Source organism: Thalassobaculum salexigens DSM 19539 (genome assembly GCF_000423805.1).
Classification (GTDB): Bacteria; Pseudomonadota; Alphaproteobacteria; order Thalassobaculales; family Thalassobaculaceae; genus Thalassobaculum; species Thalassobaculum litoreum.
Map to the genome: position 1 here is coordinate 311,101 of NZ_KE384095.1, position 57,671 is coordinate 368,771.

General features: G+C 68.6%; 52 protein-coding genes (1 of these 52 running past the window's edge). 33 read left to right on the forward strand and 19 right to left on the reverse strand.

The window, feature by feature from the left end:
• Positions 1-594: 594 nt before the first annotated feature.
• The 5 genes from G578_RS0121840 to G578_RS0121860 all read left to right on the forward strand — a co-directional run bounded on the left by G578_RS0121840 (position 595) and on the right by G578_RS0121860 (position 4,188).
• A complete protein-coding gene (locus tag G578_RS0121840) occupies positions 595-1,110 on the forward strand; it encodes a pentapeptide repeat-containing protein (RefSeq protein WP_028796039.1) in 516 nt (171 codons plus the stop codon).
• A 124-nt stretch (positions 1,111-1,234) separates the two neighbouring features.
• Positions 1,235-2,074 carry a class I SAM-dependent methyltransferase gene (locus G578_RS27645; RefSeq protein ID WP_084619110.1) on the forward strand — a complete coding sequence of 280 codons (840 nt, stop codon included), beginning with the start codon at positions 1,235-1,237 and terminating at the stop codon, positions 2,072-2,074.
• Positions 2,056-2,340 (forward strand): putative quinol monooxygenase, encoded by a 285-nt coding sequence (locus G578_RS0121850; RefSeq protein WP_028796040.1) that lies wholly within the window; start codon positions 2,056-2,058, stop codon positions 2,338-2,340. The genes G578_RS27645 and G578_RS0121850 overlap by 19 nt, the downstream gene beginning before the upstream one ends.
• A gap of 76 nt (positions 2,341-2,416) precedes the next feature.
• Positions 2,417-3,238 (forward strand): isocitrate lyase/PEP mutase family protein, encoded by an 822-nt coding sequence (locus G578_RS0121855; protein WP_028796041.1) that lies wholly within the window; start codon positions 2,417-2,419, stop codon positions 3,236-3,238.
• Positions 3,239-3,378: 140 nt separating this feature from the next.
• A complete protein-coding gene (locus G578_RS0121860; protein WP_028796042.1) occupies positions 3,379-4,188 on the forward strand; it encodes an isocitrate lyase/PEP mutase family protein in 810 nt (269 codons plus the stop codon).
• A 6-nt stretch (positions 4,189-4,194) separates the two neighbouring features.
• Here the strand turns inward: G578_RS0121860 and G578_RS0121865 are convergent, their stop codons facing one another.
• The 3 genes from G578_RS0121865 to G578_RS27650 form a co-directional block, all read right to left on the reverse strand.
• On the reverse strand, positions 4,195-4,914 hold the full coding sequence (locus G578_RS0121865) for a transporter substrate-binding domain-containing protein (RefSeq protein ID WP_028796043.1): 720 nt from the start codon (positions 4,912-4,914) through the stop codon (positions 4,195-4,197).
• 67 nt (positions 4,915-4,981) lie between these two features.
• Positions 4,982-6,823, reverse strand: a complete 1,842-nt coding sequence (locus G578_RS0121870; RefSeq protein ID WP_028796044.1) for a methyl-accepting chemotaxis protein — start codon at positions 6,821-6,823, stop codon at positions 4,982-4,984.
• Between the two features lie 371 nt (positions 6,824-7,194).
• On the reverse strand, positions 7,195-9,621 hold the full coding sequence (locus G578_RS27650; RefSeq protein ID WP_051245151.1) for a S8 family serine peptidase: 2,427 nt from the start codon (positions 9,619-9,621) through the stop codon (positions 7,195-7,197).
• Between the two features lie 235 nt (positions 9,622-9,856).
• Between G578_RS27650 and G578_RS28780 the strand changes: the two genes are divergently transcribed.
• Genes G578_RS28780 through G578_RS0121890 form a run of 3 tightly spaced genes read left to right on the forward strand, consistent with a single transcriptional unit; the run spans position 9,857 to position 12,700 of the window.
• Positions 9,857-10,633 carry a chorismate mutase gene (locus G578_RS28780; protein ID WP_051245152.1) on the forward strand — a complete coding sequence of 259 codons (777 nt, stop codon included), beginning with the start codon at positions 9,857-9,859 and terminating at the stop codon, positions 10,631-10,633.
• A 28-nt stretch (positions 10,634-10,661) separates the two neighbouring features.
• Positions 10,662-11,759 (forward strand): histidinol-phosphate transaminase, encoded by a 1,098-nt coding sequence (hisC, locus tag G578_RS0121885; RefSeq protein ID WP_028796045.1) that lies wholly within the window; start codon positions 10,662-10,664, stop codon positions 11,757-11,759.
• Complete coding sequence (locus tag G578_RS0121890) at positions 11,756-12,700, forward strand: prephenate/arogenate dehydrogenase family protein (RefSeq protein WP_051245153.1); 945 nt, start codon at positions 11,756-11,758, stop codon at positions 12,698-12,700. The genes hisC and G578_RS0121890 overlap by 4 nt, the downstream gene beginning before the upstream one ends.
• 31 nt (positions 12,701-12,731) lie before the next feature.
• Here G578_RS0121890 and G578_RS0121895 read toward each other — a convergent pair whose 3' ends face one another.
• Positions 12,732-13,352: a DUF1134 domain-containing protein gene (locus G578_RS0121895; protein ID WP_084619111.1), complete on the reverse strand. Its 621-nt coding sequence runs from the start codon at positions 13,350-13,352 to the stop codon at positions 12,732-12,734.
• Positions 13,353-13,455: 103 nt separating this feature from the next.
• Positions 13,456-14,232, reverse strand: a complete 777-nt coding sequence (locus G578_RS0121900) for a sterol desaturase family protein (RefSeq protein ID WP_211228989.1) — start codon at positions 14,230-14,232, stop codon at positions 13,456-13,458.
• An 82-nt stretch (positions 14,233-14,314) separates the two neighbouring features.
• Here G578_RS0121900 and G578_RS0121905 point away from each other — a divergent pair, with 82 nt between their 5' ends.
• From G578_RS0121905 to xth, 3 genes are all read left to right on the forward strand, one after another.
• Positions 14,315-15,112, forward strand: a complete 798-nt coding sequence (locus G578_RS0121905; protein ID WP_028796049.1) for a gamma-glutamyl-gamma-aminobutyrate hydrolase family protein — start codon at positions 14,315-14,317, stop codon at positions 15,110-15,112.
• Positions 15,113-15,374: 262 nt separating this feature from the next.
• Entirely contained in the window at positions 15,375-16,061 is a 687-nt protein-coding gene (locus tag G578_RS0121910; RefSeq protein WP_028796050.1) for a fumarylacetoacetate hydrolase family protein, read from the forward strand.
• A 3-nt stretch (positions 16,062-16,064) separates the two neighbouring features.
• Positions 16,065-16,856 carry an exodeoxyribonuclease III gene (gene xth, locus G578_RS0121915; RefSeq protein WP_028796051.1) on the forward strand — a complete coding sequence of 264 codons (792 nt, stop codon included), beginning with the start codon at positions 16,065-16,067 and terminating at the stop codon, positions 16,854-16,856.
• A 179-nt stretch (positions 16,857-17,035) separates the two neighbouring features.
• Here the strand turns inward: xth and G578_RS0121920 are convergent, their stop codons facing one another.
• The 3 genes from G578_RS0121920 to G578_RS0121930 all read right to left on the reverse strand — a co-directional run bounded on the left by G578_RS0121920 (position 17,036) and on the right by G578_RS0121930 (position 20,724).
• Positions 17,036-17,527 carry a class I SAM-dependent methyltransferase gene (locus G578_RS0121920; RefSeq protein ID WP_028796052.1) on the reverse strand — a complete coding sequence of 164 codons (492 nt, stop codon included), beginning with the start codon at positions 17,525-17,527 and terminating at the stop codon, positions 17,036-17,038.
• A gap of 42 nt (positions 17,528-17,569) precedes the next feature.
• On the reverse strand, positions 17,570-18,016 hold the full coding sequence (locus G578_RS0121925) for a cyclic nucleotide-binding domain-containing protein (protein WP_028796053.1): 447 nt from the start codon (positions 18,014-18,016) through the stop codon (positions 17,570-17,572).
• Positions 18,017-18,084: 68 nt separating this feature from the next.
• Positions 18,085-20,724, reverse strand: a complete 2,640-nt coding sequence (locus tag G578_RS0121930) for an ABC transporter transmembrane domain-containing protein (protein ID WP_038015670.1) — start codon at positions 20,722-20,724, stop codon at positions 18,085-18,087.
• Positions 20,725-20,968: 244 nt separating this feature from the next.
• Between G578_RS0121930 and G578_RS0121935 the strand changes: the two genes are divergently transcribed.
• From G578_RS0121935 to G578_RS0121985, 11 genes are read left to right on the forward strand one after another with little or no spacing between them, the layout of a single operon-like run.
• Entirely contained in the window at positions 20,969-22,219 is a 1,251-nt protein-coding gene (locus G578_RS0121935) for a glycosyltransferase family protein (protein WP_211228990.1), read from the forward strand.
• Positions 22,220-22,221: 2 nt separating this feature from the next.
• Positions 22,222-23,526 carry a glycosyltransferase family 4 protein gene (locus G578_RS29780; protein ID WP_211228991.1) on the forward strand — a complete coding sequence of 435 codons (1,305 nt, stop codon included), beginning with the start codon at positions 22,222-22,224 and terminating at the stop codon, positions 23,524-23,526.
• A complete protein-coding gene (locus G578_RS30335) occupies positions 23,523-24,626 on the forward strand; it encodes a glycosyltransferase family 4 protein (RefSeq protein ID WP_211228992.1) in 1,104 nt (367 codons plus the stop codon). The genes G578_RS29780 and G578_RS30335 overlap by 4 nt, the downstream gene beginning before the upstream one ends.
• A complete protein-coding gene (locus G578_RS0121950) occupies positions 24,623-25,213 on the forward strand; it encodes a histidine phosphatase family protein (protein WP_028796057.1) in 591 nt (196 codons plus the stop codon). Before G578_RS30335 ends, G578_RS0121950 begins: the two co-directional genes overlap by 4 nt.
• Positions 25,210-26,367 (forward strand): glycosyltransferase family protein, encoded by a 1,158-nt coding sequence (locus G578_RS0121955; RefSeq protein ID WP_028796058.1) that lies wholly within the window; start codon positions 25,210-25,212, stop codon positions 26,365-26,367. Before G578_RS0121950 ends, G578_RS0121955 begins: the two co-directional genes overlap by 4 nt.
• Positions 26,364-27,131, forward strand: coding sequence for a polysaccharide deacetylase family protein (locus tag G578_RS27665; RefSeq protein WP_051245155.1), 768 nt, complete (start codon positions 26,364-26,366; stop codon positions 27,129-27,131). Before G578_RS0121955 ends, G578_RS27665 begins: the two co-directional genes overlap by 4 nt.
• Entirely contained in the window at positions 27,128-27,748 is a 621-nt protein-coding gene (locus tag G578_RS27670; RefSeq protein WP_156907432.1) for a hypothetical protein, read from the forward strand. The genes G578_RS27665 and G578_RS27670 overlap by 4 nt, the downstream gene beginning before the upstream one ends.
• A gap of 40 nt (positions 27,749-27,788) precedes the next feature.
• Positions 27,789-29,678: an ABC transporter ATP-binding protein gene (locus G578_RS0121970; protein ID WP_038015673.1), complete on the forward strand. Its 1,890-nt coding sequence runs from the start codon at positions 27,789-27,791 to the stop codon at positions 29,676-29,678.
• Entirely contained in the window at positions 29,675-31,636 is a 1,962-nt protein-coding gene (locus G578_RS27675) for an ABC transporter substrate-binding protein (RefSeq protein WP_038015676.1), read from the forward strand. The genes G578_RS0121970 and G578_RS27675 overlap by 4 nt, the downstream gene beginning before the upstream one ends.
• 15 nt (positions 31,637-31,651) lie before the next feature.
• Positions 31,652-32,650 (forward strand): ABC transporter permease, encoded by a 999-nt coding sequence (locus tag G578_RS0121980; protein WP_028796060.1) that lies wholly within the window; start codon positions 31,652-31,654, stop codon positions 32,648-32,650.
• Positions 32,647-33,819 carry an ABC transporter permease gene (locus G578_RS0121985; RefSeq protein WP_028796061.1) on the forward strand — a complete coding sequence of 391 codons (1,173 nt, stop codon included), beginning with the start codon at positions 32,647-32,649 and terminating at the stop codon, positions 33,817-33,819. Before G578_RS0121980 ends, G578_RS0121985 begins: the two co-directional genes overlap by 4 nt.
• Before the next feature lie 48 nt (positions 33,820-33,867).
• Here the strand turns inward: G578_RS0121985 and G578_RS27680 are convergent, their stop codons facing one another.
• A complete protein-coding gene (locus G578_RS27680) occupies positions 33,868-34,959 on the reverse strand; it encodes a class I SAM-dependent methyltransferase (protein WP_051245235.1) in 1,092 nt (363 codons plus the stop codon).
• A gap of 177 nt (positions 34,960-35,136) precedes the next feature.
• Here G578_RS27680 and G578_RS0121995 point away from each other — a divergent pair, with 177 nt between their 5' ends.
• Positions 35,137-36,330 carry a phosphoglycerate kinase gene (locus G578_RS0121995; protein WP_028796062.1) on the forward strand — a complete coding sequence of 398 codons (1,194 nt, stop codon included), beginning with the start codon at positions 35,137-35,139 and terminating at the stop codon, positions 36,328-36,330.
• A gap of 199 nt (positions 36,331-36,529) precedes the next feature.
• A complete protein-coding gene (locus tag G578_RS0122000; protein ID WP_281169194.1) occupies positions 36,530-38,131 on the forward strand; it encodes a phosphoenolpyruvate carboxykinase in 1,602 nt (533 codons plus the stop codon).
• A gap of 20 nt (positions 38,132-38,151) precedes the next feature.
• On the opposite strand, the gene G578_RS0122005 is transcribed toward G578_RS0122000, so the two are convergent.
• The 4 genes from G578_RS0122005 to G578_RS0122020 form a co-directional block, all read right to left on the reverse strand.
• Positions 38,152-38,763 (reverse strand): ATP-dependent Clp protease proteolytic subunit, encoded by a 612-nt coding sequence (locus G578_RS0122005; protein WP_028796064.1) that lies wholly within the window; start codon positions 38,761-38,763, stop codon positions 38,152-38,154.
• 44 nt (positions 38,764-38,807) lie between these two features.
• The gene (locus G578_RS0122010; protein ID WP_028796065.1) at positions 38,808-39,182 is read right to left on the reverse strand and encodes an SRPBCC family protein; all 375 of its coding nucleotides are present in this window, start codon (positions 39,180-39,182) and stop codon (positions 38,808-38,810) included.
• On the reverse strand, positions 39,179-39,493 hold the full coding sequence (locus G578_RS0122015; RefSeq protein WP_028796066.1) for an ArsR/SmtB family transcription factor: 315 nt from the start codon (positions 39,491-39,493) through the stop codon (positions 39,179-39,181). Before G578_RS0122015 ends, G578_RS0122010 begins: the two co-directional genes overlap by 4 nt.
• A 108-nt stretch (positions 39,494-39,601) precedes the next feature.
• Complete coding sequence (locus G578_RS0122020; protein ID WP_028796067.1) at positions 39,602-40,060, reverse strand: phasin family protein; 459 nt, start codon at positions 40,058-40,060, stop codon at positions 39,602-39,604.
• Between the two features lie 327 nt (positions 40,061-40,387).
• Here G578_RS0122020 and mdh point away from each other — a divergent pair, with 327 nt between their 5' ends.
• The 6 genes from mdh to lpdA all read left to right on the forward strand — a co-directional run bounded on the left by mdh (position 40,388) and on the right by lpdA (position 49,377).
• Positions 40,388-41,341, forward strand: a complete 954-nt coding sequence (mdh, locus tag G578_RS0122025; RefSeq protein ID WP_028796068.1) for a malate dehydrogenase — start codon at positions 40,388-40,390, stop codon at positions 41,339-41,341.
• 37 nt (positions 41,342-41,378) lie between these two features.
• Entirely contained in the window at positions 41,379-42,548 is a 1,170-nt protein-coding gene (sucC, locus tag G578_RS0122030; protein ID WP_028796069.1) for an ADP-forming succinate--CoA ligase subunit beta, read from the forward strand.
• The gene (sucD, locus tag G578_RS0122035) at positions 42,548-43,423 is read left to right on the forward strand and encodes a succinate--CoA ligase subunit alpha (RefSeq protein ID WP_028796070.1); all 876 of its coding nucleotides are present in this window, start codon (positions 42,548-42,550) and stop codon (positions 43,421-43,423) included. Before sucC ends, sucD begins: the two co-directional genes overlap by 1 nt.
• A 205-nt stretch (positions 43,424-43,628) precedes the next feature.
• Positions 43,629-46,529 carry a 2-oxoglutarate dehydrogenase E1 component gene (locus G578_RS27685; RefSeq protein WP_038015680.1) on the forward strand — a complete coding sequence of 967 codons (2,901 nt, stop codon included), beginning with the start codon at positions 43,629-43,631 and terminating at the stop codon, positions 46,527-46,529.
• Between the two features lie 100 nt (positions 46,530-46,629).
• Entirely contained in the window at positions 46,630-47,937 is a 1,308-nt protein-coding gene (gene odhB / locus G578_RS0122045; RefSeq protein WP_028796071.1) for a 2-oxoglutarate dehydrogenase complex dihydrolipoyllysine-residue succinyltransferase, read from the forward strand.
• 33 nt (positions 47,938-47,970) lie between these two features.
• Positions 47,971-49,377, forward strand: a complete 1,407-nt coding sequence (gene lpdA / locus G578_RS0122050) for a dihydrolipoyl dehydrogenase (protein ID WP_028796072.1) — start codon at positions 47,971-47,973, stop codon at positions 49,375-49,377.
• A 112-nt stretch (positions 49,378-49,489) separates the two neighbouring features.
• Here the strand turns inward: lpdA and G578_RS0122055 are convergent, their stop codons facing one another.
• Positions 49,490-51,694: a primosomal protein N' gene (locus tag G578_RS0122055; RefSeq protein WP_051245157.1), complete on the reverse strand. Its 2,205-nt coding sequence runs from the start codon at positions 51,692-51,694 to the stop codon at positions 49,490-49,492.
• Between the two features lie 237 nt (positions 51,695-51,931).
• On the opposite strand from G578_RS0122055, the gene fsa reads away from it, so the two are divergent.
• From fsa to G578_RS0122070, 3 genes are read left to right on the forward strand one after another with little or no spacing between them, the layout of a single operon-like run.
• Positions 51,932-52,606, forward strand: coding sequence for a fructose-6-phosphate aldolase (fsa, locus tag G578_RS0122060; RefSeq protein WP_028796074.1), 675 nt, complete (start codon positions 51,932-51,934; stop codon positions 52,604-52,606).
• The gene (locus tag G578_RS0122065; RefSeq protein WP_028796075.1) at positions 52,603-53,340 is read left to right on the forward strand and encodes a DUF484 family protein; all 738 of its coding nucleotides are present in this window, start codon (positions 52,603-52,605) and stop codon (positions 53,338-53,340) included. The genes fsa and G578_RS0122065 overlap by 4 nt, the downstream gene beginning before the upstream one ends.
• Positions 53,319-54,281, forward strand: a complete 963-nt coding sequence (locus tag G578_RS0122070) for a tyrosine recombinase XerC (RefSeq protein ID WP_028796076.1) — start codon at positions 53,319-53,321, stop codon at positions 54,279-54,281. The genes G578_RS0122065 and G578_RS0122070 overlap by 22 nt, the downstream gene beginning before the upstream one ends.
• A 77-nt stretch (positions 54,282-54,358) precedes the next feature.
• Here G578_RS0122070 and G578_RS0122075 read toward each other — a convergent pair whose 3' ends face one another.
• From G578_RS0122075 to G578_RS0122095, 5 genes are all read right to left on the reverse strand, one after another.
• A complete protein-coding gene (locus tag G578_RS0122075; protein ID WP_028796077.1) occupies positions 54,359-55,165 on the reverse strand; it encodes an N-acyl homoserine lactonase family protein in 807 nt (268 codons plus the stop codon).
• A gap of 96 nt (positions 55,166-55,261) precedes the next feature.
• Positions 55,262-55,861 (reverse strand): GNAT family N-acetyltransferase, encoded by a 600-nt coding sequence (locus tag G578_RS27690; RefSeq protein WP_038015683.1) that lies wholly within the window; start codon positions 55,859-55,861, stop codon positions 55,262-55,264.
• A gap of 77 nt (positions 55,862-55,938) precedes the next feature.
• The gene (locus tag G578_RS0122085; protein ID WP_038015686.1) at positions 55,939-56,367 is read right to left on the reverse strand and encodes a DUF6691 family protein; all 429 of its coding nucleotides are present in this window, start codon (positions 56,365-56,367) and stop codon (positions 55,939-55,941) included.
• A gap of 4 nt (positions 56,368-56,371) precedes the next feature.
• Positions 56,372-56,803, reverse strand: coding sequence for a YeeE/YedE family protein (locus tag G578_RS0122090; protein WP_211228993.1), 432 nt, complete (start codon positions 56,801-56,803; stop codon positions 56,372-56,374).
• 235 nt (positions 56,804-57,038) lie between these two features.
• On the reverse strand, positions 57,039-57,671 hold the 3' portion of the coding sequence (locus tag G578_RS0122095) for a site-specific DNA-methyltransferase (protein ID WP_051245237.1). Its footprint extends 414 nt past the window's final position; the window shows 633 of its 1,047 coding nt (coding positions 415-1,047); its start codon lies beyond the right edge, outside the window; the stop codon is at positions 57,039-57,041.

Sequence of the window (57,671 nt, forward strand, 5' to 3'; positions counted from 1 at the left end):
GCTTCTTTCATCGCGCGGGGCCTTTGATGCTTTGCTCTCGGACGATCCGGCCTCGCCGGACCACCACCGGGTGCGGCGGACGGGCCCGGTCCGGGCCGACAGGATCTCATGCAGGCTCTCTCCTGCGGGGTGGTGCCGGCCTCCGTTGACGCTCCCGTGCGGTGCGTGCGGCCCCCTTCGGGAGGCGCCGCCCGGGGTCTCCGCCCCGCGACGCCGATCTCTCCGGGCCAAGGGGAGGATCGGATGCGCACCCAAGGCGAGCGACCGTCCCAACGGACCGGACCGGTGGCGGGAGGGACTGTCGGCCCCGTGCCGGCGGAGTCCGTGCCAAGACAATCGCTCATGGCACAGCCGACGCCCTTCGCCCCCGCGCGACTTTCGCGCCTCCTGCTCGAACTGGTCTCCTCAGCTGTCTGGTCTCCCGGGCGATCTGGCGGACAGCGGCCTGTTGGCGCATGACCCTTTGCTGATCCGATCCCCGTGATAGTCTTCCGCCCCGACGCACCCAGGTACAGAAACCGACGGGCGCCGGGGCCCGCTTTCGCAAACCCTATCAAGTGCGCTGGCCCCGTCGCCCCGCGAACAGAGGCCCCCATGCCGCGTCTTTCCCGTCACCTCCTCCCAGTTCTTCTCGCCCTGCTCGCCGGGATCGCGTTCGGCGCGGCACCGGCCCAGGCCGCCTGCTCCGATCCACCGGCACCGGGCGTCGACTGGCGGCGCTGCAGCTTCGACCGGGTGGATCTGGAGAAGATCGACCTCAGCGGCGGGCGGCTGGACGATTCCAGCTTCAACCGCGCCAAGCTTGCGGGCTCCATCTTCAACGGCGTCCAGGGCGGCCGCGCCCGATTTCTGGGGGCCGATCTGCAAGGGGCGAGCTTCGAGGGGGCCCGGCTCAAGTTCGCCGATTTCAGCCAGGCCAATCTCCAGAACACCACCTTCGCCGGGGCCGACCTCGCCGACGCCCGCATGGTCTCGGCCAATCTGCGCGGCGCCGACCTGACGGGCGCGCGAGTGCGCGACGTGGATTTCTACCGGGCCGACCTGTCCGGCGCGACCTGGATCGACGGCGAGCGGGTCTGCGCCGAGGGCTCCATCACCTTCTGCCGCTAGCCGCCTCCATATCTTTGTTGATCGTCACCCCTGGCAGCCCCGGGATGACCGTCCGGGACTATGGGAAAGGCCCCCTTTCCCGCGGGCGATGCCATTCCCCCCGGAAATGCACTAGGCTCCCGGCATGTTCAACGACGCCGTCGATCTGCGCGACTTCTACGACTCGCCCCTCGGCCATCTGGCGCGGCGGATGATCCGGCGTCAGGTGCGTGGGCTGTGGTCCGATCTGCGCGGCCAGTCGCTGCTCGGCCTCGGCTTCGCCACGCCCTATCTGCGGCCCTTTCGCGGCGAGGCGGAGCGGGTGCTCTCCTTCATGCCGGCGCAGCAGGGCGTGCTGCACTGGCCGCCGGAGGGGCCGAACCTCTCCGCCCTGGTGGACGAGGGCGAGCTCCCGCTGGAAGACGCCTCGGTCGACCGCATCATCGTGGTGCATGCGCTGGAGGGGACCGAGCAGCGCGCGGCGATGATGAGCGAGCTGTGGCGGGTGCTGGCGGCGAACGGGCGGATCCTGTTCGTCGTGCCGAATCGCCGGGGCCTGTGGGCGCGCTTCGACCACACGCCGTTCGGACACGGCCAGCCCTACACGGTCGGCCAGCTCTCCCGGATGCTGCGCGACAGCCGCTTCACCCCGACCCGCACGGTCAACTCGGTCTATACGCCGCCCTATGTCAGCGGCCTGCTGATTCGATCCGCCCCGGCAATAGAGCGGATCGGCGACCGCTGGTTCAACACCTTCGCCGGTGTCGTCATGATTGAGGCGCAGAAGCAGGTCTATGCCATCCGCCGCGATCGTAAGCGTGTGCTGGCCCGGGCCCGCGACCTGATCGCGTCGCCCCGGCCGACCCCCGCGCCGGCGCCGCGCAGCCTGTATCTGGAGCTCGCCTGCCCGACTACCTTTACCGACCGCCTACCAAAAACCAACCAAACTCCCGGAGGAGATCCCGCATGTACGTTGTCGCCGTGAATCTTGTCGTTGATGCCAAAGACGCCGACGCCTTCGCCGACCGCCTGAAGCAGCACGCCAAGAACAGCCTCACCCAGTCCGGCTGCCTCGGCTTCTCGGTCAGCGCCGACCACGACGCGCCGGGCTCCTTCCACCTGTGGGAGGTCTACAAGGACGCGGCCGCCTTCGAGGAGCACAAGAACGCCGATTTCATGGCCGATTTCCGCGATTTCTCCGGTCCGCTGGTGAAGAACCGGGTGCTGGCCACCGGCGACCAGATCGCGTAGGCCGCGCAAAAGTTCTTGTTATGTTCTCGTCCTGGACCTAGAGTGGCGCCGGTCGCAAACGCGGAGGGCGCCAACCGTGGTCCAGGCAGCAACGACATTCCGGGCCCTGCATGACGGGCCCGGCGCCTTCATCATCCCCAATCCCTGGGATGTCGGGACGGCCCGCATCCTTGCCGCCCAGGGCTTCAAGGCCCTGGCGACGACCAGCGCCGGCATGGCGTTCGCGCTCGGCATCCGGGAAGGACGTGCCACGCCGGAACAGGTGCTGCAGCATTGCCACACTCTCGTCGCCGCGACCGACCTGCCGGTCTCGGCCGATCTGGAGAAGGGCTTCGGCGACAGCCCCGAGAGTGTCGGGGAGACGATTCGCGCCGCCGCCGCCACCGGCCTCGCCGGCGGATCGATCGAGGACCACACGGGCGATCCCGACCACCCGATCTACGAGTTCAGTCTTGCGGTCGAGCGGATCGCGGCGGCGGTCGAGGCGGCCCGCGCCGTGCCGGGCGATTTCATGCTGACCGCGCGGTGCGAGAACCTGCTGTGGGGCCGGGACGATCTGGACGACACGATCCGCCGCCTCCAGGCCTTCGAGGCCGCCGGGGCCGACGTGCTCTACGCCCCCGGCCTGTACGACCTGGACACGGTCCGGACCGTCTGCTCGGCCGTCACGAAGCCGGTCAACGTCGTCATGGGCATGCCGGGCGCCACCTTCAGCGCCGCCGATCTGGCGGCGGCCGGGGTGAGGCGGATCAGCGTCGGCTCGGCGCTCGCCCGCCTCGCCTACGGGGCGTTCATCGATGCCGCCCGCGAGATGAGCGGCGACGGCACCTTCCGGTTCGCCCACAAGGCGATGGGCTTCACCGAGATCGAGGGGCACTTCGCCGACCGCGACCCGTAACGGGACGAGGCTCCTCCAAGACCGAGCCTTAGCTGTAGGGGGGCTTGTCCCATAGGGCAGGCGCCCGCTTGGTTCCTGCGCCCCCGCGGCGGAGACCTTACCTGCACGCATGACCATCCGACCTCAAAGAGGGCTCCGCCATGTCGTCCGCGTCCGACTTCAAACGCCTGCATGAGGGCTCCGGCCCGCTCGTCATCCCCAATCCCTGGGATATCGGCTCCGCCCGCATCCTCGCCTCCCTGGGGTTCAGGGCACTGGCGACCTCCAGCGCCGGCATGGCCTTCGCCTATGGCCTGGGCGACGGCAAGGTCGCACCCGATCAGGTGCTCGCCCATTGCCGCCAGCTCGTCGGCGCGACCGGCCTGCCGGTCTCGGCCGACCTGGAGAACGGCTTCGCCGACAGCCCCGAAGGGGTGGCGGAGACCATCCACACCTTCGCCGGCACCGGCCTCGCCGGCGGCTCGATCGAGGACTCCACCGGCAGGCCCGAGGCGCCGATCTACGATTTCGATCATGCCATCGAGCGGGTCGCCGCGGCGGCGGAGAGAGCGGGCAAGGTCGCCGGCGGCTTCGTGCTCACGGCGCGGGCGGAGAACTTCCTCAACGGCCGGCCCGATCTGGACGACACGATCCGCCGGCTCCAGGCCTTCGAGGCGGCCGGCGCCGACGTGCTGTTCGCCCCCGGCCTGCCCGATCTCGACGCCATCCGCACGGTCTGCGCCGAGGTGACGAAACCGGTCAGCGTGATGATGGGCATTCCCGGCCGCACCTTCTCGGTGGACGAGCTGGCGGCCGCCGGCGTGAAGCGGATCAGCACCGGCCCGGCCCTCGCCCGCGCCGCCTATACCGCCCTGATCGCGGCCGCCGAGGAGATCAACGACAGCGGCACCTTCGATTTCGCCGTGAAGGCGCTGGGCTCAAGCAAGATCGTGGAGCGGTTCGGCGGGTAGCGGGCCTCAGTCCCCGGCAACGCTCAGCTTCTCCTGCACCCCGAACGTCTCCAGCAGGCCGGCGATGGTGCCGTCGGCCTTCGCGGTCTTGAGATACGCCGCGATGGCCGCCTGCAGGGCCGCGTTCTTCGGCTTGGTGCCGACCGCCTGGCGCACGGCGGTGTAGCGGCCGTCGAGGATCCGCTGGCCGCCGAGATCGGCCGCGTTCTCCTTCAGCGCCGGGCGCAGGCCGGCCAGCGCGTCGAGCTTTTCCGTCACATAGAGATCCAGCGCCCCCTGCAGCCCCTTGGCGCGGACCAGTTCGGCCTTCTGGAGCGTGCGCGACAAATACAGGTCATAAGCCGAACGGTCGGACACCGCGATCCGCACGCCGGCCGCGTCCACGTCGGCGATGGTCTTCAGCGGCGAGGCCTCGGGGACGATGTAGGTCGCCTCGATCTCCACATAGGCATCGACGAAGGCGATGGTCTTCGCCCGCTCCGGCTCCTCGGCGATCAGGGCGATGTCCCAGGCGTCGTCGGCCAGGGCGTCGGCCACCTCGCCCGGCGAGGCGAAGGGTACCAGCTCGACCGTGAGGCCCAGGTGGTCGGCGATCCGCCCGGCCAGGCTCGGCGCCACGCCCTCCGGGTCGCCGTTGGCCGCCTTGCCCGTCACCAGCAGGATGTTGCCGAGGTTGATGCCGGCGCGCAGCACGCCGGGGCGGGACAGGTCGGTGTCGATAGTCATGGCAGGCTCCGGACAGCGAAGGGAGCGCCATCCTAGGGGCCCGGCGCGGCCTTGCCCATGGCCGCCGTCACGCCGCGGCCCCCGCCCCTGTGCCCGCCCCTGTGCTCGCCCCAGTGCCCGCCCCCGCATCGGCCAGGATCTGGCGCAGATGCACCCGCATGTCGGTGAGCGCTTCGGTGATTCGGTTGGAGGAGGCGGACATGGTCCCGCTCATGGAGCCGGTCTTCTCCGCCGCGCTTGCCACCCCTTCGTTGACGCCGGCGACCCGGTGGGCGCGGTCGGCCACGTCCTCCACGGTCCCGGTGATGGTTTCGGTCTTCTCGCTCAGGCTCTCGATGCCGTCCGCGACCTCGCCCATGCCGCAGTCGACCGTGCGCAGGCGCTCCTGAATGGCGCCGGTCGCCTCGGAGACCCGATCGATGCTGGCGCGGAAGCCGCCGACCTGCCGGCTGATCCGCAAGGTCGCGTCGGCGGTCTGGCCGGCCAGGATCCGCACCTCGCCGGCGACCACCGCGAAGCCGGCACCCGCCTGGCCGGCCCGGGCCGCCTCGATGGTGGCGTTGAGGGCCAGCAAATTGGTCTGCTCGGCAATCTCCTGGATCACCCCGACGACACTGCCGATCTGCCCGGCGGTGGCGGTCAGGTCGGCCACCGCGTCGGCCACCGTATCGGCCTCGGCGGCGACCTCGCTGGTGAGCGTCCGCTGGCCGCGCACGTCCCGGGCGATGCGCTGGGCGGTGTCGCTCAGGTTGCGGACCACCGCGCGCACGTCCTGGATGAAGACCGCGCTCTCCTCCGCCAGGGCGTGGGATTCGGTCGAGCGCGACAGGGTATCGCTCGCCAGCGCGTTTAGCTCGGCGGAGATCGCCACCAGCTGTTCGACGCTGTCGGTCACCACCGACACCCGCGCGCCCATCCCGGTCTCGATCTCCGAGCTCAGGGTGGAGAGCTGGTCGGCGAGCTGGCGCTCCCGCGCCGCGCGTTCGGCCTCGCGCTGCACCCGCATCGCGTCGATCTCGTCCAGGGCGGCCTTGAAGCTCTGGATCCCGCCGGCGAGCGAGCCGATCTCGTCGACCCGGTCGGTATCGCTGATCTCCGCCTCCTCGCCGTCGGCGATGGCCCGCAGCGCGGCGGACAGCCGGGACAGCGCCCGGGTCACCATGTGGCGCATCACCGCCCAGACCGCGACATTGGCGACCAGCACGCAGCCCAGGCTCACGGCCGCGATCAGCACCAAAGCCTGGGTCAGCGTCCGCTCGACCTGGGCCTCTGCCTCGTGGATATGGTCGATCTGGCCGAGGATGGCGTTGCGCGTGGTCTCCGCCGCCAGCGCCTCGTCGACGATCGCGCTCCTCAGCTCGGCGACCTTGCGCTTCAGGGCGTCCGGACTCGCCGCCGCCCCGGTCAGCTCCTCCGCCTTGGCCGCCACCGCCACCGGATCGGCGCCGGCCAGAACGACCTCCTCGACGGTGTCGGTGAAGGCGTCGTTCTCGAACAGGCCATAGGCGATGCCGACGCCGCCCTCGGTCTCCTTGACCACGATGCCGCCGGCCCGCTGCACGTCCCGGCGCTCGCCGCGCCTGGTGAAGCGCTCGACGATCCGGTCGCGGCTCTCGTAGCGCCGGGTCTCCGTCGGATAGGTCTCCGAGGCCCAGCTCAGCAGGATCGGCAGCGCGTCGGTCTGAAGCTGGTCCGGCACGGCGGCCAGCTTCTTCTGCAGTCCGAAGACCTCGGCGCGCAGCTCGGCGTTCATGTCCCGCAGCAGCCCCGCGCGTGCCTCCTGCTCGGCCATGAGCGTGTTCACAACGGTGATATAGACCCCGGCCAGGGCGCCGAGGACGAGGCACAGGGTCAGGGCCAGGGCGGCGGTCAGCTTGACGTTCAGATGGGAGCGGATGAACGCGAGCATGCGGCAGCCTCATTCTGGCCTGGGACGGAGGCGCTCAGACCCCGCCGGGACAGGGCGGGCCGAAACGTCGGGGGGCCAAGCTATCCACGCCGCATGACAGTGCGATTGCGCTTCTGTTTCGTCATTATGAGTATGTTTTTGTTCATATTGATTATATTTTGTCTTTAATCCTTGCGCCTCCTTCTTCGGGGTCAAATGAACAGCTTTATGAACGCGCGCATCTAGAGCCAAATCCAACCATCAAATCCGACCATATTGAATCATTTCATGATTCAATATGGTCAGTGAATTTGCCTCTAAAACAATGAGATAGAGCGGATTCACGCACGCTGACGCGATCACGAAGTGATCCCGTCAGCGCACGATCAGCTCTAGCCGAACAGCGGATCCGACTGGAACAACCTGCCCTCGCCGAAGCCGACGGTGAGGTAGTGCAGCATCGGGTCGATCCCGGCGCCGGCCACGTCCGGATTGGCCGCCAGATAGGCCTCGCCGTCGAACTGGGCCCCGGCGTCCCGACCTTCGAGGTGCCCGTAGAGGTGATAGTGCAGCAGCGGATTCATCCCCGCCGCCGCCACGTCCGCATTGACCGCCAGATAGTCGCCGCTGTCGAACAGCGCGTTCGGCGCCCGGTCCTCGAACCCGCCAAATTGCAGGTAATGGAGATAGGCGTTGCCGCTGTCGAAGCCGGCGGCGACGACGTCGTCGTTGGTGGCGAGGTAGAAATCAGCGTCGAAGCCGATCTCACTGACCGAGACCGGGGCGGTGGACAGCCGGTTGCCGTCGTCGAACGCTAGGATCTCGGTGTTGCGCAGGATGTCGCGGCCGTCCGCCCCGTCGACCACGGTCTCGCTGTCGGAAACCCCGATGGCGTAGGAGGAGGACAGGCCGGAGAAGCGGGCCGTGTCGAGGCCGCTCCCGCCGTCGAGGATGTCGTCCCCCGCCCCGCCGGTCAGGCTGTCGCTGCCTCGGCCGGCGACCAGGACGTTGGCCAGGGCGGAGCCGGCCAGCAGGTCGTCGCCGTCGCCGGTGTACAGGTTCTCGATCTCGGTGTCGTCGGCGACACGGAAGGCCGCGCCGTAGATCGCGCCGACGGTGCCGTCCAGATGGATCGCGACGGGACCGCTGACGGCGGCGGCGTTGATGGTGTCGGTGCCGCCGTCGCTGTCGACCAGGACGCTGCGGCCCGCATCGGCGGTCGCCAGTGTGGCGTACTGGTCGGTGTAGACATACCGGTCGTCGGCGGTGGTCGCATCGCCGTAGAGCGTCAGGCTCCAGCTCTCCAGCGTGCCGACCGTTCCGGTCTCGGTGTCGGTCACCCTCAGGGTCCAGTCGCCGGCGGCGCTCTCCCCGTAATGCTGACTCGACATCAGGGTCGTCACGTTGGCGCCGAAGAAGGTGAGATCCGGCAGTTCGTCGAGCAGACCGTCCTGCCGCGCCAGGATCTCATAGGCCTCGAAATCCGGGTTGTAGATCAGGTAGCTCGTGGTGCCGTGCGGCGAGGTCAGCTCGATCCGGAGCTGGCCCAGATCGCCATGGGGGATATCCACGTCGACCGTGGCGAACTCCACGTCCATCGCCGCATCGACCGTCAGCGACTGCGATACGCCGGCGGCGTCGCCGTCCGGCACCGCGACCGCCGTGGTCGAGGTCACGGTGACGACCGCCTGGTTGGTCACCGTGTTCGGCGTGGCGTCCCAGGTCTCCGCGAGGCGGGTGGCGGCGCGGGCATCGACCTGGCCGAACCCGTAGTCGTGGCTGGCCGTCAGGCCGCCGCCGTTCCAGTCGGTGGCACCGTTCTCAACCGTGGTCCAGGGATAGGACAGGGCGAGGGAGATCCCCGCCTCGTAGGCCGCGCGGACCGGCTCATCCAGTTCGGCAAGCGCCGCTTCGCTGCCGACCGTATCGGCCAGGATCTCGGCCCGGGTCAGCGGGTCGGCGCCGGTATCGTAGGCCGAGTAGGCCAGGATCTCCTGAACGTCGCGCATCCCCAGCGTCGGGTTGGCCTGAAGCACCAGGGCGGCCACGCCGGAGACGATCGGCGCGGAGAAGGAGGTGCCGTCGGTGAGGTCGTAGCCGTCGTCCTCGCCGCTGACCCCGAGCACGCCGGCACCGGGTGCCGCGACCAGGACATTGGCTCCGGGCGACGAGAAGGTCGCGATCTGACCGTCTGCATCGGTGGCGGCGACGGTGATCTGGTAGGGCGAGTTCTGTTCCGGCCCGTGGGTCGACAGCGTCCCCTGGATCCGGGAATTGCCCGACGCGAAGACGTGCACCGTGCCCAGGCCGGCGCGCCCCGTGGTGGCGGTGTCGGCGATCGCGTCGAGGCTGCCCGGTTCCTCGTAGAAGATCTCGTTGCCGTAGCTGTTGTTGGTCACATCGGCGTCGCTGGCCAGGTGGAAGGCCGGTGCGGCGTTCACCAGTTCGCCGTCCGCATCCGAGATCCGGATCCCGGTGAAGGTCGCGCCATAGGCGACGCCGACAAGGCCGGTACCGTTGGCCGCGGCCGCCGAGAACCCCGACACCTGCGTGCCGTGGGAATAGGCGTCCGCGATCGGCGTGGCGTCGCCCTCGCCGGTCACGATGTTGTGGTCGTTCTCCGCATCGTAGGTGCCGGACAGGTCGGGGTGGGTATAGCGCACCCCGTCGTCGATCACGGCGATCCGGATGCCCTCGCCGGTATAGTCCGGCCAGGCGCCCAGCACCCGGATATCCTGGCCGACGGTGCCGCCGGACTGCCCGGTATTGTGCAGGTACCACTGGTCGCCGAATAGGGGGTCGGACGGAATGACCGTCATGGTTCGCGCCTCCTCCAGAGCGTTTGAACCGGGATTTTCCCGTTAGGTACACAATCCGCGAATTTTGCCGCGAACCTTGGCCGAGCCGTGGAAACCCGATCAAGCGAAAGTTCGCCCGGCCGGCCCGACGCCGCGCTTTCGACACCGGCACCGGTCCGTGGCGGCTTGCCTTAATCCGCCTGCTCCGATAGGTCTTGCCGGTTTCCTTGTGACCGACCTCTCCAGGAAGTACCGCATGGCGGATGTCGCGCCCTCGCTGGCCCAGCTTCGGGCCGAGATCGACCGCATCGACGACGCGCTGCTCGGGCTGCTCGAAAGCCGGGTCGCGATCGGTCGGCGCGTGGCCGCGGCCAAGGGCGACGCGTCGGGTCCCTATCTGCGTCCGGGCCGCGAGGCGGCGATCCTGCGCCGGCTCTGCTCCGCCGCCAGCGCCGACCTGCCGACCGCGACCCTGGAGCGCATCTGGCGCGAGATCCTCGGCGCCAACCTGGCGCGCCAGGTCGATCCGCTGACCGTCGTCTACGCGCCGAAGGGGGCGGAGGCCTGCCTCGACCTCGCGCGCGACCGCGGCGGCGCGGCGACACGGCTCGAGACGGTGGAGAGCGCCGAGGCGGCGATCGCCGCGGCGGTCGACGGCCGCGCGACCCTGGCCGTGCTGCCGGACGTGGCGGATTCCCGCTGGCGCTGGTGGCCGCAGCTCGTTTCGGCATCGCAACAGGACACCTCCACCCAGAAGCCGTGCGTCATCGCGCGGCTTCCGCTTTTCGGGGAGGGCGGCGTGCCCGCCTATGGCATCGCCCCGCAGGATCCCGACCCGTCGGGCGACGACGTGACGCTCTATGCCGTGCGCGGCACCGCCGAGAGAGCGCTGGACACCGCGGAGATCGAAGGGGCCCATTGGTCGCTGATCGCCGCCGACGGCTATCTGGAGGTCGGACATATTCCGGCCGGCGCGGCGCTGATCGGCGCCTACGCCCGGCCCGAGACCTCCCGCTCGAAGACGAGCACCTGACCCCATTCTTCCGTCCGAGGACTGTCCGATGCCCAGCGTGGCCCCTAAATCGTCGATTTCCGATCTCGCCGCCTACAAGCCGACCAGCTATCCCAAGAGCCTGCAGCGGATCATCCGCCTGAACCTGAACGAAGGGGCGCTCGGCCCGTCGCCGAAGGCGATGGAGGCCCTGGCCGGCATCGCGTCGAAGATCCACACCTATCCCGCCGTCGCCGCCTCCGGCCTGGCCGAGGCGATCGGCGAGCGGCACGGGATCGACCCGTCGCGCATCATCCTGGGCTGCGGCTCCGACGAGCTGATCCAGGTGCTGACCCAGGCCTATCTTGAGCCGGGCGACGAGGTGATCCACACCCAGTACGGCTTCCTGCTGTTCCCGATGGCGACCAAGATCGCCGGCGGCGTGCCGGTCTCGGCGCCGGATGACGGGTTCACCGCCAGTGTCGACACGATCCTGGCGCGGGTGACCGAGCGCACCAAGATCGTCTTCCTGGCCAACCCGAACAACCCGACCGGCACCCACATGCCGACCGAGGAGGTGCGCCGCCTGCGCGCCGAGCTGCCGTCGCGGGTGCTGCTGGTGCTCGACGCGGCCTATGCCGAATACGTCCAGCGCAACGACTACACCGCCGGCATCGAGCTGGTGGAGGAGACCGACAACACGGTCATGCTGCGCACCTTCTCCAAGATGTACGGCATGGCCGGCCTGCGCCTGGGCTGGGCCTATTGCCCGGCCGACATCGCCGCCACCCTGTACGCGGTGAAGCCACCCTACGGCGTCAACACCCCGGCCCTGGTCGCCGGCATCGCGGCGGTGAAGGATCTGGAGTTCCAGGAAAAGTCCGTGGCCCATAACGGCGCCTGGCTGCCCTGGCTGCAGGACGAGTTCCGCAAGCTGGGCCTGGAGCCGTACCCGTCGGTCACCAACTTCTTCATCACCCGCTTCCCGACCGAGGCCGGCAGAACCGCCGCCGAGGCGCGCGAGTTCCTGGCCAAGCGCGGCATCATGGTGCGCAGCATGTCCGACTACGGCGAGCACGACTTCATCCGGGTCTCGATCGGCCAGGAGGACGAGAACCGCGCCCTGGTCCAGGGTCTGGCCGACTTCTTCAACGGGGTGCCCGCGTGACCGCATCCCCGGACAACGGCGCCGGCAAGGGAGAGCCGATCTTCGGGACCCTGGCGGTCGTCGGGATCGGCAATCTCGGCTCCTCCGTCGCCCGTGCCGTACGCAAGTACGGCGCGGTCGACCGGGTGGTCGTCGCCGACCTGTCGGCCGAGGCGCTGGCCCGGGCGAAGGAACTGAAGCTGGCCGATGCCTATTTCGAGGCACCGTCCAAGGCAGTGGCGGAGGCGGACATCGTCGTTCTCTGCACGCCTCTCGGCGCCTTCGGGGCGATCGCCAAGGCCATGGCCCCGCACCTGAAGCCGGGGGCGATCGTGACCGATGTGGGGTCGGTGAAGGGGGCGGTGGTCGCCGCCGCCGGTCCGCACATGCCGGACACCGTCGCCTTCGTGCCCGGCCATCCGATCGCCGGCACCGAGAAATCGGGCCCCGACGCCGGATCGTCAGACCTGTTCGTCGGCCGTTACTGGATCCTGACCCCGGACGAGACCACCGACCGGGCGGCCGTCGCCCGGGTGACCGAGCTGTGGACCCGGTGCGGCGCCATCGTTGAGGAGATGAAGGCCGAGTATCACGACAAGGTGCTGGCCGTGACCTCGCACCTGCCGCATCTGATCGCCTACACCATCGTCGGCACCGCCTTCGACCTGGAAGGCCAGGAGCAGCAGGACGTGATCCGCTTCTCCGCCGGCGGCTTCCGCGACTTCACCCGCATCGCCGGCTCCAGCCCGATCATGTGGCGCGACATCTTCCTGAACAACCGCGAGGCGGTGCTGGAGATGCTGCAGCGGTTCAGCGAGGACCTGAGCTACCTGCAACGGGCCATCCGCTGGGGCGAGGGCGACAAGCTGCAGGACCTGTTCACCCGTACCCGCGAGGTGCGCCGCGGGGTGATCGAGGCCAAGCAGGACAAGCCGTTCCCCGAAGGCGGCAACGGCAAGTAGGGCGCCGCGCGCCCTACCCTCACCCCGTCCGTCAGAACGGGAACCAGGAGAACTCCCGGCCGTAGTGCAGGTAGCCGATATTGACGCCGGAGCGCAGGCCGACGCCGGTGCGGATCGGCGCCAGGGTCAGATCGCCGTCGGACTGGTAGTTCACGCCGACGCCGGCGAAGAAGTAGTAGGATCCCTCCACGCCCGGGATGCGGCGGTAGATCTGGTCCGGCGAGTCCAGGTTGTAGACCAGCACGAACACCTTGGACGCGTTGCCGCCCAAATCGAAGCCCAGGGACGGACCCTGCCAGAACACCTTGCTCTGCCCGCCGCCAGCCTTGTTCAGCATGCCCTCGCCATAGCGCAGGCCGACGACGATGGCGCCGGAATACTCGCTGCCGGCGATATAGGCGCTCGGCTCGCCCATGTCGGCGAACACCTTCTCGATGACCTTGGCCAGGCCTTCGGTGGTCTCCCCGAACAGATCCTTGGCGGCGGACACGACCTCCGGCTCGCTGTAGGTCTTCGCCCCCGATGTGGTGGAGGAGGATGACGTCTCCGACGAGGAGCTTCCGCCGGTCGTGGCGGTCTGGGCCTCAGCCCCGGCCGGCATGAAGAGGAGAACGGTCAGGACGAGAGCGGCGGCGGACAGCCAGCGGGTCATTGAAACCTCCATTGTGTTGAGACCGGTGTCTCACCCGCGCACTATAGAAGCAACCCGATGGCATTTGTGAGAATTCGGGCCGTCGGATGGGCGGCCCACCGGTCTATCCGGACCCGCTCCGGGACTTGAAGGGGCGGACCAGCAGGGCGAGAAAGCCGGTATCGTGCAGCCGCTCCACGCCGATCGCCATCTCCGGCGTCCGCGGGGTCGGGCTGAGGGTGGCGAAGATCCGGTCCCAGACCGACAGGGCGGTCCCGTAGTTTGAATCCGTGTCCTGGCGCACCGCGTGATGATGCACCCAATGGATCGAGGGCGTAACGATCACCGTCGACAGGGCCTTCTCCAGCCATCCGGGCAGGCGGGTGTTGGAATGCTGGAACACGGACGCCACCAGCACCAGGGTCTCGAACGCCAGCACAGAGGCCAGCGGGATGTCGAGCAGCACGATCACCACCGCCCGCACCGCCGCCGACATCAGCACCTCGCCGGCATGGAACCGCACCGCCGAGCTGGCGTCGAGGAACTCGTCCAGATGATGGATCTCATGGAACCGCCACAGGAACGGGACCGCGTGGTTCGCCCGGTGCCAGAAATAGATCCACAGATCCAGAATCACCAGATCGGCCAGCAACGCCCAGCCGCCGTCCCACCACGCCGGCCGCCAGTCCAGGGTCATCGAGGTGGCGAGCACGGTGATCGGGATCACAGCCAGCCGGGACAGCCCGATATTCACCGCGAACAGCCCGGCATTGCGCAGGATCCGCGGCCAGCCGCCGCGTCGCACGACGGCGGGTGCCGCCCGTTCGGCCGTCAGGATCAGCCCGATCCAGGCGGCAACGGCAAGGCCCTTGGCGATGGTCAGCGTCTGCGGGTCCGACATGTCCAACATCATCGGGATATGGCATGGTGCGGGGGCCGGGCCAAGCGTCCGTGCCGTTGTCGTGACCGTCAGGAGAGTTTCCGTGAGCCGCCGCACGTCTTCAGGCCGACTGCCTCTCGTCGGCGTCACCGCCTGCCGCATCATGGGGGAGCACAACGCCAGTCACCGGGTCGGCGAGAAATATGTCACGGCCATGTCCGAGGTGGCGGGCGTCTGCCCGGTGATCATCCCGGCCCTGCCCGGCGGCGTGGAGATCGACAGCCTGCTCGACCGGCTGGACGGCGTGTTTCTCACCGGCAGCCCGTCCAACGTGGAGCCTGCGCGCTATGACGGCGGCGACAGCGCCACCCCGGACGAGCACGACCCGGCGCGCGACGGCGTCACCCTGGACCTCGCCCGGGCCGCCGTGGCGCGCGGCATCCCGCTGCTCGGCGTCTGCCGCGGCGCCCAGGAGCTGAACGTGGCCTTCGGCGGCACCCTGCACCAGGAGATCCATACCAAGACCGGCGGGCTCGACCACCGCATGCGCCGCGACGTGCCCTACGACTGGAAATACCGCCCCGCCCATTCGCTGGAGCTGGTCGCGGGCGGGCGGCTGGCCGCCATCGCCGGTCCCGGCCCGCATCTGGTGAACTCGCTGCACGGCCAGGCGATCGAGCGGCTCGGCCCCCGCGTCGTGGCGGAGGGCCGCGCGCCCGACGGAGTGGTGGAGGCGATCTCCATCGCCGACGCCCCCGCCTTCGCCCTCGCCGTCCAGTGGCATCCCGAGTGGCCGCGTCCGGTGGAGGGGATCAACCGGGCGATCTTCGAGGCGTTCGGCAAGGCCGCCCGCGCCGCCGCCAAAGACGCGCGCACCGGCGTCGATGTGGCGGCCGAATAGCCGGCCTGGCGACCCTCGCCATTCTGTCTCGATAGCGAAACGGTCGTGACCGGCCGGCGGGCTGGCGGGAGACTGCGGCACCGCAGCCGGGGCACCGACGCGCCCGACGCACGATGGGGACTGGACCGGGCGGGGGGATGCCCGCCATAGTCACGCAACCGAGCGCCTCCCGCTCCGGAGCGCGGCGACGACACTGTCGAAGCTCCCGCGGAGGCCGGCGCTCGAAGAGCGATATATCGAGACGAAAAAGGAATTGGCTTCAATGGAATATGTGATCACCCCGCCGCGCACCGTGGCCGTGCCGGTGGCCGGCAGTGACCAGGGATTCCCGGTGCGCCGCATCTTCTGCGTCGGTCGCAACTACGCCGCCCATGCCCGCGAGATGGGCCATGATCCGGATCGCGAACCGCCGTTCTTCTTCATGAAGCCGGCCGACGCGCTGGTCACCGGCGGCGCGGCGATGCCCTATCCGTCAATGACCTCCGACGTGCACCATGAGATCGAGCTGGTGGTCGCCCTGTCCGGCGGCGGCCGCGACATCCCCGTGGAGGAGGCGAACAGCCTGATCTGGGGCTATGGCGTCGGTCTCGACATGACCCGCCGCGACATCCAGGCGGAGGCCAAGAAGATGGGCCGCCCCTGGGACATGGCGAAGGGCTTCGACCATTCCGCCCCGATCGCCGACCTGCACCCGGTGACGGAGACCGGCATCCTCGAGGATGCGGCGATCTGGCTCGACGTCAACGGCACCCGCCGCCAGGAATCCACCCTGAAGGCGCTGATCTGGTCGATTCCGGAGACCATCAGCTACCTGTCCGGCCTGGTGATGCTGGCCCCGGGCGACCTTATCTTCTCCGGCACGCCGGAAGGGGTGAACGCGGTTCAGCGCGGCGACGAGCTGCACGGCCATGTGGACGGTCTGAGCGACCTGCATGTGAAGGTGGTCTGACCGGTGCGGATCGTTACCTGGAACATCAACTCCGTCCGTCTGCGCCTGCCGCTGGTGCTGCGCCTTCTCCAGGAGATGCAGCCCGACGTGCTCTGCCTGCAGGAGACCAAAGCGCTCGTCGACGTGTTCCCGACCGGTCCCCTGGCCGAGGCCGGCTGGTCGCACCAGCTCGTCGCCGGCATGAAGGGCTATAACGGGGTCGCGATCCTCTCCCGCCTGCCGATCGAGGAGACGGTGTCGCGCGAATTCTGCGGCCGCACCGACGCCCGGCACGTGGCGGCGCGGATCGACGGCGGACCGGAGGTGCATAACTTCTACGTTCCCGCCGGCGGCGACGTGCCGGACCCGGCGGTGAACGACAAGTTCGCCCATAAGCTCGACTTCCTGGCCGAGATGACCCAGTGGCTCGGCACCGAGCGCAGCCCGGACCACCCGATGATCCTGGTGGGCGACCTGAACATCGCGCCGCTGGAGACCGATGTCTGGTCGCACAAGCAACTGCTCAACGTCGTCAGCCACACGCCGGTGGAGGTGGAGGCCCTGGACAAGGTCCAGGCCTCGGCCGGCTGGATCGACGCGGTACGCAAGATCGTTCCGCCGGAGGAACGGCTGTATTCCTGGTGGAGCTACCGGGCGAAGGACTGGTCGGCGGCGGACAAGGGCCGGCGTCTCGACCATGTCTGGGTGACCCCGCCCCTCGACGGCGGCATCCGCCATGCCGAGGTCATCCGCGACGCCCGCGGCTGGGAGAAGGCCTCCGACCACGCACCGGTGGTGGTGGACCTGGATCTTTAGAGGACTGCGGCGGGTCTACAGCCGCGTTTCCAACCTCGCCTTTCTCGTCATCCCGGTGGGCCCCGGACCCGATCCGGGACGATCCGGGATGACGGTCAGAAATTATTTTTTAAGACAAGGCACTAACGTACCGAATTTCCTTCGTACCGGCTCCGGAACAAAGCTGAAACAGCGCCCCTTTAAACCCGCTCGTACAGATAGATCCGCCCCGGCTTCACGCCCGGCGGCAGCGGCAGCGGGCTGAACGCATCCACCCCGTCCAGCGGCTGGTCGCTGACCACCACGCCGCCCGGCGCCAGCAGGTCGGCCACCATCGGCGCGGCGCGGCGCGACAGGGCGACGCTCTCCTCCTTGTCGCCGGTGCCGATATCCAGATGCGCCAGGACCGCGGTGCCGCCGAGATCGGCCGCGGCCCGCGGCAGGGTCTCGAACAGGTCGCCCAGATACAACCGGTCGTCGGGGGGAATGCAGTCGGGATGCGCGGCGACCTGGCGGTCGAACACGTAGATCTCGCGGCCCGGCAGGATCGCGCGCAGATGATCGTAGGTCCGCCCGTTGCCGAGCCCGAACTCCAGCGCTATGCCGCTGCGTCCTTGCACCCGGGCGGCGGCATCGTTGAGCGTGGAACGCTGGGCTTCCAGACGCCGGATCATGCTGTCGAGTCTACTCATGGGCCTGTCCGCTCTTGGACCAGTGTGCTGATTGGCTACCGGTCACCGGTTCAGCGCTTCGCGCAATTGGACATTGGTGCGTTCGAGCCGGGCCGCCAGTTCGCGCATGATCTCGATGGAGATCTGCGGGAACTCGCTGATCAGGCGGAAGAACAGCTCCTTGGTGATCCGCAGGGTGATCAGCTTGCCGGTCGCCTCCACCGAGGCGGTGCGCGGCACGTCGCACAGGATGGCGATCTCGCCGACCACGTCGCCCTTGCCGAGCTCAGCCACCTGGATCTCCCCGCCATCGGTGCGGATCCGGACCGAGGCCTCGCCGTCGATGATGATGTAGGCGGCATCGCCGACATCGCCCTGCTGGAACAGGCGCTGGCCGCTCTGGTAAGTGAGCCGCTCGGAGGTGAAGGCCAGAAGCTTCAGCTTCGACGGCTCGATCTTCGCGAACAGCGGGATCTTGCGGAGCAGTTCCACCTCTTCGTTGAGGCTCATGGCGACCCTCCTTCATGGACCGGTGCCGTTATCAGAGGTGGGAAAGACGCGTCCATTGTGAAACCCCCTCAGTTCCGCGCGGCAATTTCGTGAAACACCCGGCCTTCCCGGTCGAGATCCTCCGGCGCGCCGGTCTCCGCCAGCCGTCCGCCGCGCATCACCGAGATCACCGGGAACAGGCGGGCGATATCCGGCCGCTGGGTCGACCAGATCACCGTGCGCCCGGACATCGCCTGCAGGATGTTGGCGACGAGCCGGCGCTGGGCGGCGGCGTCGAAGGTGGCGACGGCGTCGTTCAGCACCAGGATGTCCGGACGGCGTAGCATCGCTCGCGCGATGCCGATCTTCTGCCGCTGCACCGAGGACAGCCGGGCGCCGGCGATGCCGACCTCGAAATCCAGGCCGACCTCCATCACCGTCGGCCGCAGGTCCAGATCGTCCAGCACCGAGCCGATCACCGTTCCCACCCGGGCCACGCTGTCGGCCTGGCCGTAGGCGATCTTGCCGAACAGGATGTTGTCCTGCAGCGAGGCGGCGGCGTTGTAGGCATCGACGCTGAAGAACGCGACGGAGCCCTGCAGCTCCTCCGGCAGGTCACGGGCGAAGGCGACGCGGGCCTCCAGGACCCTGGCCTGAATCCCGTCGTCGAGCATGCCCAGGCGGTGACGCGCCGGGATCAGCTTGAACGGCAGCGACAGCAGCCGGGCGCGATCCTCTTCCGACACCTTCTCCAGCCCGATCCGCTCGACCCGGTTCAGCAGCGCCTGGAACTCCGGCAGATCGTCGGGCGAGATGAAGCTGAACTGGCCGAAGAACTCGTGGTCCGACGGCAGGTCGGCGAACAGCTCGACCATGGTGGCGGCCACGTCCCGGCCCATCTTCAGCAGGTCGTCGGTCAGCCCGACGCTGGCCAGCGTCCGGCGCACATAGGGATGGGCGGCGATGGTGTCCGGCTGGAACGCCGGCCCGACCGGCGTGCCGAACAGCAGGTTCTCGGCCAGCGAGGCGTTGGTGTTATAGCGGTCGGCGGCGAACGGCTCGACCAGGTCGACCATCTCCGGATCCTCGGCGAGCCGTTCGGCGAAGGACCGGCGCGCCGCCAGGATCCGCTCGGCGATCTGCGGCCGGGCCTGGGGATCGATGGTCCCGCGCAGGCCGAGGCCGTAGCAGTCGTCGTCCAGCTCGACCAGCATGAGGTCCTCGACCAGCCGGGAGACCAGGCCCTCGCCGTCGCCCACCGCCTCGGGATCGACCCAGGGGCCGCCCGGATCGTCGGTGGAGTTGGCCGCCTGGGCGGCGGTTTCCAGAGCCGCGCGGACCGCCGGATCGTCGCGCGCCTCGCCGGTCGGCCGGTGCATCACGCCGAGCAGCAGGTTCTCGCGGATCGTCGAGCTGAAGACGTAGGTGGACGGCCCCACATAGCCCATACGCCGTCCGGTGATCGCCTCCGGCAGGGCGTGCAGATCGGCCTGACCGACGGTGATGCGGCCGCTGGTCGGATGCATCAGGCGCGCGATGGTCATGGCCAGCGCCTCGTTGCCGGCCCCGCCCGGGCCGAACAGCGCCATGTGGGTGCCCGGCGGCACGGTCATCGCCACGCCTTCGAACTGAACCTCGCCGTCGTCGTCGATCAGACCCAGGTTGTTCGCCCGCAACTCGCCGTCCAGCGGCTGCGGTGCCTCCGGCTCGGCGATGAGGGTCTCCTGCGCCATCATCTCCGGCAGGTCGAACTGGTCGATCACCTGCTCGTACTTGATCCGGGCGTCCTCCTTCTGCTGATAGAAGTTCAGCAATTCCTTCCAGGGGGCCGACAGGTCCTTGTAGGCCGCCAGGACGGCCACCAGCGCGCCGAGCGACAGCTCGCCCATGATCACCAGATAGCCGCCGATGGCGTAGAAGAAGAACGGCGTGAGCTGGGCGATGAAGTTGTTCAGGAACTTGATGACGAACTTGCGCTGATAGATCTCGAAGCGGATGTCGTAGATCACGCCGAGCTGGGCGGAGAACCGCGCCAGCATCAGCCGCGCCATGTTGTTCGCGTGGATCTCCTGCACGCCGGAGATCGTTTCTCCGATGCGGTCCGACAGCACGCGGACCGTGCGCACCCGCTGCTTGCCGAGCGCGTTCACCCGGCGCTGCAGCTTCGGAATGACATAGGCCTGAACCGGCGACAGGGCGATCGCCGCCGCCCCGAGGATCGGGTCCTGCATGAACATGAAGAACAGGATCGTGATCAGGGTCCCGCCCTGGAACGCCGGCAGCGAGATCGAGTCGCCGATGAAGCCGCCCAGGGGCTCCACCTCCTGGGTCACCATCGGGATGATCTCGCCCTGGCTGACCCGGCGGAAATGCGGGATCGGGAAGCGCAGGATGCGGGTGTAGAGCTCGTAGCGCAGGCGGCGCAGCATCCGCTCGCCCAGGCGCCCGCGATAGACGTTGATCCAGTACTTGAACCCGCCGTTGATGAACACCAGCACCAGGAACAACCCCGACAGGGTCCAGAGGTATTCGAGCTGATGGAACTCGATGCCGAGGAACGTGATGGGGAAATCGGTGGTGCCCTTGGCCCCGAGCGCCTCGTTCACGATCCGCTTCGGCAGGTCGAGCGAGTAGTAGAGGAAGGGGAACGAGATCAGCGTCATCACCAGCAGGATGATCTGTTCCCGCTTGGAATAGCGCAGAATGAACCGGTAGATCGTGGATTCCATCGCCCCGGTGACCTGTCGTCTCGACCTCGGATGCGGGCCAGTCCCGCCGCGGGCCGCCGACCGCTCCACCCACCGCAGGACCACCCGGAGCCGATCTTGCTGCGGAAGGCCCAGCGGCGCAACGCCAAGCTGCGTCAAAAGGTTACCATTTCTCGGCCCGGCGCGATGTGCCATAGTGCGGCGGACATCGGCCTCCGCCAGAATATCGACATTTCCGGGCAGCGATGACAGCGACGGGGAACCCATGACGAAGACCAAGGCCCCCGCGACCGCCAAGCTGCTTGCGGACCGTCCGGCCGCCCGAGTCCTCATGTACAGCCACGACACGATGGGCCTCGGCCACCTGCGCCGGTGCCGCGCCATCGCCCACGCGCTGGTCGAGGATCATCCGGGCCTGTCGGTGCTGATCCTGTCGGGTTCGCCGATCATCGGCAGCTTCGACTTCCGCACCCGGGTCGACTTCGTCCGCATTCCGGGCGTCATCAAGCTGCGCAACGGCGACTACACCTCGCTGTCCCTGCATCTGGACATCGAGGAGACGGTGGCCCTGCGCAGCGCCATCATCCGCCACACCGCCGAGGTGTTCGATCCCGACCTGTTCATCGTCGACAAGGAGCCCCTCGGCCTGCGCGGCGAGGTCAAGGAGACGCTGGAGCTCCTGAAGGAGCGTGGCACGCCCCTGATCCTCGGCATGCGCGACGTGATGGACGAGCCGGAGCTGCTGGAGCAGGAATGGGAACGCAAGAAGGTGCTGCCCGCTCTGCAGGACCTGTATGACGAGGTCTGGGTCTACGGCGTGAAGGAGGTCTGCGACCCCTATGACGGGCTCGACATCCCGGCCGAGATCAAGCTGAAGACCCGCTACACCGGTTACCTGCGTCGCTCGGTCTCGCCGGCGCCGAGCCCGTCCTCCGCCCTGCCCTTCGGCGACGATCCGTTCATCCTGGTCACCGCCGGCGGCGGCGGTGACGGCGAGCCGGTGATGGACTGGGTGCTGCGCGCCTACGAGGAGGACCGGCAGCTTCCCTATCCGGCGCTGCTGGTGCTCGGTCCCTTCATGCCGCAGGAGCAGCAGCACGAATTCATGGAGCGGGCGAGCAAGCTCGATCGGGTCGAGGCGATCACCTTCGACAGCCGGATCGAGACGCTGATGGCCCGCTGCGCCGGCATGGTCGCCATGGGCGGCTACAACACGTTCTGCGAGATCCTGTCCTTCGACAAGCGGTCGATCGTCGTGCCCCGGACCGAGCCGCGGCTGGAGCAGTACATCCGCGCCCGCCGGGCCGAAGAACTGGGCCTGCTGCGCATGCTGGTGGATGACGGCGACCGAAATCCGATGCAGATGGCCGCCGCCCTGCGGCAGCTGCCGGGCCAGAAGACCCCGTCCCAGGCCAAGGCGGTCGCCATGCTGAACGGGCTCGACCAGGTCGGCCGGCTTACCAAACGCTGGATCGACGAGCGGCGCCGGGCCGCTGCGGCACGCCGGACCGCCTGACCGTGACCGGAAACGCGGAGAACGGAGCCACCGCTCACGCGGGCGTCCGTGGCCAGGTCGGCATCGTGGTGAAGGGCTATCCGCGCCTGTCGGAGACCTTCATCGCCCAGGAGATCCTCGGGCTGCAGCAGCGCGGCCTGCGCTTCCGCATCATTTCCCTGCGCCATCCGACCGACAAGGCGACCCACCCGGTGCATGACGCGATCACCGCGCCGGTCGACTATCTGCCGGAATACCTGGGAGACGATCTCGGCCGGGTCTGGCGCGGCTGGCGGACGGCCCGGCGGCTGCCCGGATACGGCAGGGCCCTGCGCACCTGGCTGCGCGACCTGTTGCGCGACCCCACCCCGAACCGGGGCCGGCGCTTCGGCCAGGCCTGCGTGCTGGCGGCCGAGCTCGACCCGGCGATCACCCATCTCTACGCCCATTTCCTGCACACCCCGGCCTCGGTCGCGCGCTACGCGGCGACGATGCGGGGGATTTCCTGGTCGGTCTCGGCCCATGCCAAGGACATCTGGACGACTCAGGACTGGGAGAAGCGGGAGAAGCTGGCCGATACCGCCTGGGCGGTGACCTGCACCGCGATCGGCGCCCGCCATCTGGCGGCTCTGGCACCCGATCCCGACCGGGTCAGCCTGCTGTATCACGGGCTGGACGCCTCCGCCTTTCCGCCGCCCGCCACCCGGGCCAAGCGCGACGGCCGCGATCCGCACGCCCCGGTGACCATCGTCTCGATCGGCCGGGCGGTGCAGAAGAAGGGCTATGACGACGTGCTGGCCGCCCTGCGGGTGCTGCCGAACGACCTGAACTGGCGCTTCGTGCATATCGGCGGCGGCGCTCTGGCCGGGCGGCTGAAGCAGGCGGCCGACATCATGGGCCTGTCCGACCGGATCGAATGGCGCGGCGCCCAGTCCCGCTCCGGCGTGATCGACGCCCTGGCGGAGGCCGACATCTTCGTGCTCGCCAGCAAGATCGCCCCGGACGGCGACCGCGACGGGCTGCCGAACGTGCTGATGGAAGCCCAGCTCATGACCCTGCCGGTGGTGGCGACCTCGGTCTCCGCCATCCCCGAGCTGATCGACGACCGAGTCAACGGTCGGCTGGTGAAGCCGGGCGACCATCTGGCCCTGGCGAAGGCGCTCGAGGATCTGATCGGCGATCCGACCGCCCGGCTTCGGCTGGCGGCGGCCGGCCGCGCGCGGGTCCTGACCGAGTTCTCCGCCGATGCCGGGCTGGACAGACTCGCCGCCAAATTCGGCCTTGGCGACGCCGCATCACGGGCCGAGGGCCGGCCCGACGCGGCGTGAGGATCGCCTTCCATTCCCCTCTGAAGACCCCGGATTCGGCCGTTCCCTCCGGGGACCGGCGGGTCGCGCGCCTGCTGATGGCGGCCCTGACCCGTGCCGGCCACGAGGTCGATCTGGCCACCCGCCTGCGCAGCCGCGATGGCGAGGGCGACGTCACCCGGCAGGCGCGGCTGGCCGAGCTGGGGACCCGGCTGGCGGCGCGCTATCTGCGGCTGGTGTCGCAGGGGCGGCGGCCGCGCCCCGACCTCTGGTTCACCTATCACCTGTACTACAAGGCGCCGGACCTGATCGGCCCGCTGGTCGCCGAGAGCCTGGGCATCCCCTATGTGGTCGCCGAGGCCTCGGTGGCGCACAAGCGCGCCGGCGGGCCCTGGGACCAGGGGCACCGGGCGACCCTGGCCGCCCTGGCCCGGGCGGATCTGGCGGTCGGCCTGAACCCCCATGATCGGGCACTGGTCCAGCCCTGCCTGTCGCCCGGAGCGCGCTATCTCGACCTGCCCCCCTTCCTGGCGATCGACGGCCCGCCGCCGGCGCGCGCGGACGGTATCGATCGCCCGGTGGCGCTCCTCGCGGTCGGCATGATGCGGGCGGGCGACAAGCTCGCCTCCTACCGGGTGCTGGGGACCGCCCTGGCGCAGGTCCCCGGCGACTGGCGCCTCACCGTGGTCGGCGACGGCCCGGCCCGGACGGAGGTGGAAGCGGCGCTGGCTTCGGTCGCCGACCGTGTCACCTGGCGCGGCGCGCTCGACGCGCCCGAGCTTGACGCCGCGTATGGGGCCGCGGACCTGCTGGTCTGGCCCGCGGTGAACGAGGCCTACGGCATGGCCCTGCTGGAGGCCCAGGCGGCCGGGCTGCCGGTGGTGGCCGGCGACACCGGCGGCGTGTCGGCCATCGTGCGCCACGGGACGACCGGCCTGCTGGCCCCGGTCGGCGACGCCGACGCGTTCGCCGGAGCCGTGAGGACGCTGGTCGCGGACCCGGCCCGACGCCTGTCGCAGGGCGCCAAGGCGGCCGAGATCTCCCGTGCCGAGCACGGCCTGCCTGCCGCCGCCGCGGCCCTGGATGCCGCCCTGCGAACCTTGGTGGAGGCGCGCCGATGACCCGGCTCGCGTTGCTACGCCACGGCCCGACCGCCTGGAACGCCGAGAAGCGGCTGCAGGGCCGCGCCGACCGACCGCTCTCCCCGGACGGCGCGGCGCAGGTGCGCGGCTGGATCCTGCCGGCCGAGGTCGCCGGTTTCCGCTGGCTGACCAGCCCGCTGATCCGCGCCCGTCGTACCGCCGAGCTGATCGGCGTCGAGGCCGCCATCGAGCCCGCCGCCATCGAACTCGATTTCGGGGCCTGGGAAGGCCGCCGCCTTGCGGAGATCCGCGCCGAAGATCCGGACGGCACCGCGGCGAACGAGGCGCGCGGCCTGGATTTCACCCCGCCCGGGGGCGAGAGCCCGCGCGCCGTGCAGGCCCGGCTCGCCCCCCTGCTCGTCCGCCTCGCCCTAGAGGGCCGGGATACCGGGATCGTGACCCATAAGGGCGTCATCCGCGCCCTGTTGTCCCTGGCCACCGGCTGGCCGATGGTCGATAAGCCGCCGGTGAAACTTTTCTGGGACCGGGTGCATCTGTTCGACCTCGCCGCCGACGGCACGCCGCGCCTGACCCAGCCCAACCTGCCCCTGAAGGCCGACCGATGACCCGACCGACCGTCATGCTCTATGTCCAGAACCTGCTCGGCATCGGCCATCTGCGCCGGGCGGCGGCGGTGGCGCGCGCGCTGGTGACGGCCGGCGCAGATGTCGCCTTCGTGTCCGGCGGCATGCCGGTGCCGCATCTGCCGCTCGGTGGGGCGAAGATGGTGCAGCTGCCGCCGATCCGCACCGAGGACGGCAACTTCAAGGTGCTGCTGGACGAGACCGACACGCCGATCGACGACGCCTTCCGCGACGCCCGGCGCGACCGGCTGCTCGCCCTGTTCGAGGAGCTGCGGCCGGCGGCGCTGATCACCGAGCTGTTCCCCTTCGGCCGCCGGCAGATGCGCTTCGAGCTGCTGCCGCTGCTGGAGCGCGCCCGGCAGGCCGAATGGCACCCGCAGACCTTCTCCTCCATGCGCGATATCCTGGTGACCAAGCCGCGGCGCGACCGCAACCAGGAGATCGTCGATACCCTGAACGCCTATTACGACGCCGCCCTGATCCACTCGGACCCGGAGCTGATCCGGCTGGACCGGACCTTCCCCATGGCGGCCGAGATCACGGTGGAGCAGCACTACACCGGCTATGTGGTCAACGCCGACGACATCGCCGTGCCCGAGGCCGATCCGGCGGCGACGGGCGAGGTGCTGGTCTCGGCCGGTGGCGGCGCGGTGGGCGACCGGTTCATGCCGACCGTGGCGCGCATGATTCCGGACCTGCCCCTGGCCGACCGGCCCTGGCGGCTGGTGACCGGCCACCACATGCCGTCCTCCGCCCTGGCCCGGATCGAGGCCGCCGTTCCCGCCAACGCGGTGATCGAGCGCAGCGTGCCGAACCTGCCGGAACTGATGGCGGGTGCCGCCCTGTCGGTCTCCCAGGCCGGCTACAACACCCTGCTGGAACTGCTGGCGGCGCGGACCCGCGCCGTGGTCGTGCCCTATGAGGGCGGGGTGGAGACCGAGCAGCGGCTGCGCGCCGACCTGCTGGCCTATGTCGGCGCGCTCGAGGTGGTTGCCGAGGACGCGCTGACCGCCGAGAGCCTGGGGGCGGCGATGGAACGGGCGCGCGGCCGGTCGCGCGACGCGGTGCCGAGCGTCGATCTGGACGGCGCGCGCAAGACGGCGGCCTATGTCATGGACCGTCTCGCCCGGCGATGAGCGCACGCGACACCCTGGCGGCCCTTCTGGACCGGCGCGGCGAGCAGGACCGGCCGCTGGCCCTGTGGTGGCGCGACGACGATCTGGAAGCACCGTCCGGCGCGCTGTCCGTCTGCCTGGAGGCCCTGGGCGAGGCCGGCATCGCCGCCGCCTTCGCTGCCATCCCCGGCGGCCTGACAGCCGAGGCGGTCGCGGCGCTGGACGGCACCGGCTCGGCCCTGTTCGTCCATGGCTGGGCCCACACCAACCACGCGCCCGCCGGAGAGAAGAAGTGCGAGTTCGGCGCGACCCGTCCGCTGACCGACCGGCTGGCCGAAATCGCCCGCGGCTGGGCGCGGCTTCGCCAGGTCGGCGGCGAGCGGGCATTGGCCTGCTTCGTGCCGCCCTGGAACCGGATCGGCGAGGATCTGCTGCCGGTACTGGGCGAGGGCGGGATCGCGGCCCTGTCCGCCTTCGCCTCGCCGAAGCGCCCTGCCCCGCCGGCCTCGGTGCCGCGGCTCGACGCCCATGTGGACCTGATCGACTGGCGCGGCACCGGAAAACCGGTGCCCGGCGCGACCCTCGCGACCGAAATTATTAAACACGACGGGGTGGACGGACCGGTCGGAATCCTGTCCCATCACCGCGTCACCGACCGGGGGGCATGGACCGACTGGCAGCCGATCCTGCGGCTGCTGTCGGATCATCCCGCGGTACAGTGGCTTTCCCCGGGCGACGCGCTTGCCCGGGTGGGTGTGGAACCGGGGAAACGGAGGCGCTTGTGACAGTGCACCGCTATGAGCGCGGCGCGATCGCCTGGGACATGGCACGGGGCGGACTTGGCCTGCTCGTGACCGGCCTGCCGCTGGTCGTCACGCCGATGGCGACGACCATGACCGTGATCTTCGGCGCCCTGGCGACCCTGTTCGGTGTCTATGTGGTCCGTACCTGGCTGCGCACCGCTCAAGCGGTCGAGGTCGATGCCGACGGGATCCGCCGCACCGGGCCGCTCGAAATCGACATTCCCTGGGCAGACCTGGACTCCATGGGCCTGCGCTACTTCTCGACCCGCCGCGACAAGAACGCCGGCTGGATGGAGCTGAAGCTGACCGGCAACGGCAAGAAGCTGCCGGTGGAGAGTTCGATCGACGATTTCGAGGGCCTCGTGCGCCATTGCATGCTGGTGTCGCGGCGCAAGAATCTTGAACTGTCCGAGACGACGCTCGACAATCTGCGCGCCCTCGGTCTGATGGGGCCGGCGCCGGAGGCCGACGGGAGCGACGGGCCGCCGAGCTTCGACTCGAGCGGGCATATCGCCCCGAAACTCGAACCGGGTCTGCGGCAAGGAATCGGGCGGCAGGGAATCGGGCGGCAGGGAATTGGACCGGATCGGGACCGCTGATAAGCTGCTGACTCAGGGCTAACCGGAGGGGGACGGAGACTTGGATCGCTCAACGCCGCTCCTGCGCGTGCACGACCTGCGGATCGGCTTCGATCTGCCGGAGGGGCGGCTGGTTGCGGTGGACGGCGTCTCGTTCCAGATCCGCCGGGGCTCGACCGTCGCCCTGGTCGGCGAATCCGGCTCCGGCAAGTCGGTGGTCAGCCAGGCGATCATGGGCCTGCTGCCGCGGCCGGCGAAGATCCTGGGCGGCTCGATCCTGTTCGCCGACCCCGAGAAGCCCGGCACCATCACCGATATCGTGCGCCTGCCGGTGGACGGCCGCGAGATGCGCAACGTGCGTGGCGGGCGGATCTCGATCATCTTCCAGGAGCCGATGACGTCGCTGTCGCCGCTGCACACGGTCGGCAATCAGATCCGCGAGGCGCTGGAACTGCACCGCGACGTCTCGGCCCGCGAAGCGACGGAACTGACCCGCGACATGCTGGCCATGGTCGGCTTCCCCGACCCCGACCGGGCGCTGAAGACCTATCCGTTCGAGCTGTCCGGCGGGCTGCGCCAGCGCGCGATGATCTCCATGGCCCTGGTCTGCCGGCCGGCCCTGCTGATCGCCGACGAGCCGACCACCGCGCTGGACGTGACGATCCAGGCGCAGATCCTGAAGCTGATCAAGGACCTGCAGTCCGAGCTCAACATGGCCATGCTGATGATCACTCACGATCTCGGCGTGGTCTCCAACGTGGCCGAGGAAGTGGTGGTCATGTATCGCGGCCGGGTGATGGAGTCCGGCGACGTGGAGGACATCTTCCGCCGGGCCCAGCATCCCTACCTGAAGGCGCTGATGGGAGCGGTGCCGCGCTTCGACATGGCGCCGGGCGAGCGTCTGAAGCCGCTGCGCGAGATCAAGGCCGAGACCGGGCACCTGCTGGCCGACCGGCCGAAGGCGACGACGGCCGACAACGCGCCGATGCTCGCGGTGGAGGGGCTGACCAAGGCCTATACGATCCGCAAGGGCGGCTGGGTCTCGACCTCCCGCAAGTCGATCAAGGCGCTGGACGACGTGTCCTTCACCGTGCAGCCGGGCGAATGCCTCGGCCTGGTGGGCGAGTCGGGCTGCGGCAAGACCACCCTGTCCAAGGTGATCATGCGGGCGCTCACGCCGGACGCGGGCAAGGTGACCTTTACCGACGAGACCGGGCCGACCGACGTGCTCGCCCTCGACGGCAACCGGCTGACCGAGTTCCGCCAGAAGCTGCAGTTCGTCTTCCAGGACCCGTTCTCCTCGCTCAATCCCCGGATGACCGTGTTCGACATCATCGCCGAGCCGCTGGTGATCCATGGCATCGGCGATCCGGCCTGGCGGCGCGAGATGGTGTCGGAGCTGATGCGGCTGGTCGGGCTCGACGTGCGCCACCTGAACCGCTACCCGCACAGCTTCTCCGGCGGCCAGCGCCAACGCATCGGCATCGCCCGCGCGCTGGCGCTCAAGCCGAAGATGCTGATCTGCGACGAGCCGGTCTCCGCGCTGGACGTGTCGATCCAGGCCCAGGTGCTGAACCTGCTGAAGGACCTGAAGGAGAAGCTGGGCCTCACCTATCTGTTCATCAGCCACAACCTGGCGGTGGTCGACTACGTCGCCGACCGGATCGCGGTGATGTGCGCCGGCCGGATCGTCGAGCTGGCCCCGCGCGAGGCACTGTTCCGGGACCCGGTACACCCCTATACCCAGGCGCTGCTGGCCGCGGTGCCGGACCCGGATCTGGACAACCCGCTCGATTTCGACGCGGTGATGGATGGCCGGGCCTCGAACCCCGCGGCCTGGTCGGCGCCGTTCACGGTCGATGACAGCCACATGCCGGGCTTCGTCGAGCTGGGCGACGGCCATTTCGTGCGGGCCGACCCGGCGATCCTGAACCTGAGGCTGGCGTCGTGAAGCGTCTGGCACTCGCCCTGGCCCTGCTGCTCGCCCCCGCCCTGCTGCTCGCCCACGTCCTGCCGGCCGCCGCCCAGAACGAACCGCCGCTGCTGGCGGAGAAGGTCGCGACCGGCGCGCTGCCCGAGACGGCGGGCCGGCTTCCCTTCGACCCGCTGGTGGTCGACCTGAAGAATCAGGACCGCGAGCTCGGCGACTACGGCGGCACGCTGAACATGGTCATGGCCGGGGCCAAGGACGTCCGCCAGATGGTGGTCTACGGCTACGCCCGGCTGGTCGGCTACGACCCGGCCACCATGGAGCTGCGCCCCGACCTGGCCAAGGAGGTGATCGTCGAGGACAACCGGTCCTTCACCTTCGTCCTGCGCGAGGGTCACCGCTGGTCCGACGGCACGCCCTTCACCACCGAGGATTTCCGCTACTTCTGGGAGGATGTGGCCAACAACCCGGAGATCTCACCGACCGGCCCGCCGATCGAACTGATGGTCGACGGCGAGCCGCCGACGGTGGAGATCCTGTCGCCGACCCGGGTGCGCTATTCCTGGTCGCAGCCCAATCCGGACTTCCTGCCGCAGCTCGCCGGGGCCCGGCCGCTCTATCTCTACCGGCCGTCCCATCACCTGAAGATGTACCACGATCACTACGCCGAGCACGGTCCCCTGAAGGCGAAGGTGGAGGAGGCCCAGGCGCGGAACTGGGCCGCCCTGCACAACCGCGAGGACAATCCCTACAAGTTCGACAATCCGGACCTGCCGACCCTGCAGCCCTGGGTGGCGCGGACGTCGCCGCCGGCGAACCGCTACGTCTTCGAGCGCAATCCCTACTACCACAAGATCGACGCCGAGGGCCGCCAGCTCCCCTATATCGACACCGTGGTGTTCCAGATCGCGTCCCCCGGCCTGATCCCGGCCAAGACCGGCGCGGGCGAGTCCGATCTGCAGGCACGGTACCTGAACTTCGAGGACTACACCTTCCTGCGCCAGGGCGCGGAGCGCGGCACGTACGAGACCTATCTGTGGAAGTCCGCCAAGGGCTCCCATCTCGCCCTGTTTCCCAACCTCAACATCGAGGATCCGCTCTGGCGCGAGGTGATGCGCGACGCGCGGTTCCGCCGGGCGCTGTCGCTGGCGGTGAACCGGCACGAGCTGAACGAGGTGATCTATTTCGGCCTGGCGCTGGAGGGCAACAACACCGTGCTACCCTCCTCCCGGCTGTACGAGCCGGAATACCGCAGGAAATGGGCCGAGTTCGACCTGAAGCGGGCCAATGCCCTGCTGGACGAGATGGGCCTGACCGAGCGCGACGACCGCGGCGTGCGGCTGCTGCCGGACGGACGGCCGATGGAGATCATCGTGGAGACCGCCGGCGAAAGCACCGAAGAGACCGACCTGCTGGAGCTGATCCACGACACCTGGCTGGCGGCCGGGATCAAGCTCTACACGCGCCCCTCGGAACGGACCGTGTTCCGCAACCGCATCTTCGCCGGCCAGACCATGATGGCGATCTCCTTCGGCATCGAGAACGGGATCCCGAGCGCGGAGTCCAGCCCGTCCGAATTCGCCCCGACCGCCCAGACCCAGTACATGTGGCCACGCTGGGGCCAGTACTACCAGACCAAGGGCAAGGCCGGCACCGCGCCGGACATTCCGGAGGCGGTGGAACTGATGGAGCTGTACGATACCTGGCGGCGCTCCTCCACCACCGAGGCGCGGCGCGCCGTGTGGCACGAGATGCTGGAGATCTGGAGCGATCAGGTCTTCTCCATCGGCCTGATCGCGGGCGTGCTGCAGCCGGTGGTGGTCAGCCTGAAGCTGCACAACGTCCCGGTGCAGGCGATCTACAACTGGGACCCGGGGGCCCATTTCGGCATGCACCGCCCGGACACCTTCTTCTTCGGCGCCGAGCGGCCGCGCACACCCGACCGGGTGCTGACCGCGGCCGCCCGGTCCCGCCAGTAAAGGATCCGGCCGCCCGTGCTCGACTATCTCGCCCGCCGGATCCTCGTGATGATCCCGACGCTGGTCGCCATCAGCGTCATCACCTTCATCATCATCCAGCTGCCGCCAGGGGATTACCTGTCGACGCTGATCGCCGAGATGGAGAGCCAGGGCGAAGCGGTCGATCCGGCCAAGATCGAGGCGCTGCGGGCCCAGTACGGCCTGGATAAGCCGATGTGGGAGCAGTATCTGGTCTGGGCCACGGGCATGCTGCGCGGCGATTTCGGCTACAGCTTCGAATATCAGCTGCCGGTCAGCGACGTGGTCGGCGACCGGGTGCTGATGACCATCGTGCTGAACTTCGCCACGATCCTGTTCATCTACGTGGTCTCCTTTCCGATCGGCATCTACTCGGCGACCCACCAGTACAGCGTCGGCGACTACGGCCTGACCTTCATCGGCTTTCTCGGGCTCGCCACGCCGAACTTCCTGCTGGCCCTGATCCTGCTGTATTTCGCCAATGTCTGGTTCGGCACCTCGATCGGCGGGCTGATGGACCCGTCCTATATCGACCAGCCCTGGAGCTTCGGGAAGGTGATGTCGGTGCTGGAGCACCTGTGGGTCCCGGTGGTGGTGATCGGCACCGCCGGCACGGCGGCGATGATCCGCCGGCTGCGCGCCAACCTGCTGGACGAGCTGCAGAAACAGTACGTGGTCACCGCCCGGGCCAAGGGCCTGCCGCCGTTCCGGGCGCTGATGAAGTATCCGCTGCGCATGGCCATGAACCCGTTCATCTCCGACATCGGCAACATGCTGCCCCAGGTGGTCTCCGGCTCGGCCGTGGTGTCGATGGTGCTGTCGCTGCCGACCACCGGGCCGATGCTGATCAACGCGCTGCAGAGCCAGGACATGTATCTCGCCGGCTCGTTCCTGATGTTCCTGGCGGCACTGACCGTGTTCGGCATGCTGCTCTCCGACCTGGCGCTGGCCTGGCTCGACCCGCGGATCCGTCTCGGCGGGGGGACCGCGCGATGAGCACCGCCAATCCGAACCGCCCCAAAGCCCGGCATTTCGTCGACGCCGCCCCCTTCGATCCGGAGCGCGACGAGGTCCTCACGCCGGAACAGGAACGCTATTACATGGCGTCCCAGTGGCGGATGATGTGGTGGAAGCTGAAGCGCCACCGCCTCGCGGTCGTCTCCGGGCTGTTCCTGCTGCTGCTCTACGCCTCGGTGCTGATCTCCGAGATGATCGCGCCCTACGCGCTGACCAGCCGGCACACCGACCATATCTATGCCCCGCCGCAGACCGTGAAGCTGTTCCGCGACGGCCGTTTCGTCGGCCCCTATGTGCTGGGATACGACTACGAGCTCGATCTGCGCACCCTGAAGCGGGTCTACACCGCCAATCCGGACAAGGTGCAGCCACTGCGGTTCTTCTGTTCCGGCGATGGGTACCGGTTCTGGGGCCAGATCGAGATGGATTTCCATCTGGTCTGCCCGGCCGACGGGGGGACCCTGTTCCTGCTCGGGACCGACCGGCTGGGCCGCGACGTGTTCTCGCGCATCGTCTACGGCACCCGGATTTCGCTGACCGTGGGGCTGATCGGCATCATCGTCAGCTTCGTGCTGGGCATCGTGATCGGCGGGCTGGCGGGGTATTACGGCGGCTGGGTGGACGCCTGTGTCCAGCGGGTAATCGAGGTGATCCGCTCGTTCCCGGAGCTGCCCCTGTGGATGGCCCTGTCGGCCGCCCTGCCGGTGACCTGGTCGCCGATCCTGATCTATTTCGGCATCACCCTGATCCTCGGTCTGCTGGACTGGACCGGCCTCGCCCGGGCGGTGCGCTCCAAGCTGCTCAGCCTGCGCGAGGAGGATTTCTGCGTCGCCGCCGAGCTGATGGGGGCGAAGCCGAAACGCATCATCGGCCGCCACCTGCTGCCCAGTTTCATGAGCCACCTGATCGCCTCGGCCACCCTGTCGATCCCGACCATGATCCTGGGCGAGACGGCCCTGTCGTTCCTCGGCCTCGGCCTGCGCCCGCCGATCACCAGTTGGGGCGTGCTGCTGACCGAGGCGCAGAACATCAACGCGGTCGAGCTGTATCCCTGGATCATGACCCCGGTGGTGCCGGTGATCCTGGTGGTTCTGGCGTTCAACTTCTTCGGCGACGGGCTGAGGGATGCGGCGGATCCGTATAAGTAGGCGTTCCCCCGGAGCAGGTCCGGGAGTGATCTAAGGGGGTGAGGAAGCCTACCGCTTGCCGCCGACGAACACCTTCGACAGATACGCTCTCTCCATCGCGTCCACCGCGAACCCGGCCGCCGCCAGGAGCGACGGGACGTCGGCGCCGATCCAGTCGGCGTAATACGGCTCGTGGAACTGCTCCGGGAAACTCCGCAGCACCGGGTCCAGCGCCGGGGTGTCGCCGAGCTGGAGCGAGTCCACCAGCACCAGCCGGCCGCCCGGCCTCAGCACCCGCCGCACCTCGGCCAGAACCTCGGCGCGGATCTTCTTCGGCAGTTCGTGGAACAGGTAGCTCGCCGTCACCAGATCGACCGAGCCGTCGGGCAGCGGGATCGCCTCCGCCTTGGCGCGATGCCAGGTCACGTCCCGGCCGGCGAGGCGGCGCTGCGCCTTGTCCAGATACGCCCGCGACAGGTCGAGCCCATGCAGATCCAGCGCCGGGGCCGCCTGCCCCACCGCCTCCAGCATGGCGCCGGTCCCGGTCGCCAGGTCGAGCAGGGTGACGCCGGCGCCGAAGCCCGGACCGTCGGGCGAGCCGCGGGCCCGCAGCCAGTCCACCACCGGCACCACGCCCTGGCGGCGCATGGCCTGGGCCAGGCCGCCGAACAGCACCTCCACCTGGGTGTCGTAGAGATCCGCCGACTCCTCTGTCAGCCAGCCGCCGGACTGGTAGTGGAAGTTCTGCAGGTAGTAGCGCGGATAGCCGTCCTCCTCCGGCACCGGCTCGACGGCTGGCTCCTGGCCCTGCTTCAGGCGCCGGCGCAGGGCCACCCTGGGCAGGTCGCGCCAGTAGCCGGCCATCTCGCCCACCGCCGCCGGTCGGGGCCGCAGATCGGCCGGCATCGGGTAGGTGCCGTTCCGGACATGGGCCGCGTCGCGGGCCATCAGGGCCAGCGCGCCCCGGCTGAGGGCCGCCTGGATCCGGGCGCCCCGGAGCCGTCCGCGCAGGGTCGGCCGGCGCTTCTCGGTCGGGTCGATCCGCGCGAACCAGGACCGGGTCGCCAGGTAGTTCCCGAGATACCAGGCCATCCGTGTGCCCTGGCCGAGGCCGTAGCCGAGCAGTGCGCCGGGCCGGCCCGATTGTGTCGTGATACTCATGGGGAAGAAATCGGTCCGCGCGGCGGTCAATCAAGAGTTGGGGCAAGAGTTCGCCCCTGGACGCCGCACACGGCCGGAGCCCGCGTCGCAAGGGTTGTCGCACCGGCTGCGCTGTGGCACATCCCGGCGCAACCCGGATCGACAAGGGCCGGTTTCGTAGCTGGGGAGAGACCCGAGATGGCCGATTACCGTACTCTCGACGGCGCCGATGTCGCCGGTAAGCGCGTGCTGCTGCGCCTGGACCTGAACGTGCCGATGAAGGACGGGGCCGTGACCGACGCGACCCGGATCGAGCGGGCCGCCCCGACCGTCGCCGAACTGGCGGAAAAGGGCGCGAAGGTCGTCGTGGTCTCCCATTACGGCCGGCCCAAGGGCAAGCCGAACGCCGAGATGTCCCTGAAGCCGATCGTCGAGCCGCTGTCCGCGGCCGTCGGCCGCCCGGTCGCCTTCGCCGAGGACTGCATCGGCGCCGCGGCCGAGAGCGCCGTCGCCAAGTTGGGTGACGGTGACGTCGTGCTGCTGGAGAACCTGCGCTTCCATGCCGGCGAAGAGGCGAACGACCCGGCATTCGTCGCCGGCCTGGTCAAGCTGGCCGACCTCTATGTGAACGACGCCTTCTCCGCCGCCCACCGGGCCCACGGTTCGATCGACGGGGTGGCGCGCAAGCTGCCGGCGATCGCCGGGCGGCTGATGGAGGCCGAGCTGAAGGCCCTGACCCGCGCCCTGGAGCGCCCGGAGCGCCCGGTCGCCGCCGTGGTCGGCGGGGCCAAGGTCAGCACCAAGCTGGACCTGCTCGGCAATCTGGTCTCCCGGGTCGACGTGCTGGCCATCGGCGGCGGCATGGCCAATACCTTCCTGCATGCCGGCGGGGTGGAGATCGGCAAGTCCCTGGCCGAGCGCGACCTGGCCGACACCGTGAAGGAGATCCAGGCCAAGGCGGAGTCCGCCGGCTGCGACATCCTGCTGGCGGTCGATGCGGTGGTCGCCGACACCCTGGCGGCGGGGGTGGAGACGCAGACCGTCGATATTCTCGATGTTCCCGCGGATAAAATGATCCTCGATGTCGGTCCCAAGACCGTGGCCGCCATCGCCAAGCGGCTGGAGGACTGCAAGACCCTGGTGTGGAACGGCCCGGTCGGCGCGTTCGAGACGGCGCCGTTCGATGCCGGCACCAACGCCCTGGCGAAGGCCGCCGCCGACCTGACAGATCGCGGCCAGATCCTGTCGGTGGCGGGCGGCGGCGACACGGTGGCGGCCCTGGCCCATGCCGGGGTGATCGACCGGTTCTCCTACGTCTCGACGGCGGGCGGCGCCTTCCTGGAATGGCTGGAGGGCAAGGACCTGCCGGGCGTGGCGGTGCTGAAGGCGTGACGCCCGGTGCCGACGGCGCGACACTCGGTGCCGACGGCATGACGCACAGGGCATTGTGCGACGGCATCGCGCGACGTATCGCCGCGCCGCCGGAGACCGAATTTCCGGGCGGATCGTTGCCTTTCGGTGACAGTTCGCCTATCCAAACGACGTCCGGCCACGAAATGAGCCGGCATTCAGCATTACCTGGAGAGGACACGTGGGCAACAGCGCGACACGCATGGACCTGACCTCGCACGGCCTGACCAATCTCGGCACCCAGCACTGGGATCTCGGCTCGGCCCTCCTGACTGAACACGCCATCCGGCGCGGCGAGGCCCGGCTGTCCGCCCATGGGGCGGTGGTCGTATCGACCGGCGAACACACCGGCCGCTCGCCCAAGGACAAGTTCATCGTCCGCGACGGCGCGACGGAGAGCACGGTCAACTGGGGCAGCATCAACCAGCCGATCGACCGCAGCCAATTCGACGCGATGCATGCCCGGGTCCAGGCCTACTACCACGGCCGCGACGCCTTTGTGCTGAACTGCTACGCCGGCGCCGACCCGGACCACCGCCTGAAGGTGCGGGTGGTCACCGAGACCGCCTGGCAGAACCTGTTCGCCCGCAACATGTTCATCCGTCCGCCGGCGGAGGACCTGCCGGGCTTCGAGCCGGACTTCACCATCCTGCACGCGCCGGGCCTGACGGCCCGCGGCGAGCGGGACGGGGTGCGCTCCTCCACCTTCATCCTGGTCGATTTCGACCGCCGCATGATCCTGATCGGCGGCACCAGCTATGCCGGCGAGATCAAGAAGTCGATCTTCGGCATCCTGAACTACCTGCTGCCCGAGCGCGGCGTCATGCCGATGCACTGCTCCGCCAATGTCGGTCCCAAGGGCGACAGCGCGATCTTCTTCGGCCTGTCCGGCACCGGCAAGACGACCCTGTCGGCCGACGGCAGCCGCACCCTGATCGGCGACGACGAGCACGGCTGGTCGGAGAACGGCATCTTCAACTTCGAGGGCGGCTGCTACGCCAAGGTCATCAAGCTCAGCCAAGAAGCCGAGCCGGAGATCTGGGCCGCCTCCCACCGCTTCGGCACGGTGCTGGAGAACGTGGTGATGGACCCGGTCACCCGGATGCTGAACCTGGACAGTGCGGAACTGACCGAGAACACCCGGGCCTGCTATCCGATCGACTACATCGCGAACACCTCGACCACCGGCATGGCCGGCCATCCGGTGAATGTGGTGATGCTGACGGCCGACGCCTTCGGCGTGCTGCCGCCGATCTCCAAGCTGACGCCGGAACAGGCGATGTACCACTTCCTGTCCGGCTACACGGCACGGGTGGCCGGCACGGAAAAGGGTGTGACCGAGCCGCAGGCGACCTTCTCGACCTGCTTCGGCGCGCCGTTCATGCCGCGTCACCCGAGCGTCTACGGTGAGATGCTGCGCGAGCGGATCGCCCGCCACGGCGCCACCTGCTGGCTGGTCAATACCGGCTGGTCCGGCGGCCGCGCCGGTGCCGGCGGCGAGCGCATGAAGATCGCCTATACCCGCGCCATGGTCCGCGCCGCCCTGGACGGCACCCTCAGCGGCGCGCCGGTGCAGGATGACGGTCATTTCGGCCTGCTGGTGCCGGAGAGCTGCCCGAACGTGCCGACCGAGGTGCTGCGTCCGCGCGGCGCCTGGAGCGACGGCGCCGCCTACGACACCACTGCGGGCGAGCTGCGCGGCCGGTTCGTTGAGAACTTCAAGCCGTTCGAGGCCTTCGTCGACGACAGCGTCAAGGCCGCCGGCGTCCGCCGCGCCGCCTGATCCGAGTTGCCTGCCGGGCCTCAGTGTCCGGCAGGCGCCACACTCCTCTCGACCACCCGATCGATGAGCCCCCACTCGACCGCCTCTTCCGCCGTCATGAAGCGGTCGCGGTCCAGGGTGCGTTCCACCTCCTCCTCGCTGCGGCCGCAGTGTTCGGCATAAAGCCGGATCATTCGTCGCTTGGTGCGCTGCATCTCCTCGGCATGGATCAGGATGTCCGACGCCTGGCCCTGGAAGCCGCCGAGCGGCTGGTGGACGTGCAGGCTGGCATTGGGCAGTGCCGCCCGCGCCCCCGGCTCGCCCGCCATCAGCAGGAACGGCCCCATGGAGCGCGCCGTGCCCATGCACAGGGTCTCCACCGGCGCCCGGACGTAGCGCATGGTGTCGTACATCGCGAGACCGCTGGTGACCACGCCGCCGGGTGAGTTGATGTACAGATGGATCGGCTTGCGCGGGTTCTCGGCCTCCAGAAACAGCAGCTGGGCGCAGACCAGGGCCGAGACCGTGTCGTTCACCTCGCCGTTCAGGAAGATGATCCGCTCCCGCAGCAGCCGTGAATAGATGTCGAAGGATCGCTCTCCGGCACTCGACTGTTCCACGACCATGGGGACGAGCTGCATCGCGTCACGCATCGGTGACCTCCTGGATACCGGTGATATGGATTGGGTCGGGGGTATCAGGCGGCCAACATGACCGGGCCGCGATCGGTGTTCGCCGGCACCTGCCGGTGCGCCGACACCCGGACATCCGTCAGATCGTGGATGATCGTCAGCCGGGTCCCGCCGGCAAGGCCGGGAGCAATCCGGAAGGTCACCATGCTCTCCAGATGCGGCGGCTCGGCGTCGCGCATGCGATAGCGGATCTCCTTGCCCGGTACGGTGTGGACCGGCTCCGGATCTGCAAGATCCTTTTCCGGCAACCAATTCTCCCGCATCTCCGGCGAACTGATCGCCCGCCAGGCGGTTTCCACGGGGGCATTGAGGTCGTAGTCGAACTTCAGGGTCGCGGGGTGTTCTGTCGGCTCCCCCGGCGCGCGCTTCGGATCGCTCATGGCTCCATATCCTTCAGAAGGTCCGACAAGGCAGTGACCCGGGCCGGCCAGTAGGCGCGGTACCGTTCCAGCCATCCCGCGATCAGGGCCAGGCCTTCCGGGTCGATCTCATAGTTCACGACGCGTCCCTGGCGCTCCTCGCGCACCAGTCGCGCCTGACGCAACACGGAGAGATGCTGGGAGATGGCCGGCTGGCTGATCGACATGCCCTGGCGCAGCGCGCTGGCATTCATCCGGCCTGCGGCAAGCTTCTCGAAAAGGGCCCGTCTGGTCGGGTCGGCCAGCGCCCTGAAGATCTCGTTCTCGATCATGCCAACACATAAGCACAGGCTTATGTGTTGGCCAAGGGCAAAACAAGACCGACCACGCAGCGCGGTTCATATCGCTGCGTGGTGCTGTTCGAACGGTGCTTTGCCCGTTTAGGCCGACGGCGTCTGGGTCACGTCGCTGACGACCTTCTGTCCGATCTCGCCCAGCTTCTTGGCCTCGGTCATATAGTCGTCGGCCGCCTTCTTCATCCATTCCTGCTGCATCTCCGCGGCCTGGACGAACGAGCCGCAGCCGGCCAGGGCGTGGCCGAACTCGGCGTCGTAGCGCAGACGCTGGGCGACGAACCGGGTCATTTCCTGATTCAGCTCGGCCATGCCCTCGACATAGCGGCCGAAGGCCTGGGACGTCGCCTCCACCAGCGGCCCCTGAAAGGCGGTGAGGGTCGCGGCCTGCTTGTCGGCCGTCTCCGTCCACCCGTTGGATTGCGCGACATCGTGCGCGGCCTTGGCCATCGACTTCGTCGTCTTCTCCACCGCCTCGCGTCCGGCCTTCACCGACTCGTCGACGGTCTGTTCGATTTCGGAGGTCTCTTTCGACTGCTTGTTCATGGTGCACTCCCTTGACATTGGCGACCCCCCGCCCGGGTCAAACGGCGGCACTTGTGGCGCTCCGTACGGTCTGCGGACCCGGCTGTTCGCTACGGTATGGGAGTCAGGTTGCAATCGTGTTGATCTGAATCAACCGGGTTGAAAAAGTCGATTTTTCCGCTCTCAGCCCCTTCCGATCCCCCCAAGCTCACGATTCGCTCCCACACGCGGTTGCCCGCGCAACGGAAACGCGCTATGCCGCATCGCACATATCTCGGGCCGTCGCCGGCCGCCTCAGCCGCCGGCAGCCGCGGGATGTCCAGGCCAACGCTTGCGACAGGGGAAATCATGGCTCGCAACAAGATCGCGCTCGTGGGCGCGGGTAATATCGGTGGCACGCTGGCGCTTCTCGCCGGCCTCAAGGATCTCGGCGACGTGGTGCTGTTCGACATCGTCGACGGCGTGCCGCAGGGCAAGGCGCTGGACATCGCCGAAGCCTCGCCGGTCGAAGGCTTCGACTCGGTGCTCACCGGCGCCAGCAGCTACGAGGCGATCGCCGGCGCCGACGTGGTGATCGTCACCGCCGGCATCCCGCGCAAGCCGGGCATGAGCCGCGACGACCTGATCGGCACCAACGCGAAGGTCATGAAGGCCGTCGGCGAAGGCATCAAGGCCAACTGCCCGGACGCGTTCGTGATCTGCATCACCAACCCGCTCGACGTCATGGTCGGCCTGCTGCAGAAGTACAGCGGCCTGCCGAAGAACAAGGTCGTCGGCATGGCCGGCGTGCTCGACAGCGCCCGCTTCCGCTACTTCCTGGCCGAAGAGTTCGGCGTGTCGGTCGAGGACGTGACCGCCTTCGTGCTCGGCGGCCATGGCGACACCATGGTGCCGCTGATCCGCTACTCCACCGTCGCCGGCATCCCGGTTCCCGACCTGATCAAGATGGGTTGGTCGAGCCAGGAGAAGATCGACCAGATCATCCAGCGCACCCGCGACGGCGGTGCCGAGATCGTCGGCCTGCTGAAGACCGGCTCGGCGTTCTACGCCCCGGCCAGCTCGGCGATCCAGATGGCCGAATCCTACCTGAAGGACAAGAAGCGGGTCCTGCCCTGCGCCGCCTATGTGGACGGCCAGTACGGCCTGAACGGCCTGTATGTCGGTGTCCCGACCGTACTCGGCGCCGACGGCGTGGAGAAGATCGTGGAGATCGAGCTGAACGCCGACGAGAAGGCGATGTTCGAGCACTCGGTCAACGCCGTTAAAACCCTCAACGAAGTCGCCGCGGGCCTGCCCGATTGACGGGTAAGCGCGTTCGCACCGTACGGAGCGGGGAACGATGAACATTCATGAGTATCAGGCCAAGACTCTCTTGGCCAAATTTGGCGTCGCCGTGCCCAAGGGCGGGGTGGCGTTCACCCCGGACGAGGCCGTCAAGGTCGCCGAAGGGCTGGGCGGACCGGTCTGGGTCGTCAAGGCGCAGATCCACGCCGGCGGCCGCGGCAAGGGCGGCGGCGTCAAGGTCGTGAAGTCGATCGACGACGTCCGGGCCGAGGCGGAGCGCATGCTGGGCATGACCCTGGTCACGCACCAGACCGGCCCCGAAGGCAAGGAAGTGAAGCGGGTCTATGTGGAGGACGGCTCCGACATCGCCCGTGAGCTGTACCTCTCCTTCCTGGTCGACCGGTCGACCTCGCGGGTAACCGTGATCGCCTCCACCGAAGGCGGCATGGACATCGAAGAGGTCGCCGAGAAGACCCCGGAGAAGATCCTGACCGTGGCGATCGACCCGGTGACCGGCATGTCCGGCCACTACGCCCGGCGGATCGCCTTCGCGCTCGGCCTCGAGGGCAAGCAGATCGGTGCGGCGGTCAAGTTCATGACCGGCCTGTACGACGCCTTCACCGGCCTCGACGCGTCGCTGATGGAGATCAACCCGCTGGTGGTGACCGGTGCCGGCGACCTCATCGCGCTCGATGCCAAGATGAACTTCGACGACAACGCCCTCTACCGTCACAAGGACGTCGCCGAGATGCGCGACGAGGACGAAGAGGATCCGATGGAGCTCGAGGCGGGCAAGTACGAGCTGAACTACGTGAAGCTCGACGGCTCGATCGGCTGCATGGTGAACGGCGCCGGCCTGGCGATGGCCACCATGGACATCATCAAGCTGTACGGCGGCGAGCCGGCCAACTTCCTCGATGTCGGCGGCGGTGCCACGAAGGAGCGGGTGACCGCGGCCTTCAAGATCATCCTTTCCGACAAGAACGTCGAGGGCATCCTGGTCAACATCTTCGGCGGCATCATGCGCTGCGACGTGATCGCCGAGGGCGTGGTCGCCGCGGCCAAGGAGGTAAGCCTCCACGTGCCGCTGGTGGTGCGCCTGGAAGGCACCAACGTGGAGCTCGGCAAGCAGATCCTCGAGGACAGCGGCCTGCCGATCGTGTCGGCCGACAACCTCGGCGACGCCGCCCAGAAAATCGTCAAAGCCGTGAAGGAGGCCGCATAATGGCCGTTCTTATCGACGAGAACACGAAGGTCATCTGCCAGGGTTTCACCGGCAGCCAGGGCACCTTCCACAGCGAGCAGGCGATCAAGTACGGCACCAAGATGGTCGGCGGTGTGACCCCCGGTAAGGGCGGCCAGACCCATCTCGACCTGCCGGTGTTCGACACCGTCGAGGACGCCGTCAACAAGACCGGCGCCAATGCCAGCGTGATCTACGTGCCGCCGCCCTTCGCGGCGGACTCGATCCTGGAGGCGATCGACGCCGAGCTGCCGCTGGTGATCTGCATCACCGAGGGCATCCCGGTCATGGACATGATCAAGGTCAAGCGCGCCCTCACCGGCACCAAGACCCGTCTGATCGGTCCGAACTGCCCGGGCGTGATCACCCCGGACGCCTGCAAGATCGGCATCATGCCGGGCCACATCCACAAGCGCGGCAAGATCGGCATCGTGTCGAAGTCGGGCACGCTGACCTACGAGGCGGTGGCGCAGACCACGGCGGCCGGCCTCGGCCAGTCGACCTGCGTCGGCATCGGCGGCGACCCGGTCAACGGCACCAGCTTCATCGACGTGCTGGAGATGTTCCTGGCCGATGACGAGACCCAGGGCATCATCATGATCGGTGAAATCGGCGGCTCCGCCGAGGAAGAGGCGGCCGAGTTCCTGAAGTCGAACGCGAAGAAGAAGCCGGTCGCCGGCTTCATCGCCGGTGTGACCGCCCCTCCGGGCCGTCGCATGGGCCATGCGGGCGCCATCATCGCCGGCGGCAAGGGCGGTGCCGGCGACAAGATCGAGGCCATGAAGTCGGCCGGCATCAAGGTGTCGGACAGCCCGGCGGCCCTCGGCGAGACCATGGTCGCGGCGATGCGCGGCTGACAAAAATCCAGGGCGGGGCTGCCACGGCCCCGCCCTTCGGTCCCCGCCCTTGATCCGTCAGGGAGATCGGTGGACCATGGAAATATCACTGAATGTTAACTATTCATTCGGTGTAGTGGCAGGGACGACGCCGGGGAGAGCCGGCAGGTGGGGCCGCCGACGCGGGTGGATGGCTCCGCAGCGAGCGCAGAGGCGGTAGACGCACATGTCCATGGACTATCAGGACTATACCTTTCTGAACGGTGCCAACGCGCCGTTCATGGCGGAACTTTTCGCACGTTACCTGGAGAATCCGGCCTCGGTCGACGAGAGTTGGCGTCAGTATTTCGACGCCCTGAGCGACGATGTCGACGCCGCGACCACGGATGTGCGCGGGCCCAGTTTCGCGGCCCGGACCACCAAGATCATCGGCGCGACCGACCCCGACGCGGCCCCCAAGAAATCGGGCAAGAAGGCCGACGCGACCGCGCTGTCCACCGACGACGTACGCGCCGCCACGCTCGATTCGCTCCGCGCGATCATGATCATCCGCGCCTATCGGATCCGTGGCCACCTCAAGGCCAAGCTCGATCCGCTGGGCCTCGAGGAGCCGACGCCGCATCCGGAGCTCGATCCGGCGACCTACGGCTTCACCGAGGCCGACTGGGACCGGCCGATCTTCATCAACAACGTGCTCGGCCTGGAAACCCCGACCCTGCGCGAGATCATGGACGTGCTGGAGGGCACCTATTGCGGCTCCATCGGCGTCGAGTTCATGCACATCCAGGATCCAGCCCAGAAGGCCTGGATCCAGGAGCGCATCGAGCAGATCCGCAACCAGACCGACTTCACCCCGCTGGGCAAGCGCACCATCCTGGAGCGGCTGACCGCGGCCGAGAGCTTCGAGAAGTTCCTCGCCGTGAAGTATGTCGGCACCAAGCGCTTCGGACTCGACGGCGGCGAGACGCTGATCCCCGCGCTGGAGCAGATCCTGAAGCGCGGCAGCCAGCTCGGCCTGGAGGAGGTGGTGCTGGGCATGCCGCACCGCGGCCGCCTGAGCGTGCTCTGCAACTTCATGAGCAAGCCGTTCCGCGCCATCATCTCGGAGTTCCTGGGCAATCCGGCGAACCCGGAGGATGCCGGCGGGTCGGGCGACGTGAAGTACCACATGGGCGTGTCGGCCGACCGGGAGTTCGACGGCGCCAACGTGCACCTCACCCTGAACGCCAACCCGTCGCACCTTGAGATCGTCAACCCGGTCGTGCTCGGCCGCGTGCGCGCCAAGCAGCAGCAGCGCCAGGACACCGACCACAAGAAGGTCATGGGCATTCTGCTGCACGGCGACGCGGCCTTCGCCGGCCAGGGCGTGGTGGCGGAGACCTTCGATTTCTCCGGCCTGCGCGGCTACAAGACCGGCGGCACGATCCACATCATCGTGAACAACCAGATCGGTTTCACCACCAGCCCGCACTACTCGCGCTCCTCGCCCTATCCGACGGACGTGGCGAAGATGGTGATGGCACCGATCTTCCACGTGAACGGCGACGACCCGGAAGCCTCCGTGCATGTCGCGCGGATCGCCGCCGAATTCCGCCAGGAGTTCGGCTGCGACGTGGTCATCGACATGATCTGCTACCGCCGCTTCGGCCATAACGAAGGGGACGAGCCGCGCTTCACCCAGCCGCTGATGTACGAAAAGATCGGCGGCCATAAGACCACGCGGGAGCTCTATTCCAACAAGCTGGTCGAGGAAGGCACGCTGACCAAGGACGAGGCGGACAAGATTCTCGCGGACGAGAACGCCTATCTCGCCGAGGAATTCGAGGCCGGCCTGTCCTACAAACCGAACAAGGCCGACTGGCTGGAAGGCAAATGGTCCGGCCTGAAGGTCGCCTCCGGCGATGCCCGGCGCGGCGCCACCGGCGTCGACATCGAGGAACTGAGACGTATCGGCGCCAAGCTCTGCGAGGTGCCGGAAGGCTTCAACCTGAACAGCAAGCTCAACCGCTTCATCGCGTCGCGCCAGAAGGCGTTGGACAGCGGCGAAGGGATCGATTGGGGCACCGGCGAGGCGCTGGCCTTCGCTACCCTGCTGACCGAGGGCTTCATGGTCCGTCTGTCCGGCCAGGACAGCCAGCGCGGCACCTTCTCCCATCGCCATTCGGTCTATATCGACCAGAAGACCGAAGAGCGCTACGTCCCGCTGAACAACATCCAGGACAATCAGGCGCATTACGAGGTCATCGACAGCCCGCTGTCGGAGGCCGGTGTGCTCGGCTTCGAATACGGCTACAGCCAGGCCGAACCGAATGCCCTGACCTGCTGGGAGGCCCAGTTCGGCGATTTCGCCAACGGCGCCCAGGTCATCATGGACCAGTTCGTCTCCTCCGGTGAGGCGAAGTGGCTGCGCATGTCCGGTCTGGTGATGCTGCTGCCGCACGGCTACGAGGGCCAGGGGCCGGAGCATTCCTCGGCCCGGATCGAGCGGTATCTGCAGCTTTGCGGCGAGGACAACATGCAGGTGGTGAACTGCACCACCCCGGCGAACTTCTTCCATGTCCTGCGCCGCCAGCTGCATCGCGATTTCCGCAAGCCGCTGATCATCTTCACGCCGAAGTCACTGCTGCGCCACAAGCTGGCGGTGTCGAAGCTGGAGGAGATGGGCAGCGACACGACCTTCCACCGGGTGCTCTACGACAACGAGAGCCTGTGCGCCGACAAGGATGTGAAGCGCGTCGTGATCTGCTCGGGCAAGGTCTACTACGACCTGTACGAGGAGCGTCAGAAGCGCGGCATCAAGGACGTCTTCTTCCTGCGGCTGGAGCAGATGTACCCCTTCCCGCGCAAGGCGCTGCTGCAGGAGCTCTCCCGCTTCCCGCAGGCCGACGTGGTGTGGTGTCAGGAGGAGCCGGCGAACATGGGTCCCTGGACCTTCGTGGACCGCCGCCTGGAAGACGTGCTGATGGAACTGGACGGCGCCTGCAAGCGGCCGCGCTATGTCGGTCGCCGCGAGGCCGCCTCGCCGGCCACCGGCAATGCCAGCCGCCACGCGCGCGAGCAGGCCGCCCTGGTCGACGAAGCCCTTACCGTGGACATGGCGAGCAAGGGACGGATGGCGGCCGAGTAAGGCCTGAAACGTCGAGATGCTGACACCATATGCAACCCAACACGACGGACGCCCCGGCGGGCCCGCCGACGCATGACGAAAGATGAAGAGGACCAAGGGTATGGCGACGGAGATCAAGGTTCCGACACTCGGGGAGTCCGTCTCCGAAGCGACGGTCGCGAAATGGATGAAGGCGCCGGGCGACGCCGTAGCCGCCGACGAGCCGTTGGTCGAGCTTGAGACCGACAAGGTCACCCTGGAGGTGAACGCGCCGGCCGCCGGCGTGCTCTCCGAAATCTCCGCCAAGGAAGGCTCCGAGGTCGAGGTCGGCGCCGTGCTCGGCACCATCGACGAGGGCGCGACCGCCGCCCCGAAGAAGGACGAGCCGAAGAAGGAAGCCGCGCCGGCCAAGGAAGAGGCCTCCAAGGAGGAGCCGAAGAAGGCCGAGGCGCCCAAGGAAGCGCCGAAGGAAACCGCCACGTCGGCGCCGGCCGCCCAGTCTTCCGGCAGCTACGACGTCAAGACCATGTCCCCGGCCGTGCGCAAGCTGGTCGACGAGAACAACCTGGACCCGGCCAAGATCAAGCCGACCGGCAAGGACGGCCGTCTGGTCAAGGAAGACGTGCAGAAGGCGATCGAGGCCGGCACCGCGAAGCGCTCGTTCAGCGCCGCCCCCGCCGGCGGTGCCACCGCCGCGCCGTCCGGCCCGCTGCCGCCGCGCCCGAAGGATGAGCGCGAGGAGCGGGTGAAGATGACCCGCCTGCGCCAGGCCATCGCCCGGCGCCTGAAGGAAGCCCAGAACACCGCGGCCATGCTGACCACCTTCAACGAGGTGGACATGACCAACGTCATGGCCCTGCGCAACGAGTACAAGGAGAGCTTCGAGAAGAAGCACGGCGTGAAGCTCGGCTTCATGAGCTTCTTCGTGAAGGCCTGCATCGCCGCCCTGCAGGAGCTGCCGGCGGTCAATGCCGAGATCTACGGCGACGAGATCATCTACAAGAACTACTTCGATGTGGGCGTCGCCGTCGGCACCCCGTCGGGCCTGGTGGTGCCGATCCTGCGCGATGCGGATCAGCTCTCCTTCGCCGGTGTGGAACAGGGGATCAACGCCCTCGGCGTGAAGGCGCGCGACGGCAAGCTGTCCCTGGCCGAGATGCAGGGCGGCACGTTCACCATCTCCAATGGCGGCGTCTACGGCTCGCTGATGTCGACGCCGATCCTCAATCCCCCGCAGTCCGGCATCCTCGGCATGCACAAGATCCAGCCGCGGCCGATGGCGATCGGCAACTCGGTCGAGATCCGGCCGATGATGTACCTGGCGCTGAGCTACGACCACCGGATCGTCGACGGCCGCGAGGCGGTGACCTTCCTGGTCAAGGTGAAGGACGCCATCGAGGACCCGCGCCGCCTGCTGCTCGACCTGTAAGCCAACCGCCACGATTACCCTTGGGGAGTTCCCATGTCTGACAAGTACGATCTCGTGGTCATCGGCGGTGGGCCGGGTGGCTATGTCGCCGCCATTCGGGCCGCTCAGCTCGGCATGAAGACCGCCTGCGTCGAGAAGCACAGTGCCCTCGGCGGCACCTGCCTCAACATCGGCTGCATCCCGTCCAAGGCGCTGCTGAACGCCTCGGAAAAATACGCCGAGGCGGAGCACCATCTGGGCGATTTCGGCATCGAGGTCTCGGCCCCGAAGCTGAACGTCAAGAAGCTGATGGAGAAGAAGACCGAGATCGTCACCGGCCTGACCGACGGCATCGGCTTCCTGTTCAAGAAGAACAAGGTCGACTGGCTGCAGGGCACCGGCAAGGTCACCGCCCCGGGCAAGGTCGAGGTCACCCCGGCCAAGGGCAAGAAGCAGACGGTCGAGTGCGACAAGATCCTGATCGCCACCGGCTCTGAATCCACCCCGCTGCCGGGAGTCGAGGTCGACGAGAAGCAGATCGTCACCTCCACCGGCGCGCTGGAGCTGACCAAGGTGCCGAAGCACCTGATCGTCATCGGCGGCGGCGTGATCGGCCTGGAGATGGGCTCGGTGTGGAAGCGCTTCGGCGCCAAGGTCACCGTGGTCGAGTTCCTCGACCGCATCGTGCCGACCGTGGACCAGGACATGGGCAAGCGCTTCAAGCGGGTCCTGGAGAAGCAGGGCATCGAGTTCAAGCTGTCGACCAAGGTCACCGGGGCGAAGACCACCAAGACCCAGGTCACCCTCACCCTGGAACCCGCCGCCGGCGGCGATACCGAGGAGCTGAAGGGCGACGTGGTGCTGGTTTCCATCGGCCGGCGCCCGTATTTCGAGAGCCTGGGCCTGGACGACCTCGGCGTGGAGCGCGACAAGCGGGGCTTCATCCAGGTGGACGAGGACTATCAGACCAACGTGAGCGGCATCTTCGCCATCGGCGACGCCATTCCGGGTCCGATGCTGGCCCACAAGGCCGAGGAAGACGGCATCGCCGCGGTGGAGATCATGGCCGGCCAGTCCGCCCATGTGGACTACAACCTGGTGCCCAACATCATCTACACATGGCCGGAAGTGGCCTCGGTCGGCCAGACCGAGGAGCAGCTGAAGGAAGCCGGGATCGAGTACCGCAAGGGTGTGTTCCCGTTCTCCGCCAACAGCCGCGCGCGGGCCAATGCCGACAGCGAGGGCCAGGTGAAGATCCTGGCCGACAAGAAGACCGACCGGGTGCTCGGCGCCCATATCCTGGGGCCCGATGCCGGCACGCTGATCCACGAGATCTGCGCGATCATGGAGTTCGGCGGCTCTGCGGAAGACGTTGCCCGCACCTGCCACGGCCACCCGACGCTCAGCGAAGCGGTCAAGGAAGCGGCCCTGGCGGTCGACGGCCGGCCGATCCACATCTGAGGTCAACGGGGGGCGCGGGATGCCGGCGCCCTCCCCTGACATTCCCGAGCCGCCCCGCTCCCTTACACACGGCCCGGACCTGTTCCCGGGCCGACCCGTCCGCGCGCCGCGGTCACATGAAGCTGTAGGGATCCACGTCGACCTGCAGCCGGACCGAGGTCTCCAGCTTGATCGGTGCCAGCCAGTCGCGCAGCACCTGCTGGACGTTGACCTGTCGGCCCGCCTTGACCAGCAGGCGGCGGCGGTGGCGGCCGCGCAGCATGGTGATCGGAGCGGGGGCGGGCCCCAGGATGGTCACGCCGTTCAGTCGCGGCGCCGCCCGGGCCACCATCCGGGCCGCCGCATCCGCGCGGTCGGCGTCGGGTGCGGAGATCACGATCCCCGCCAGCCGCCCGTAGGGGGGCATGCCCGCCGCCTTGCGCTGGTCGATCTCCGACTGCAGAAACGACTCGCGGTCGCCGGCCGCCAGGGCCTGCATCACCGGCGTCTCCGGCGCGTGGGTCTGCAGCAGCACCCGGCCCGGCCGCTCGGCCCGCCCGGCGCGGCCGGAGACCTGGTGCAGCAGTTGATAGGTCCGCTCCGAGGCCCGCAGATCGCCGCCGGCCAGCCCGAGATCGGCATCCACCACCCCCACCAGGGTCAGCCAAGGGAAGTTGTGCCCTTTGGCCACCACCTGGGTCCCGATGATGATGTCGACCTCCCGCGCCCGCACCGAGCGCACGAACTCCGCCGCCTTGTCCGGGCCGGTCAGGGTATCGGAGGAGGCGAGCTGGAAGCGGGCGTCCGGGAAGCGGACGAGCACCTCCTCGGCGAGCCGCTCCACCCCCGGGCCGCTGGCGACGAAACTGTCCTCCGCCTCGCAGGACGGACACTGCTTGGGCAACCGGGCCGACAGGCCGCAATGGTGGCAGACCAGACGGCCGAGCAGCCGGTGCTCCACCAGCCAGGCGGTGCAGTTCGGGCATTCCAGCCGGTGGCCGCAGGTCCGGCACAGGGTCAGCGGCGCGTAGCCCCGGCGGTTGAGGAACAGCATCGCCTGCTCGCCCTCGTCCAGGGTGCGCTGCACCGCCTCGACCAGCGGCGGGGAGAGGAACGTGCCGCGCTCCGGCGCATGCTTGCGCAGGTCGATCAGCGCGACCTCGGGCAGGGTGGCGGAGCCGGGCCGGGCGGTCAGGTGCACCGCGCCGTAGCGGCCCTGGCGGACGTTCTCCACCGTCTCCAGGCTCAGCGTGGCGCTGACCAGGGCGATGGGGATGCCCTCCAGCCGGGCGCGGACCACGGCCATGTCGCGGGCGTGATAGGCGACCCCGTCCTCCTGTTTGTAGGCCGATTCGTGCTCCTCATCGATCACGATCAGGCCGAGCTCGGCGAAGGGCAGGAACAGGGCGGAGCGGGCGCCCACCAGCACCCGCACCGAGCCCTCGGCCACCGCCCGCCAGGTCTCGCGCCGCACCTTCGGCTTCAGATCCGAATGCCACACGGCCGGTTCGACACCGAAACGATCGGCGAACCGCTCCAGCCACTCCGCCGAGAGGGCGATCTCCGGCAGCAGCACCAGGGCCTGACGGCCGGCAGTCAAGGCGGCGGCGATCGCCTCGAAATACACCTCCGTCTTACCCGAGCCGGTGATGCCGTCGACGGCGGTGACGGAGAAGGCGTGGGCATCGACCTTGGCGCGCAGGGTCTCGGCGGCGGTCTGTTGCTCGCCGCTGAGCGTCGGCCCGTCGCGGGTGGCGTCCGGCGTCTCGAAGGGGGCCGGCTGGGCGACCGTATGGGGCGCGACCATGCCGCAGTCGATCATGCCCTTGATCACCGAGGGACCGACCCCCGCCTCGCGGGCGAGGTCCTTCTGTTCCAGGGCCGGACCGTCGCTCAGAACCGACAGCACCCGGCGGCGGGCGGGGGTCAGGCGGGCCTGGCCGGTCCAGTCCTCCTGCGGGCCGGCGGTGTGAACAACCACCGGAGCCGGCGGTTCGAAGGCCGAGGGCGTGCTGATCGCCATGCGCACCACATTGCCGCGCGGCGCCAGCGTCCAGGCCGCCGTCCATTCCACCAGATCGATCACAGTCCTGGGCAGGCGCGGCACGTCCAGCCGCCGGAACACCGCGCGCAGCCGCTCGGGCGCGACCGCGTCGCCGCCGCCGGGACCGAGCACGACCCCGACCATGCGCCGCTGGCCGAGCGGCACCTCCACCACATCGCCGCGCGCCAGCTCCAGAGCCGGATCGGCCTTATAGTCATAGGCGACGTCCAGCGGCAGCGGCAGCAGCACGCTGACGCGGTCGAACGGCTCGTCGAGGGGCAGAAGATCGGTCACGGTCGGATCATGATGGAACAGACTGGGTTAGGAACAGACTGGGTCGGGCGCTGCGGGAGGGGTCGCGCGCACGAAAAATCTGGCGAGTGTGGCCCGCCGAGGCCGCCGTCACAACGCATGCCTAATTTGCACATGCGAAACCCGGCTCTCCGGTGGCCGCTCACCGGGGGATGGGGTAGACTCTCGCCTGCGACTCGCGTACGCCTCCGCCAACTGCCGAACACGGAGACGAGCCCCATGAAGTTCTTCATCGACACTGCCGATGTCGCGGAGATCCGCGACCTTGCGTCGACCGGCATGGTCGACGGGGTCACCACCAATCCCTCGCTGATCGCCAAATCCGGCCGGCCGATCGCCGAGGTCATCGCCGAGATCTGCGACGTGGTCGACGGCCCGGTCTCCGCCGAGGTCACCGCCACCGATCACGAGACCATGCTGCGCGAGGGCCGCTACCTGCGCGGCATCGCCGACAACATCGCGGTCAAGGTGCCGCTGACGGTCGACGGCCTGAAGACCTGCAAGGTGCTCGCCGACGAGGGCACGGCGGTCAACGTCACCCTGTGCTTCTCGCCGGCCCAGGCGCTGCTGGCCGCGAAGGCCGGTGCCGCCTTCATTTCCCCCTTCGTCGGCCGGCTGGACGACATCGGCACCGAGGGCATGGGCCTGATCGCCGAGATCGTCGAGATCTACGGCGCCTACGACTTCGCCACCGAGATCCTGGTCGCCTCGGTACGCGGTCCGCATCACGTGGTGGAAGCCGCCAAGCTGGGCGCCGACGTCTCCACCCTGCCGCCGGCGGTGCTGCGGGCGATGTACAATCACCCGCTGACCGACAAGGGCTTGGCCGCCTTCATGGCCGACTGGGCCAAGACCGGACAGTCGATCCTCGCGCCGGAGAGCGACGCCGCATGACCGAGAAGGGGCCCGTTCCGACCACAGCTGCCGGCAAGCCCCGTTCGGGCGAGATGCGCGCGCTGACGGCCGACCGGGTCGCTGCGTATCTGCGGGAGAATCCGGAGTTTTTGAACGAGCATCCGGATCTCCTCGCGGTGCTCGTGCCGCCGGGCCAGTCCGAGGGCAATGTGGTCGATTTCCAGCAGGCGATGGTCACCCGTCTGCGCGAGGAGAACGACAAGCTGCGCGCCGCCCAGGACTATCTGGTCACCACCGCGCGCAACAACCAGTCGATCCAGGCCCGGGTGCATGACAGCGTGCTGGCGATCCTGCGGGCCTCCAGCTTCGAGACCATGATCCAGACGGTGACGGCCGATCTCGCCGTGCTGCTGGACGTGGACGCGGTCACCATCGGGGTGGAGACCGGCGACGTGCCGATCCCCAAGGCCTATGCCGCCGGCATCCGGGCGCTGCCGACCGGCGCGGTGGACGGCATGCTGGGCCCGAACCGGGACGTGCTGCTCTGTTCCGACATCAACGGCGATCCCCGGCTCTTCGCCTCGGCCGCCGGTCTGGTGCGCAGCCAGGCGATCTGCCGCCTGCGGGCCTCCAGCCAGGCGCCCGTCGGGCTGCTGGCGCTGGGGTCGCGCCGGCCGGACGCGTTCCAGCCGGGCCAGGGCACCGAGTTGCTCGGCTTCCTCGGCCGGTCGCTGGAATGCATGATCCGACAGTGGCTGCACCTGCCGAGCTAGAGGCGAGCGGGGCGACCGCCACCCATGCGGACGCGCTGGCGCCGCTGATCGCCGCGTGGCGGGACTGGATGCGGGTCGAAAAACGCATGTCGGCCCACACGCTCGCCGCCTACGAACACGATCTCGGCACCTTCCTGCAGTTTCTCTCCGCCCATCTCGGCGGCCCGGCCAGCCCCGGCGACCTGTCCCGGCTGGGACCGGCAGATTTCCGCGCCTGGCTCGGCCAGCGGGCGATGGCCGGCCTGTCCAAGACATCGACCGCCCGGGCCTTGTCGGTGATCCGCGGCTTCTTCCGCTTTCTGGAACGGCGCGGGGCGGTCTCCAACGCCGGCATCGGCGGCGTGCGCGGTCCGCGGGTGCCGCGCTCCGTCCCCAAGGCGCTGACGGTCGGCGAGGCCGCCGATGCCTTGGAAAGCGTCGGCGATCTGGAGGACGAGCCCTGGGTGGCGGCCCGGGACGCGGCGGTGGTGTCGCTGCTCTACGGCTGCGGGCTGCGCGTCGGCGAGGCGCTGGGGCTCGACCGGTCGGTGGCGCCGCTCGGCGAGGCCCTGTCGGTCACCGGCAAGGGCAACAAGACCCGGCTGGTGCCGGTCCTGCCGGTGGTGCGCCAGGCGGTCGACACGTATCTGAAGCAGGTGCCTTTCGCGCTCGCGCCGGACGGGCCGCTGTTCGTCGGGGTGAAGGGCGGGCGGCTCAGCCCGCGCCGGGTGCAGGAGCGGCTGCAGGTACTGCGCGCCTATCTCGGCCTGCCGGAGAGTGCGACGCCCCATGCGCTGCGGCACTCGTTCGCGACGCACCTGCTGGCTGGCGGCGGGGATCTGCGGGCGATCCAGGAGCTGCTGGGCCACGCATCGCTGTCGACGACCCAGCGCTATACCGATGTGGACGCACGGCGGCTGATGGACATCCACCGCCTAGCCCATCCCCGCGACCGGCGATAGAGCAAGTCACGATCGGATGGAAACATCTGATCGTGTGAATTTGCTCTCTCTTTATTGGGTTAGAGAGCGCGATCGGCTCACCCCCTGTTCGGCATCTCGTCGAGGCGCACCACCGCCCCTTCCAGATCGGCCGACGGCGCCGGGTAGTACCGCATCACCAGCGGGTCATGCCCCGGCACAACATGGTCGGGGCTGTCGGCCAGCATCTCCAACGTATTGAAACCGTTCATCATCTCTCCGAGATTATAGCAGATGATGAAGGGCGTGCGCTGCTCGATGTTCATGTAGAAATGGGCGCAGTCCGAGGCCAGCACGACCCAGCCGCGCTTGGTCCAGACCCGCACCGCCATCAGCCCGGCGGAATGGCCGCCGACCTTGTGGATCGACACGCCCGGCGCCAGTTCGGCATCGCCGTCGTGGAACTTCACCCGGCCCCCATAGACGTTGCGCACCATGTCGGTGACGTGTTCGACATCGAACGGCCGGCGGATCGGCTCGAAGCACATGCAGCGGCCGGTGGCATAGGCCATCTCGCCGTCCTGCAGGTGGAAGGTGGCGTTGGGGAACTGGTCCTGGCCGCCGGCATGGTCGTAATGCAGGTGGGTGATGATCACGTCCTCGACCGTGTCCGCATCGATGCCGAGCAGCTTCACGCCTTCCGCCGGGGTGCGCTCCAGCGGCACGCCCCGCTCCTTGCTCTCGCGCTCGCCGAAACCGGTATCGACGACATAGGTGCGGTTCTCGTTTCGGATCACCCAGACGAAATAGTCGAGCGGCATCGGCCGGTCGTGCAGGTCGCTGAAGATCAGGTTCTGCGAGGCCATGCGGTCGGCCTTATGGGCGTATTTGACGGCGAAGACTTCGTACTGCTCGCGTTCGGCCACGGCGTTTCTCCCTTGGGTCGGTCTTGTTGGTATGTCGGTAGCAGCCCGCGCCCGGATCGGGAACGGGCGATCTGCGCATCACGGCGGGCGGGCGGGTCAGGTGGGCGGCAGGGTCGGATCGAATTCCTCGCGCAGCAGCGCGAACAGGACATGATCCTGCCACTTGCCGTCGATCTTTAGGTAGCGCCGCGCCAGGCCCTCCTCCTCGAAGCCGCATTTGCGCAGCACCCCCTGGCTCGCCTCGTTATGGGGCAGGGTGGCCGCCTCGACCCGGTGCAGGGACAGCCGGTCGAAGGCGAAGCAGCAGGCGCCATGCACCGCCTCGGTCATGAAGCCGTGGCGCGAGAAAGGCTTGCCGATCCAGTAGCCAAAGGTGCAGCTCTGGGCGACGCCGCGGCGGACATTGGCGATGGTGATGCCGCCGAGCAGCGCGTCGTCGTCGCGACGGAACAGGAAGAAGGAATAGCTCTGGTCGCGGGTCCAGTCCTCGGCGTAGCGCGCCAGGCGGCGGCGGAAGGCGGCGCGGGTCAGCGCGTCTTCCGGCCAGGTCGGCTCCCAAGGCACCAGGAAATCGCGGGACAGGGCCCGCAGCTCGGCCCATTCCTGCCAGTCGCCACGCTGCGGCTGGCGCATATAGATGCGCGGCAGCAGCAGGGTCGGATCGGACCGGGACGGCGGAAACAGCGTTAGGACCAAGGAACCGGCTCTCGTCCAAGGATAAGAGCCATATTCTCCACGCCGGACGGCCCCCTGGCAAGCTGGGGTGTGGCCGGTCAGCCCGTTCCGGAGCCACGCAGAACGAGACGCCCGCCGATCCAGAAGCCGGCGATCATGGCGGCGACGAAGATCAGCACCGGCCCTCCGCCCTGGGTCAGGGCCGCGAAGGCCGGGCCGGGGCAGAAGCCCACGAGCCCCCAGCCGGCGCCGAACAGCGCGCTGCCGGCCAGCAGCCGGGCGTCGATGGTCGCGGACGCGGGCTCGGGAAAGCTGCCGCCGCAGACCGGGGCCGAGAGGCGGCGGCGCACCGCCCAGGCGATCGCCATCGGCACCAGGGCGCCGCCCATGACGAAGGCCAGGGTGGGATCCCAGGACCCGTCGGCGACCTGGAGGAAGCCGAGCACCCGGGCGGGGTCGATCATGTCGGAGACCGTGAGGCCGAGGCCGAACAGCAGGCCGCCGAGGAGGGAGACGAGGATGCGCATTGCCCTATCCTCCGATGACCAGCGGCGCCAGACCGGCGACCAGCACGGCGACGGCCATGAAGGTGGCGGTGGCGACCATCGAGCGCCGGGACAGCCGCGACAGGCCGCAGACCCCGTGGCCGCTGGTGCAGCCGTTGCCGATCCGGGTGCCGATGCCCACGAGGAGTCCGGCGGCGAGCAGCAGCGGGACGGAGGGCGTGACGCCGATCTCCACCGGCCCCGCCAGGGCGGCATAAGCCAGCGGGGCGAGGATCAGACCGGCGACGAAGGCGGCGGATTCGAGCCGGCGCCTTGTGACGGCGGCGGTTGCCATGGAAACGGCGATGCCACTGATCCCGGCGATCCGGCCGTTCGCCAGCAGAAACAGCGCGGCGGCCAGCCCGATCATCAGGCCGCCCAGCAGGCCGTTCAGCGCATCCGACAGGTCGAACATCATGAGGCGATCCCCTCAGACGGGTTGAGCTGCGCCACTATCGCCTTGGGAGACGACGAATGTCGCAGAAATCGACGGGCTGCGACGAAGGGCGCGGGGAAGCTGACCGAGGTCCCCCGCGCTCCCCGGCCTTGTGCCGGGGCAAGCGCAGAAGCCCGGACGGGCGCCCGCAATCGTACTCCCCAGGTCGAAGCCGCACCCGTCCAGGCAGGATAGCGCTCGCCGGATCGGACCGGTTCTACGCTCCGACCTTCTCCCCCATTCCCAGGCGGATCTGGGAGCGGAAGGCGTCGATCGGCACCGGCATGCCCTTGCGTTCGGCATGCCAGAAGGTCCAGCCGTTGCATGCCGGCGCGCCCTGCACGGCGGCCCCCACCGAATGGATCGAGCCGCGATGCTCGGCGCTGATCAGGTGGCCGTCGGCCCGCACCTTGGCGGTCCAGCGGCGGCGCGCGTCGAACAGCACCTCGCCGGGCCGGATCAAGCCCTCCTCGATCAGCCGGCCGAACGGGACCCGGGGCTGCTCGCGCTTGTTGGCCAGCGCCAGGGCCAGCGGATCCTCCGCCGCCTCGGTCTCGGCGATGCGGCGCTTGGCGACCTCGATGTACTTCGCCTCGCGCTCCACGCCGATCCAGCGCCGGCCCAGCCGCTTGGCGACGGCGCCGGTGGTGCCGGTGCCGAAGAACGGGTCGAGCACCACGTCGTCCGGCCGGGTGGAGGCCAGCAGCACGCGGGCCAGCAGGCTCTCCGGTTTCTGGGTCGGATGCGCCTTGTCGCCGTTGCCGTCCTTCAGACGCTCCGAGCCCGAGCAGATCGGCAGGAACCAGTCCGAGCGCATCTGCTGGTCGTCGTTCAGCGCCTTCATGGCGTC

Bases quoted from the DNA above. Each gene is read 5' to 3' on its own strand.
- G578_RS0122065 (WP_028796075.1), top strand. From the start codon at position 52,603: ATGACCGAGAAGGGGCCCGTTCCGACCACAGCTGCCGGCAAGCCCCGT.
- G578_RS0121865 (WP_028796043.1), bottom strand. From the start codon at position 4,914: ATGACTATCGACACCGACCTGTCCCGCCCCGGCGTGCTGCGCGCCGGC.
- mdh (WP_028796068.1), top strand. From the start codon at position 40,388: ATGGCTCGCAACAAGATCGCGCTCGTGGGCGCGGGTAATATCGGTGGC.
- odhB (WP_028796071.1), top strand. From the start codon at position 46,630: ATGGCGACGGAGATCAAGGTTCCGACACTCGGGGAGTCCGTCTCCGAA.
- G578_RS0121955 (WP_028796058.1), top strand. From the start codon at position 25,210: ATGACCCGACCGACCGTCATGCTCTATGTCCAGAACCTGCTCGGCATC.
- sucC (WP_028796069.1), top strand. From the start codon at position 41,379: ATGAACATTCATGAGTATCAGGCCAAGACTCTCTTGGCCAAATTTGGC.
- G578_RS27680 (WP_051245235.1), bottom strand. From the start codon at position 34,959: ATGAGTATCACGACACAATCGGGCCGGCCCGGCGCACTGCTCGGCTAC.
- G578_RS0122085 (WP_038015686.1), bottom strand. From the start codon at position 56,367: ATGCGCATCCTCGTCTCCCTCCTCGGCGGCCTGCTGTTCGGCCTCGGC.
- G578_RS0121895 (WP_084619111.1), bottom strand. From the start codon at position 13,352: ATGACCCGCTGGCTGTCCGCCGCCGCTCTCGTCCTGACCGTTCTCCTC.
- G578_RS0121840 (WP_028796039.1), top strand. From the start codon at position 595: ATGCCGCGTCTTTCCCGTCACCTCCTCCCAGTTCTTCTCGCCCTGCTC.
- G578_RS0122005 (WP_028796064.1), bottom strand. From the start codon at position 38,763: ATGCGTGACGCGATGCAGCTCGTCCCCATGGTCGTGGAACAGTCGAGT.
- hisC (WP_028796045.1), top strand. From the start codon at position 10,662: ATGCCCAGCGTGGCCCCTAAATCGTCGATTTCCGATCTCGCCGCCTAC.
- G578_RS0121935 (WP_211228990.1), top strand. From the start codon at position 20,969: ATGACGAAGACCAAGGCCCCCGCGACCGCCAAGCTGCTTGCGGACCGT.
- G578_RS0121900 (WP_211228989.1), bottom strand. From the start codon at position 14,232: ATGTCGGACCCGCAGACGCTGACCATCGCCAAGGGCCTTGCCGTTGCC.
- G578_RS0121850 (WP_028796040.1), top strand. From the start codon at position 2,056: ATGTACGTTGTCGCCGTGAATCTTGTCGTTGATGCCAAAGACGCCGAC.
- G578_RS0122020 (WP_028796067.1), bottom strand. From the start codon at position 40,060: ATGAACAAGCAGTCGAAAGAGACCTCCGAAATCGAACAGACCGTCGAC.
- G578_RS0122015 (WP_028796066.1), bottom strand. From the start codon at position 39,493: ATGATCGAGAACGAGATCTTCAGGGCGCTGGCCGACCCGACCAGACGG.
- G578_RS0121910 (WP_028796050.1), top strand. From the start codon at position 15,375: ATGGAATATGTGATCACCCCGCCGCGCACCGTGGCCGTGCCGGTGGCC.
- sucD (WP_028796070.1), top strand. From the start codon at position 42,548: ATGGCCGTTCTTATCGACGAGAACACGAAGGTCATCTGCCAGGGTTTC.
- fsa (WP_028796074.1), top strand. From the start codon at position 51,932: ATGAAGTTCTTCATCGACACTGCCGATGTCGCGGAGATCCGCGACCTT.
- G578_RS0121950 (WP_028796057.1), top strand. From the start codon at position 24,623: ATGACCCGGCTCGCGTTGCTACGCCACGGCCCGACCGCCTGGAACGCC.
- lpdA (WP_028796072.1), top strand. From the start codon at position 47,971: ATGTCTGACAAGTACGATCTCGTGGTCATCGGCGGTGGGCCGGGTGGC.
- G578_RS0122090 (WP_211228993.1), bottom strand. From the start codon at position 56,803: ATGATGTTCGACCTGTCGGATGCGCTGAACGGCCTGCTGGGCGGCCTG.
- G578_RS0122010 (WP_028796065.1), bottom strand. From the start codon at position 39,182: ATGAGCGATCCGAAGCGCGCGCCGGGGGAGCCGACAGAACACCCCGCG.
- G578_RS28780 (WP_051245152.1), top strand. From the start codon at position 9,857: ATGGCGGATGTCGCGCCCTCGCTGGCCCAGCTTCGGGCCGAGATCGAC.
- G578_RS0121920 (WP_028796052.1), bottom strand. From the start codon at position 17,527: ATGAGTAGACTCGACAGCATGATCCGGCGTCTGGAAGCCCAGCGTTCC.
- G578_RS27650 (WP_051245151.1), bottom strand. From the start codon at position 9,621: ATGACGGTCATTCCGTCCGACCCCCTATTCGGCGACCAGTGGTACCTG.
- G578_RS27665 (WP_051245155.1), top strand. From the start codon at position 26,364: ATGAGCGCACGCGACACCCTGGCGGCCCTTCTGGACCGGCGCGGCGAG.
- G578_RS0121860 (WP_028796042.1), top strand. From the start codon at position 3,379: ATGTCGTCCGCGTCCGACTTCAAACGCCTGCATGAGGGCTCCGGCCCG.
- G578_RS0121870 (WP_028796044.1), bottom strand. From the start codon at position 6,823: ATGCTCGCGTTCATCCGCTCCCATCTGAACGTCAAGCTGACCGCCGCC.
- G578_RS27645 (WP_084619110.1), top strand. From the start codon at position 1,235: ATGTTCAACGACGCCGTCGATCTGCGCGACTTCTACGACTCGCCCCTC.
- G578_RS0121995 (WP_028796062.1), top strand. From the start codon at position 35,137: ATGGCCGATTACCGTACTCTCGACGGCGCCGATGTCGCCGGTAAGCGC.
- G578_RS27685 (WP_038015680.1), top strand. From the start codon at position 43,629: ATGTCCATGGACTATCAGGACTATACCTTTCTGAACGGTGCCAACGCG.
- G578_RS0121925 (WP_028796053.1), bottom strand. From the start codon at position 18,016: ATGAGCCTCAACGAAGAGGTGGAACTGCTCCGCAAGATCCCGCTGTTC.
- G578_RS0121985 (WP_028796061.1), top strand. From the start codon at position 32,647: ATGAGCACCGCCAATCCGAACCGCCCCAAAGCCCGGCATTTCGTCGAC.
- G578_RS0121930 (WP_038015670.1), bottom strand. From the start codon at position 20,724: ATGGAATCCACGATCTACCGGTTCATTCTGCGCTATTCCAAGCGGGAA.